General features: G+C 43.3%; 61 protein-coding genes (2 of these 61 running past the window's edge). 59 read left to right on the plus strand and 2 right to left on the minus strand.

Going from position 1 to position 57,671, the window contains the following annotated elements; all coding sequences use genetic code 11:
* From plsX to HED67_RS03440, 50 genes are all read left to right on the plus strand, one after another.
* Nucleotide 1 carries a 1-nt sliver of a phosphate acyltransferase PlsX gene (plsX, locus tag HED67_RS03200; RefSeq protein WP_221717496.1) on the plus strand. The gene continues 1,049 nt to the left of window position 1, outside the view, so only 1 of the gene's 1,050 nt is visible here; its start codon lies beyond the left edge, outside the window; only part of the stop codon is in view: it crosses the left edge, with 1 base visible at nt 1.
* Between the two features lie 36 nt (nt 2-37).
* The gene (gene rnc / locus HED67_RS03205; protein WP_178441780.1) at nt 38-739 is read left to right on the plus strand and encodes a ribonuclease III; all 702 of its coding nucleotides are present in this window, start codon (nt 38-40) and stop codon (nt 737-739) included.
* A gap of 10 nt (nt 740-749) precedes the next feature.
* Complete coding sequence (smc, locus tag HED67_RS03210) at nt 750-4,316, plus strand: chromosome segregation protein SMC (RefSeq protein ID WP_221717497.1); 3,567 nt, start codon at nt 750-752, stop codon at nt 4,314-4,316.
* 11 nt (nt 4,317-4,327) lie between these two features.
* Entirely contained in the window at nt 4,328-5,266 is a 939-nt protein-coding gene (gene ftsY / locus HED67_RS03215; RefSeq protein ID WP_221717498.1) for a signal recognition particle-docking protein FtsY, read from the plus strand.
* A 248-nt stretch (nt 5,267-5,514) separates the two neighbouring features.
* Nucleotides 5,515-7,044, plus strand: coding sequence for an amino acid adenylation domain-containing protein (locus tag HED67_RS03220; protein WP_178441777.1), 1,530 nt, complete (start codon nt 5,515-5,517; stop codon nt 7,042-7,044).
* Nucleotides 7,041-8,228, plus strand: coding sequence for a diaminopimelate decarboxylase family protein (locus HED67_RS03225; protein ID WP_221717499.1), 1,188 nt, complete (start codon nt 7,041-7,043; stop codon nt 8,226-8,228). Before HED67_RS03220 ends, HED67_RS03225 begins: the two co-directional genes overlap by 4 nt.
* Nucleotides 8,229-8,338: 110 nt before the next feature.
* The gene (locus HED67_RS03230; protein ID WP_178441775.1) at nt 8,339-8,572 is read left to right on the plus strand and encodes an acyl carrier protein; all 234 of its coding nucleotides are present in this window, start codon (nt 8,339-8,341) and stop codon (nt 8,570-8,572) included.
* A gap of 2 nt (nt 8,573-8,574) precedes the next feature.
* Entirely contained in the window at nt 8,575-10,167 is a 1,593-nt protein-coding gene (locus tag HED67_RS03235) for an MBOAT family O-acyltransferase (RefSeq protein WP_221717500.1), read from the plus strand.
* Between the two features lie 10 nt (nt 10,168-10,177).
* A complete protein-coding gene (locus HED67_RS03240) occupies nt 10,178-11,134 on the plus strand; it encodes a hypothetical protein (protein WP_221717501.1) in 957 nt (318 codons plus the stop codon).
* Between the two features lie 24 nt (nt 11,135-11,158).
* The gene (locus HED67_RS03245; protein WP_178441772.1) at nt 11,159-11,863 is read left to right on the plus strand and encodes a response regulator transcription factor; all 705 of its coding nucleotides are present in this window, start codon (nt 11,159-11,161) and stop codon (nt 11,861-11,863) included.
* A gap of 107 nt (nt 11,864-11,970) precedes the next feature.
* Nucleotides 11,971-12,330, plus strand: a complete 360-nt coding sequence (ylxM, locus tag HED67_RS03250) for a YlxM family DNA-binding protein (RefSeq protein ID WP_178441771.1) — start codon at nt 11,971-11,973, stop codon at nt 12,328-12,330.
* Nucleotides 12,331-12,346: 16 nt separating this feature from the next.
* The gene (ffh, locus tag HED67_RS03255; RefSeq protein ID WP_221717502.1) at nt 12,347-13,690 is read left to right on the plus strand and encodes a signal recognition particle protein; all 1,344 of its coding nucleotides are present in this window, start codon (nt 12,347-12,349) and stop codon (nt 13,688-13,690) included.
* A 26-nt stretch (nt 13,691-13,716) separates the two neighbouring features.
* A complete protein-coding gene (gene rpsP, locus HED67_RS03260) occupies nt 13,717-13,962 on the plus strand; it encodes a 30S ribosomal protein S16 (RefSeq protein ID WP_178441769.1) in 246 nt (81 codons plus the stop codon).
* A 25-nt stretch (nt 13,963-13,987) separates the two neighbouring features.
* Complete coding sequence (locus tag HED67_RS03265) at nt 13,988-14,218, plus strand: KH domain-containing protein (RefSeq protein WP_015514057.1); 231 nt, start codon at nt 13,988-13,990, stop codon at nt 14,216-14,218.
* 143 nt (nt 14,219-14,361) lie between these two features.
* The gene (rimM, locus tag HED67_RS03270) at nt 14,362-14,871 is read left to right on the plus strand and encodes a ribosome maturation factor RimM (protein WP_178441768.1); all 510 of its coding nucleotides are present in this window, start codon (nt 14,362-14,364) and stop codon (nt 14,869-14,871) included.
* A 12-nt stretch (nt 14,872-14,883) separates the two neighbouring features.
* Nucleotides 14,884-15,636, plus strand: a complete 753-nt coding sequence (gene trmD / locus HED67_RS03275; RefSeq protein ID WP_178441767.1) for a tRNA (guanosine(37)-N1)-methyltransferase TrmD — start codon at nt 14,884-14,886, stop codon at nt 15,634-15,636.
* Between the two features lie 221 nt (nt 15,637-15,857).
* Entirely contained in the window at nt 15,858-16,205 is a 348-nt protein-coding gene (gene rplS / locus HED67_RS03280; RefSeq protein WP_178441766.1) for a 50S ribosomal protein L19, read from the plus strand.
* Between the two features lie 75 nt (nt 16,206-16,280).
* Entirely contained in the window at nt 16,281-16,862 is a 582-nt protein-coding gene (gene lepB, locus HED67_RS03285) for a signal peptidase I (protein WP_221717503.1), read from the plus strand.
* A 72-nt stretch (nt 16,863-16,934) separates the two neighbouring features.
* Nucleotides 16,935-17,792: a ribosome biogenesis GTPase YlqF gene (gene ylqF, locus HED67_RS03290; protein ID WP_178441764.1), complete on the plus strand. Its 858-nt coding sequence runs from the start codon at nt 16,935-16,937 to the stop codon at nt 17,790-17,792.
* Between the two features lie 6 nt (nt 17,793-17,798).
* The gene (locus tag HED67_RS03295) at nt 17,799-18,560 is read left to right on the plus strand and encodes a ribonuclease HII (protein ID WP_178441763.1); all 762 of its coding nucleotides are present in this window, start codon (nt 17,799-17,801) and stop codon (nt 18,558-18,560) included.
* Nucleotides 18,561-18,656: 96 nt separating this feature from the next.
* The gene (locus tag HED67_RS03300; RefSeq protein ID WP_178441762.1) at nt 18,657-19,022 is read left to right on the plus strand and encodes a YraN family protein; all 366 of its coding nucleotides are present in this window, start codon (nt 18,657-18,659) and stop codon (nt 19,020-19,022) included.
* A complete protein-coding gene (pgeF, locus tag HED67_RS03305; RefSeq protein ID WP_178441761.1) occupies nt 19,016-19,867 on the plus strand; it encodes a peptidoglycan editing factor PgeF in 852 nt (283 codons plus the stop codon). The genes HED67_RS03300 and pgeF overlap by 7 nt, the downstream gene beginning before the upstream one ends.
* A gap of 19 nt (nt 19,868-19,886) precedes the next feature.
* Nucleotides 19,887-21,221 (plus strand): DUF512 domain-containing protein, encoded by a 1,335-nt coding sequence (locus HED67_RS03310; protein ID WP_215631359.1) that lies wholly within the window; start codon nt 19,887-19,889, stop codon nt 21,219-21,221.
* On the plus strand, nt 21,214-22,539 hold the full coding sequence (gene der / locus HED67_RS03315; RefSeq protein ID WP_178441759.1) for a ribosome biogenesis GTPase Der: 1,326 nt from the start codon (nt 21,214-21,216) through the stop codon (nt 22,537-22,539). The genes HED67_RS03310 and der overlap by 8 nt, the downstream gene beginning before the upstream one ends.
* A 2-nt stretch (nt 22,540-22,541) precedes the next feature.
* Nucleotides 22,542-23,162, plus strand: a complete 621-nt coding sequence (plsY, locus tag HED67_RS03320; protein WP_215631361.1) for a glycerol-3-phosphate 1-O-acyltransferase PlsY — start codon at nt 22,542-22,544, stop codon at nt 23,160-23,162.
* A gap of 530 nt (nt 23,163-23,692) precedes the next feature.
* The gene (locus tag HED67_RS03325; protein ID WP_221717504.1) at nt 23,693-24,199 is read left to right on the plus strand and encodes a hypothetical protein; all 507 of its coding nucleotides are present in this window, start codon (nt 23,693-23,695) and stop codon (nt 24,197-24,199) included.
* A gap of 147 nt (nt 24,200-24,346) precedes the next feature.
* Nucleotides 24,347-25,822 (plus strand): stage IV sporulation protein A, encoded by a 1,476-nt coding sequence (spoIVA, locus tag HED67_RS03330; protein ID WP_221717505.1) that lies wholly within the window; start codon nt 24,347-24,349, stop codon nt 25,820-25,822.
* 266 nt (nt 25,823-26,088) lie between these two features.
* On the plus strand, nt 26,089-26,550 hold the full coding sequence (locus HED67_RS03335; protein ID WP_221717506.1) for a VanZ family protein: 462 nt from the start codon (nt 26,089-26,091) through the stop codon (nt 26,548-26,550).
* A 199-nt stretch (nt 26,551-26,749) separates the two neighbouring features.
* Nucleotides 26,750-27,226, plus strand: coding sequence for a ribonuclease HI (rnhA, locus tag HED67_RS03340; RefSeq protein ID WP_117539491.1), 477 nt, complete (start codon nt 26,750-26,752; stop codon nt 27,224-27,226).
* Nucleotides 27,227-27,370: 144 nt separating this feature from the next.
* Nucleotides 27,371-28,774, plus strand: a complete 1,404-nt coding sequence (locus HED67_RS03345; RefSeq protein ID WP_221717507.1) for an RsmB/NOP family class I SAM-dependent RNA methyltransferase — start codon at nt 27,371-27,373, stop codon at nt 28,772-28,774.
* A gap of 95 nt (nt 28,775-28,869) precedes the next feature.
* Nucleotides 28,870-29,622: a pseudouridine synthase gene (locus HED67_RS03350; protein WP_221717508.1), complete on the plus strand. Its 753-nt coding sequence runs from the start codon at nt 28,870-28,872 to the stop codon at nt 29,620-29,622.
* Entirely contained in the window at nt 29,609-30,301 is a 693-nt protein-coding gene (locus HED67_RS03355; protein WP_221717509.1) for an HAD family hydrolase, read from the plus strand. Before HED67_RS03350 ends, HED67_RS03355 begins: the two co-directional genes overlap by 14 nt.
* Nucleotides 30,298-32,298: a YgiQ family radical SAM protein gene (locus tag HED67_RS03360; RefSeq protein ID WP_221717510.1), complete on the plus strand. Its 2,001-nt coding sequence runs from the start codon at nt 30,298-30,300 to the stop codon at nt 32,296-32,298. The genes HED67_RS03355 and HED67_RS03360 overlap by 4 nt, the downstream gene beginning before the upstream one ends.
* Nucleotides 32,270-33,265 (plus strand): RluA family pseudouridine synthase, encoded by a 996-nt coding sequence (locus tag HED67_RS03365; RefSeq protein WP_221717511.1) that lies wholly within the window; start codon nt 32,270-32,272, stop codon nt 33,263-33,265. Before HED67_RS03360 ends, HED67_RS03365 begins: the two co-directional genes overlap by 29 nt.
* Nucleotides 33,265-33,798: a Holliday junction resolvase RecU gene (locus HED67_RS03370; protein ID WP_015514076.1), complete on the plus strand. Its 534-nt coding sequence runs from the start codon at nt 33,265-33,267 to the stop codon at nt 33,796-33,798. The genes HED67_RS03365 and HED67_RS03370 overlap by 1 nt, the downstream gene beginning before the upstream one ends.
* A gap of 138 nt (nt 33,799-33,936) precedes the next feature.
* On the plus strand, nt 33,937-35,187 hold the full coding sequence (hisZ, locus tag HED67_RS03375) for an ATP phosphoribosyltransferase regulatory subunit (RefSeq protein WP_221717512.1): 1,251 nt from the start codon (nt 33,937-33,939) through the stop codon (nt 35,185-35,187).
* 28 nt (nt 35,188-35,215) lie between these two features.
* Entirely contained in the window at nt 35,216-35,851 is a 636-nt protein-coding gene (gene hisG / locus HED67_RS03380) for an ATP phosphoribosyltransferase (protein WP_181967051.1), read from the plus strand.
* Between the two features lie 65 nt (nt 35,852-35,916).
* Nucleotides 35,917-37,212, plus strand: a complete 1,296-nt coding sequence (gene hisD / locus HED67_RS03385) for a histidinol dehydrogenase (protein WP_221717513.1) — start codon at nt 35,917-35,919, stop codon at nt 37,210-37,212.
* Entirely contained in the window at nt 37,213-37,800 is a 588-nt protein-coding gene (hisB, locus tag HED67_RS03390; RefSeq protein WP_221717514.1) for an imidazoleglycerol-phosphate dehydratase HisB, read from the plus strand. It abuts the gene before it with no gap.
* A 77-nt stretch (nt 37,801-37,877) separates the two neighbouring features.
* Entirely contained in the window at nt 37,878-38,612 is a 735-nt protein-coding gene (locus HED67_RS03395) for a 1-(5-phosphoribosyl)-5-[(5-phosphoribosylamino)methylideneamino]imidazole-4-carboxamide isomerase (RefSeq protein ID WP_221717515.1), read from the plus strand.
* A 17-nt stretch (nt 38,613-38,629) separates the two neighbouring features.
* Entirely contained in the window at nt 38,630-39,859 is a 1,230-nt protein-coding gene (hisIE, locus tag HED67_RS03400; RefSeq protein ID WP_221717516.1) for a bifunctional phosphoribosyl-AMP cyclohydrolase/phosphoribosyl-ATP diphosphatase HisIE, read from the plus strand.
* Between the two features lie 53 nt (nt 39,860-39,912).
* On the plus strand, nt 39,913-40,041 hold the full coding sequence (locus HED67_RS17190; RefSeq protein ID WP_260702700.1) for a hypothetical protein: 129 nt from the start codon (nt 39,913-39,915) through the stop codon (nt 40,039-40,041).
* Between the two features lie 214 nt (nt 40,042-40,255).
* Nucleotides 40,256-42,898, plus strand: a complete 2,643-nt coding sequence (gene alaS / locus HED67_RS03405; RefSeq protein WP_221717517.1) for an alanine--tRNA ligase — start codon at nt 40,256-40,258, stop codon at nt 42,896-42,898.
* A gap of 6 nt (nt 42,899-42,904) precedes the next feature.
* The gene (locus HED67_RS03410) at nt 42,905-44,260 is read left to right on the plus strand and encodes a CapA family protein (RefSeq protein ID WP_221717518.1); all 1,356 of its coding nucleotides are present in this window, start codon (nt 42,905-42,907) and stop codon (nt 44,258-44,260) included.
* Nucleotides 44,261-44,669: 409 nt separating this feature from the next.
* The gene (gene xdh / locus HED67_RS03415; protein WP_221717519.1) at nt 44,670-47,252 is read left to right on the plus strand and encodes a selenium-dependent xanthine dehydrogenase; all 2,583 of its coding nucleotides are present in this window, start codon (nt 44,670-44,672) and stop codon (nt 47,250-47,252) included.
* 2 nt (nt 47,253-47,254) lie between these two features.
* Nucleotides 47,255-47,734 carry a 4Fe-4S binding protein gene (locus HED67_RS03420; protein WP_215632242.1) on the plus strand — a complete coding sequence of 160 codons (480 nt, stop codon included), beginning with the start codon at nt 47,255-47,257 and terminating at the stop codon, nt 47,732-47,734.
* 221 nt (nt 47,735-47,955) lie between these two features.
* On the plus strand, nt 47,956-48,132 hold the full coding sequence (gene rpsU / locus HED67_RS03425; RefSeq protein WP_008400815.1) for a 30S ribosomal protein S21: 177 nt from the start codon (nt 47,956-47,958) through the stop codon (nt 48,130-48,132).
* A gap of 125 nt (nt 48,133-48,257) precedes the next feature.
* Nucleotides 48,258-49,217 carry a DUF3878 family protein gene (locus tag HED67_RS03430; RefSeq protein WP_221717520.1) on the plus strand — a complete coding sequence of 320 codons (960 nt, stop codon included), beginning with the start codon at nt 48,258-48,260 and terminating at the stop codon, nt 49,215-49,217.
* Nucleotides 49,218-49,352: 135 nt separating this feature from the next.
* The gene (locus HED67_RS03435) at nt 49,353-49,646 is read left to right on the plus strand and encodes a hypothetical protein (protein WP_221717521.1); all 294 of its coding nucleotides are present in this window, start codon (nt 49,353-49,355) and stop codon (nt 49,644-49,646) included.
* A complete protein-coding gene (locus tag HED67_RS03440) occupies nt 49,628-49,774 on the plus strand; it encodes a hypothetical protein (RefSeq protein ID WP_221717522.1) in 147 nt (48 codons plus the stop codon). Before HED67_RS03435 ends, HED67_RS03440 begins: the two co-directional genes overlap by 19 nt.
* A 74-nt stretch (nt 49,775-49,848) precedes the next feature.
* Here HED67_RS03440 and HED67_RS03445 read toward each other — a convergent pair whose 3' ends face one another.
* Nucleotides 49,849-50,604 carry a LytR/AlgR family response regulator transcription factor gene (locus HED67_RS03445; protein ID WP_221717523.1) on the minus strand — a complete coding sequence of 252 codons (756 nt, stop codon included), beginning with the start codon at nt 50,602-50,604 and terminating at the stop codon, nt 49,849-49,851.
* A 291-nt stretch (nt 50,605-50,895) separates the two neighbouring features.
* Here HED67_RS03445 and HED67_RS03450 point away from each other — a divergent pair, with 291 nt between their 5' ends.
* On the plus strand, nt 50,896-51,444 hold the full coding sequence (locus HED67_RS03450) for an accessory gene regulator ArgB-like protein (protein WP_221717524.1): 549 nt from the start codon (nt 50,896-50,898) through the stop codon (nt 51,442-51,444).
* Here the strand turns inward: HED67_RS03450 and HED67_RS03455 are convergent.
* Nucleotides 51,435-52,745: a sensor histidine kinase gene (locus HED67_RS03455; protein ID WP_221717525.1), complete on the minus strand. Its 1,311-nt coding sequence runs from the start codon at nt 52,743-52,745 to the stop codon at nt 51,435-51,437. The two genes, HED67_RS03450 and HED67_RS03455, sit on opposite strands and share 10 nt — an antisense overlap.
* A 220-nt stretch (nt 52,746-52,965) precedes the next feature.
* On the opposite strand from HED67_RS03455, the gene HED67_RS17195 reads away from it, so the two are divergent.
* The 8 genes from HED67_RS17195 to HED67_RS03490 all read left to right on the plus strand — a co-directional run.
* Nucleotides 52,966-53,094: a hypothetical protein gene (locus HED67_RS17195; RefSeq protein ID WP_260702699.1), complete on the plus strand. Its 129-nt coding sequence runs from the start codon at nt 52,966-52,968 to the stop codon at nt 53,092-53,094.
* Nucleotides 53,095-53,127: 33 nt separating this feature from the next.
* The gene (locus HED67_RS03460) at nt 53,128-53,544 is read left to right on the plus strand and encodes a DUF2712 domain-containing protein (RefSeq protein WP_221717526.1); all 417 of its coding nucleotides are present in this window, start codon (nt 53,128-53,130) and stop codon (nt 53,542-53,544) included.
* Between the two features lie 86 nt (nt 53,545-53,630).
* The gene (locus HED67_RS03465; RefSeq protein ID WP_221717527.1) at nt 53,631-54,386 is read left to right on the plus strand and encodes a DUF5027 family lipoprotein; all 756 of its coding nucleotides are present in this window, start codon (nt 53,631-53,633) and stop codon (nt 54,384-54,386) included.
* Nucleotides 54,383-55,243 carry a hypothetical protein gene (locus HED67_RS03470; protein ID WP_221717528.1) on the plus strand — a complete coding sequence of 287 codons (861 nt, stop codon included), beginning with the start codon at nt 54,383-54,385 and terminating at the stop codon, nt 55,241-55,243. Before HED67_RS03465 ends, HED67_RS03470 begins: the two co-directional genes overlap by 4 nt.
* A complete protein-coding gene (locus HED67_RS03475) occupies nt 55,230-56,096 on the plus strand; it encodes a hypothetical protein (protein WP_117526750.1) in 867 nt (288 codons plus the stop codon). The genes HED67_RS03470 and HED67_RS03475 overlap by 14 nt, the downstream gene beginning before the upstream one ends.
* Nucleotides 56,097-56,126: 30 nt before the next feature.
* Nucleotides 56,127-56,801 (plus strand): ATP-binding cassette domain-containing protein, encoded by a 675-nt coding sequence (locus HED67_RS03480; RefSeq protein ID WP_221717529.1) that lies wholly within the window; start codon nt 56,127-56,129, stop codon nt 56,799-56,801.
* Complete coding sequence (locus HED67_RS03485; protein ID WP_221717530.1) at nt 56,782-57,387, plus strand: DUF5028 domain-containing protein; 606 nt, start codon at nt 56,782-56,784, stop codon at nt 57,385-57,387. The genes HED67_RS03480 and HED67_RS03485 overlap by 20 nt, the downstream gene beginning before the upstream one ends.
* A gap of 63 nt (nt 57,388-57,450) precedes the next feature.
* Nucleotides 57,451-57,671: the 5' portion of a YabP/YqfC family sporulation protein gene (locus tag HED67_RS03490; protein ID WP_221717531.1), read on the plus strand. It continues 112 nt past the right edge of the window; the window shows 221 of its 333 coding nt (coding positions 1-221); it begins with the start codon at nt 57,451-57,453; its stop codon lies off the right edge, out of view.

Raw genomic sequence — 57,671 nt, forward strand, 5'->3', positions numbered from 1 at the left:
GAAAACGCTATTTTACAGAACAGGAAGAGGGAGAAGAATGGCAAATCATACATTATTAAAAGAGCTGCAGCAAAAAATAGATTATCAGTTTAAAGATGAAAACCTGCTGTTTACAGCGGTAACCCATAGCTCTTATGCTAATGAACACAAACTGCATAAGATCCATCATAATGAGCGTCTGGAGTTTCTGGGTGATGCAGTACTTGAGATTGTATCCAGTGATTTTTTGTTTAAGAATTTCCCGGATATGGCAGAGGGGCAGATGAGCAAGAAGAGAGCCAGTCTTGTCTGCGAGCCGACACTGGCCTATTGTGCAAGACAGATTGGCCTTGGAAAATATCTGATGCTTGGCAAAGGTGAAGATATGGGAGGCGGCCGCAACAGAGACTCCATCTTGTCTGATGCACTGGAAGCCGTGATTGGTTCTATTTATCTTGACGGCGGCCTTAACAAGGCCAGCAAGTTTATTATGACCCATGTTTTAAATGATATTGAGCATAAGGCGATGTTCCAGGACAGCAAGACGATCTTGCAGGAGATACTGCAGAAGAACCACAGAGATCCAATCACTTATGAAGTGGTGGATATGAAAGGCCCGGAACATAACAGAATGTTCGTAATGCAGGTGAAGCTCGGGGATACCGTTATCGGACAGGGCAGCGGCAGAACGAAGCAGGCTGCCGGGCAGGAAGCGGCTTATCATGCGATCCTTGCATTGAAGAATCAGCAGGAACATTAGAGGACAGTATATGTTTTTAAAAAGTATAGAGGTGCAGGGCTTTAAATCCTTTGCCAATAAGATGGTGTTTGAGTTTCATAAAGGCATTACGGGGATTGTAGGGCCTAACGGCAGCGGAAAGAGTAACGTAGCGGATGCCGTGCGCTGGGTACTTGGTGAACAAAGTGCCAAGCAGCTGCGCGGTTCCAGGATGGAAGATGTTATTTTTTCCGGTACTGAGAGCAGAAAGCCGCTGGGGTTTGCCTATGTGGCCATTACGCTGGACAATTCGGATCATCAGCTGGCAGTGGAATATGATACAGTGACTGTATCAAGGCGTGTCTATCGTTCCGGCGAGAGTGAATACAAGATTAATGGTCATAACTGCAGACTGAAGGACGTACAGGAACTGTTTTTTGATACAGGTATCGGCAAGGAAGGCTATTCTATTATCGGACAGGGGCAGATCGACAAGATTCTCAGCGGTAAACCGGAAGAGAGAAGAGAGCTTTTTGATGAAGCAGCAGGAATTGTCAAATATAAGCGTCGAAAAGCATTGACAGAGAAGAATCTGGCAGAGGAACAGCAGAATCTCAGCAGAGTGCGGGATATTTTGTATGAACTAGAGAAACAGGTGGGTCCCCTTGCAAAACAGAGTGAGACAGCCAGAATTTATCTCAAACACAGAGACACATTGAAGCAGTATGATGCCAATATGTATCTGATGTCTTTTTATCAGCTGAAGAAGGACAGTGCAGATATTGACGGTAAAATAGATATTGTCAGTGCACAGTTGAAAGATTCTCAGGAAAATTTTGAAAAGATCAAGAGTGCTTATGCAGAGATGGAAGCACTGATGGAGCAGTACGATCAGAAGATTGCCGAGGATCAGGAGGTCTGCAATCAACAGGCATTGGAGAAGCAGCGGCTGGAAGGCACCAGGAATGTTTTTGTATCAAAACTGGAAGGTATTGCCGGTAAGGAAGAGCAGTTTGATATGCTGATCGAAGATGCACAGAAAAGCCTTGGGGAGAAGCAGCAGCTCTTAGAAGACAATAAAAAGGAACTGGAGACACTGGAAGAAGAGCTGAAGCATCTTGAGCAGCACAAGAACAGTTCTGAAGAAGAACTGCATGCGATGTCCGGCATGGTGACATCCCTGAGGGAACGGATTGATTCACAGAATAGTGATATTATCGAATTTCTGAATGAAACAGCGAATATAAAAGGACGTATGCAGCGTTATGAGACGATGCAGGAACAGACGCAGATCAGACAGTCCGAGTTGGATCAGAAGCTGATTGCTCTTCAGAGTGAAGAATCTTCAGAAGGCGAGCTGGTAGAAGCCTTCAAAAAGGAAGCACAGGGCGTTGCTATAGAGCTTGAGAGAATTCAGGCAGAACAGGCGGCCTGCAAAAAAAGAGCAGCAAAGATTTCGGATGATCTGATGAAATGCAGAGATGCTTTTAATGCAGCAGAGAAATCTTTCCACGAGGAATCTGCACGCTATCAGACACTGAAGAATATTACAGAGCGTTATGATGGTTACGGCGTCAGTATTCGTAAGATCATGGAACGAAAGAATGATTACAAAGGCATCATTGGTGTTGTGGCAGATATTATCCATGTCAGCAAAGAATATGAAATTGCCATTGAGACAGCTCTCGGCGGCAGTATTTCCAATATTGTAACGGATGATGAACAGACGGCCAAGAACATGATCCGGTTCCTGAAGACAAATCGTTTTGGACGTGCAACTTTCCTGCCGTTGACGAGTATCCGGGGACGCAGGGCGGACAATGCTGACAGAATCTGCAGTGAAGCAGGTGTGATCGGCCTGGCCAGCGACCTGATTAAGGTGGAACGTCAGTTTGACAATCTGGCAGATTATCTTCTGGGCAGAGTTTTTATCGTTGATCAAATTGACAATGCCCTTGCCCTGGCAAAAAAATATCGGTATTCCCTGAGAATTGTTACGCTTGAAGGAGAATCCTTAAATCCCGGCGGTTCATTGTCCGGTGGTGCTTATAAGAATACAGGCAATTTGCTTGGACGGCATCGAGAAATGGAGGAATTGCAAAAACATGTGGAAAGCCTTCGCAAAGAGGGAGCTTCATTGAAACAGCAGATCAATCAGTTGCAGTCAGATAAAGAAAGCAATAAGGCAGCCATAGAGAAGAATACCGCCGAAGAGTCAAAGCTGACGCTGCATCAGAATACGGTGCGTCTCCGCCTGAAACAGGTGGATGAAAGCCGTGGTGAACATGCAAAATCTATACAGGATATCAGTCGGGAGACAGCGCAGATTAAAGCGCAGCAGGAACAAATCAGACAGTTTAAGCAGCAGCTGGCTCAGCAGCTGACTGAACTTGAGACAAAAAAGAAGAATGCAGAGGCACTTACTGCATCTTTGACAGCAAAGCTGGAGGAAATTTCTGAGCAGGAGCGAAACTTCAATAATCAGACTGCAGATATGCGGATTCATTATGCCAATCAGGTACAGAAGAAAGCTTTTATCAGGAAGACTATTGAACAGAATCGCAGTGAGGGCCAACATCTTCAGCAAAAACTGACAGATTATCATGAACAGAAGGCAGCTTTCGGAAAGGAAAAGACTGAGATCCGTGAACAGATAGAAAAAACGGATACACAGATTGCTGCGGTGATGGAGAAAATGACAGAGAGTCAGTCCATCCTTCAGCAAAAAACGGATGAACGCAGCCAATATGCCGTGGAGCATAAATCATTTTTTGCGAAGCGTGAAGAATTATCAGAAACGATCAGCCGGTTGGACAGAGAACAGTTCAGGCTGGGAAGTCAGAAAGAAAAACTGGAAGAGAACCGCAGTCAGCTCAGCAGCTATATGTGGGAGGAATATGGTCTGACCTATCAGACAGCAAGAGAATTGTCAGATGATGAATTGCAGACATTGCCGCTTTCAAAATTGAAAAAGATGGCATCCGACATTAAGGGTGAGATTAAAGCACTGGGCAATGTCAATGTCAATGCTATTGAAGAATACAAGGCAGTGGCTGAACGGTATGAGACCATGAAGACTCAGCATGATGACATGGTGGAAGCTGAAGGTAAACTTGCGAGTATTATTGAAGATTTGAATATTTCCATGCAGAAGCAGTTTCAGGAGAAGTTTATGCAGATCCGCAAAGAATTTGATCGTATATTCAAATTACTTTTCGGAGGCGGCAAGGGAACCCTTGAACTGGCAGACCCGGAAAATCTTCTGGAGACAGGTGTTATTATTACGGCACAGCCGCCGGGTAAAAAATTACAGAATATGATGCAGTTATCCGGTGGAGAGAAAGCGTTGACGGCGATCGCACTGCTATTTGCTATTCAGAGTTTGAAACCATCACCCTTCTGCCTGCTGGATGAAATTGAGGCGGCACTTGATGATGCCAATGTCAAGCGCTTTGCAGAGTACCTGCACAATCTGACAAAGGACACACAGTTTATTGTAATTACTCACAGACGGGGAACGATGAATACAGCGGATGTCCTTTATGGTATTACCATGCAGGAAAAGGGTGTTTCCACTCTGGTTTCTGTAAATCTGATAGAAAATGAATTAGGAAAATAAGGAGGCAGTTTATGTCTGAAGAAAAGAAAGGCTTTTTTTCACGTCTTGTGGAAGGGCTGACAAAAACAAGAAATAATATTATGTCCGGTTTTGATGCTATTTTCTCCGGTTTCTCCAGCATCGATGAAGATTTTTATGAGGAGCTGGAAGAAGTGCTTGTGATGGCGGATCTTGGGATCCATACGACAGAGAATATCATTGAGGAGCTGAAAAAGAAAGTCAAAGAACAGCATATTAAGGAACCTCAGGCATGCAAGCAGCTGCTGGCAGATACAATCAAGGAACAGATGCGGGTTGATGAGGATGCGTATGCCTTTGAACATCAGACATCCGTTGTACTGGTGATCGGTGTCAATGGCGTCGGTAAGACAACAACCATTGGCAAACTGGCAGGACAGTACAAAAAAGCCGGCAGGAAAGTTGTTCTGGCAGCGGCCGATACATTCAGAGCTGCAGCCATTGAACAGCTGACAGAATGGTCACATAGAGCTGGTGTGGATATCATTGCCGGCCAGGAAGGTTCTGATCCTGCATCTGTGATTTATGATGCCATTGCAGCAGCCAAAGCAAGAAAAGCTGACATTCTTTTATGTGATACGGCAGGCCGACTGCACAACAAGAAGAATCTTATGGAAGAGCTTAAGAAAATCAACCGTATCATTGAGCGGGAATATCCGGAAGCTTATCGTGAGAACCTAATCGTACTGGATGGTACAACCGGCCAGAATGCCCTTGTACAGGCAAAACAGTTTAAAGAAACAGCAGACATTACAGGTATTGTGCTGACAAAACTGGACGGTACTGCAAAAGGCGGTATTGCCATTGCCATTCAGGCAGAACTTGGTGTACCAGTGAAATATATCGGAATCGGTGAAAAAATCGAAGACCTCCAGAAATTCGACACAGATTCTTTCGTCGATGCCCTTTTTACATCGGCAGAAGAAAAGTAGCGTGCGGTCTATAAACATCAGATAAATTAGATTTAAACGGTGACTGTTAACACAGGTGCTGGCAGCGAGAGCGGCCTGTGATGAACAGTCACCGTTTAAATCTAATGATTAATGATTATAGACCGCATGCCTCTTTATCTTCAGAAAAATGTCAGAGTTTTATCAAGAAATCTTTAGAATTCATTAAGGCTGGCTGAAGTGTTATTTTATAGGATATAAGAACAGGAAAGGAGTTGGTACCTGAAAGAATGAGCAGAATGAGAAATATATTAGAATATTTGGAAGAAAGTACAGAACGATTCCCGGAGAAAACAGCTGTGACGGATGGTATCTGTGCTTATAATTATAGAGAGCTGTCGATGCGATCCAGAAGAATCGGGAGTGCAGTTGCTGCCCGCTGTAAGCAGGAACAACCGGTTGCTGTTCTGGCTGAGAAAGGGGCAGATACGCTGGCTGTTTTTCTTGGGATTGTTCAGGCTGGCTGTTTTTATGTTCTGATGAACCCTGAACTTCCTCTGGCCAGATTGGAACAGGTGCAGCAGGTTCTTCAATCAGAATATATTGTGACGGACAGAGAGCATCGGGAACTGGCTGCTCAGATCCTGGATGAGGACAGGGTTCTTCTGGTGGAAGATCTGGCAGATACAGAAGTGAATGATATACTGCTGACAGGGAGAAGAGAAAAATCGATTGATACAGCTCCGCTGTATGCAAATTTCACATCCGGTTCCACGGGACAGCCGAAGGGTGTCGTAGTCAGCCATCGAAGTGTCTTGGATTTTATCGATATTTTTACGGAATTGTTTGGTATAACATCGGAGGATCGAATCGGCAATCAGGCACCGTTCGATTTCGATGTATCCGTCAAAGATATTTATTCTTCGCTGAAAATGGGAGCGACACTTGTGATTGTACCGAAGCAGTTATTTTCACAGCCGGCACCGCTGCTTGATTATCTTTGCGATAACGAAGTGACAGTAATGATCTGGGCAGTATCCGCATTATGTCTGATCAGTATTTTTCATGGGTTGGATTACCGGACACCTGAGAGCGTCAGAAAAGTATTGTTCAGTGGGGAAGTGATGCCGCCGAAGCATTTGAAAGCCTGGATGGAGCATTTGCCGGAAGCGGATTTTATTAATTTATATGGTCCGACGGAGATCACATGCAATTGTACATATCACAGGATTGACAGAAACAGAGATTATTCTGAAGGTGTACCTGTGGGTTGTGCTTTCCCGAATGAACATGTTTTCCTTCTGGATGACAATAATCAGGAGGTAACAAAGCCGGGGATCGCCGGTGAAATCTGTGTCCGGGGAACGGCGCTGGCTCTTGGTTATTATCGGATGCCGGAACAGACGGCAGAGCACTTTGTACAGAATCCGCTAAATCACTGTTATCCGGAACTGATTTACAGAACAGGAGATCTCGGACGCTATAACGAACAGGGAGAAATCCTTTTCGGAGGCAGAAAAGACTACCAGGTTAAATATATGGGACATCGAATTGAACTTGAGGAAATCGAACGTGCCATGGAGAATATTGAGGGCATCAGCAGAGCCTGCTGTATTTTTGATGAGAAAAAATCAAAACTGTATGGCTTTTATATGGGCGAAATGGAGAAAAAAGAACTGCATCATCTGATGAGCAGCAATTTACCGCCCTTTATGGTGCCGGGGGCTTTGAGAAAAGTAGAACAGATGCCTCTTACAAAGAACGGAAAGACAGACAGAAGAGCATTGATGGAGAAACACGCAAAGGGGGCGAGGTCATGATGACAGATGAACAGCTGATGATATTGGCGGAGGAATATCAGACGCCGATGCATATTTTTGATATGGATGTGTTGAAAAAGAGAGTTGCCTTTTTAAAAAATCATCTTCCGGCGCATGTTTCACTCTGCTATGCGGTGAAAGCCAATACATTTATTATTAAGGAATTATGCGGACAGGTGGAACGCTTTGAAGTATGTTCTCCCGGTGAGCTTGCAATCTGTCGAAGACTGCATGTTCCGATGGAACAGGTTGTTTTATCAGGTGTTTATAAGACACCTGCTGTTATGGAGATGCTTTTCAGAGAGGGCGTGTCGATTGGTGTTTTTACGGCAGAGTCCATGGAACAGTATCTGTTGCTGTCAGAACTTGCAGAAAAATACAGCATGAAGATCAAATTATTGCTCAGACTTACCAGCGGCAATCAGTTCGGTATGGATGAGAGTGTTTTGATTCAGGTGATTCATCTGAGCCGGGAGAATGCCTGGGTAGAAGTCGAAGGCATTCAGTTCTTTTCAGGAACTCAGAAAAACTCAATTAAGAAACTTAAGCGAGAACTGACATATGTTGACGCATTTATCCAACGCCTGGAAGCAGAAGAAGATTTTCAAGTAAAGGAACTGGAATTCGGCCCCGGGTTGCCGGTATCGTATTTCCAGGGTGAAGATTTTGATGAAATCGCCTTTTTGGCAGAATTTTCTGAGGTGCTTGGTGAGATGACCAGCCGGGTGAAGCTGACATTTGAACTTGGCAGAAGTATTGCGGCATCCTGCGGCACTTATATGACATCTATTGTAGATGCAAAAGTGAATAAAAAGCAGAATTATGCCATTGTAGACGGCGGTATCCATCAATTGGTTTATTATGGACAGTCTATGGCCATGAAACATCCGTATTGTCATGTATTGCCTGAAAAAGAGGAGGGTGAGACAGTGGAATGGAATTTATTCGGTTCCCTGTGTACGGTCAATGATATACTGGTCAAGCAGATGCCGGTCAGGAATCTTCGTGTGGGAGATGTAGTTGTGTTTGAAAAAACAGGTGCCTATTCCACAACAGAAGGCATTGCACTGTTTTTGAGCAGAGATCTTCCGAAGATTCTTCTTCGTGGGGAGGATGGAACAATTCAGATCCTTCGGGATGCTGTTGATACAGATCCGCTTAATACCCCTTCTTATAACGGATAGGAGACAGCTGCGAAGCAAAACAAAAATTCTATGACAAGACCTTATGGGATTGAATTGGAATAGAATGCAGTCGATGAATGCTGCATATATAATGAAAGGAGATTATTATAATGAAAGAACAGATTATTGAGATTTTAGAGGATATCCAGCCGGAGGCAGATTATGAAACATGCAGGACGTTGATTGATGACCATATTTTATCATCACTGGATGTCCTTTCATTAGTGGCTGAACTTGAAGATGAATTTGACGTGACAATTCCTACTGTTGAGGTTATTCCATCCAATTTCAATTCAGTGGATGCAATTGCAGCAATGGTTGAAAGACTTCAGGAAGAGGGCTAGGAATGACTTCCTATGTATCAATTTTATATTTGCTGATATTTCTTCCTGCAGTACTGCTGGTGTATAATGTGCTGCCGAAGAAGTACCGGCCGATCATTTTATTATTGGCCAGCTATGCTTTCTTTTGGAGTATCAGCCGCAAGCTTCTGGTATTTCTGCTTGTATCCACAGTGTCTATTCATCATATCGGATTGTGGTTAACAGCCGTCCAGAGTGAAAGAAATGACGTGCTGGCCAAGACAGAGCGATCGGGCAAAAAGGCAGTAAAGGCACTTTACATCAGACGTCAGAGATGGATTGTGTTTTTTGCTGCCTGTGTGCATGTGGGAACACTGCTTGTGCTGAAGTATTCCGGTTTCTTTGGAAGAAATATTAATACACTTCTGCAGACAGCAGGGGTTGGCCTGTCTGTGCCGATATTGAAGCTTATGATGCCTATAGGCATTTCTTTTTATACCATGCAGGCTATGTCTTATGTGTTTGATGTTTATCGTGAGACAACAAAGGCGGACAAAAATCTCGGACGTCTGGCCCTTTATATGGCGTTTTTTCCAACGATTATGGAAGGTCCGATCTGCCGTTATGCTGATGATGCTGAGCAGCTGTGGGAAGGAAGAAGAAGCACCCTTGAGAACCTGACATTCGGCACAGAAAGAATCTTATATGGTGTTTTTAAAAAGATCATTATTGCGGATAGGCTCAATATTATGATCAAGACATTGTATACGGGATATGCGGATTATGATGGCGGCATGATGGCTGTGGCAGCCATTGCCTATACTTGTCAGCTTTATATGGAGTTTTCGGGAACGATGGACGTTGTCATCGGCAGTGCTGAATTGTTTGGCGTTGTACTGCCGGAGAATTTCAGACATCCATTTTTCTCAAAGAGCATTTCGGAATTCTGGACCCGTTGGCATATTACCCTTGGTACATGGTTCAGAGATTATATCTTCTATCCATTGTCCATGTCAAAGCCTCTGAAGAAACTGACATCAAAGGCGAGAAAGAAGATCGGCAATCATTTCGGACCGCTGATCGCAGGAACGATGGCATTATTTGTTGTCTGGCTGTTTAATGGTCTGTGGCATGGTGCGGGATGGCATTATATTTTCTTTGGTATGTATCATCTTGTGCTGATTGTTGCAGCTAATTTTGTGGAACCTTTTACCAGGGAATTTCTTGAGAAAATACATATCAGACGTGAGGAGGGGCCTTACAGAATTTTCAGAATGATCAGGACTGCATTGCTTGTATGCATCGGTGAGCTGTTTTTCAGAGCAGAAGGTCTGAGGGCAGGATTTTGTATGTTCAACAAAATGGTGACCCAGTTTACACTGTGTTCTTTTACGGATGGCACCATCTTTTCTCTGGGTATGGATAAGCTGGATTTCATTGTTGTTGCATTGGCAGTGCTCTTTGTATTTGCTGTCAGTGTTGTCAGTGAAAAAGGCACCAACGTGAGAAGGCTACTGTCAACAAAAAGAAGAATTATCCGTTGGGCGGTATGCTATGGATTGATTTTATGCTGCATTATTTTCGGGGCTTACGGTATGAATTATACGCCGGTAGATCCGATCTATGCAGGATTTTAGGAGGTACACAATGAATAAGAAGACAAAAGATATCATTGGCTGTATCTCTTTTATGGTTGGTCTGATCATCCTTTTTGCGGTGCTTTCGGTGATCTTTGTACCGAAGGATAACAGCAGAGCAGCCGGTATGGAGGCTGTACAGGCCAATGGTATTCTTGGCGAAAAAGAAAATACAATTGATTATATTATTCTTGGCGACAGCGAGACACACAGCTCTTTTACGCCGATGCAGATATGGAAAGACTATGGTTATACAGGGTATGTCTGCGGAACAAATGCACAGCATCTTTATGAATCGGAAAAATTTCTGAGACAGGCACTGAAACATCAGTCACCAAAGTATGTTATAATGGAGACAAATGCAATCTACAGATATTCTTCCATTGAGAATGCAATTATGGCCAAGGCAGAAAACTATTTTCCTCTGTTCCGGTATCACGACAGATGGAAAAATCTAAAGTTCAGTGATCTCGGAGGCAGTGTTCAATATACCTATACGAACTACAGCAAAGGTTATCGCTTTGAAGACCGAATTGATGGTGTAGAAAACAAAGAATATATGAAGCCAACGGAAAGGACAAAGCATATTACAAAAATAAATCGTCATTATGTGAACAATATTATCAATCTCTGTAAGAAGAATCATATTGAGTTAATATTGGTCAGTACACCAAGTATCAGCAACTGGACTTACGCGAAACATAACGGTATTCAGAAATTGGCAGATCAAAACGGCTTGACCTACATTGACATGAATTTGCTGCAGGATCAGCTGGAGATTGACTGGGAGACAGATACCCGTGATAAAGGCGATCACTTGAATTACAGCGGTGCGGTTAAAGTGACCGACTGGCTGGGAACTTACTTTAAGCAGTGTGGTGAGTTTACAGATCACAGACAGGATGCTGCGTATCAGTCTTGGAATAAAGATTTAAAACGTTACGAGAAAAAAGTTTCCGGCAAATAGACAACAGACGGGAGAGGACAAAAGATGGAATATAATGTTCTGATAGCAGAAGATGATGAGAGTATCGTTGAATTACTGACGTTGTATTTAAACAGCAATGGGTTTAATGTCATTTCAGCAAATGACGGCGAGGCTGCTATGGAGCTGCTGCGGCATCGGAAAACAGATATTGTTTTGGTAGATATTATGATGTCAAAGATGAATGGATATGAACTGATCAAAGCGATTCGACAGGAAAATAATCTTCCGATTATCATTATTTCCGCCAAAAATGAGGACTCGGATAAAATTCTCGGTCTGAATCTGGGGGCCGATGCGTATATTACCAAACCTTTTAATCCTCTTGAAGTGATTGCCTATGTCAGGGCAATGCTCAGAAGATACTATGAATACGGAGGCAGTCCCGGCAAGCAGGAAAATGCATTGATCCTGAAGGTAGGAGAACTTACATTGGATACAGAAGCTTTTGCGCTGCACAAAAACGGCAGGCTTCTTTCTATGACTTCAGCTGAATTAAAAATTCTGGCCAAACTGATGCGGTCGCCGAAGCGGGTATTTACAAAAGAGCAGCTCTGTGAATGCATTAACGGCAGATATTATGAGAATGATGACCGAACCATGATGGTGCATATATCCAATATTCGGGCAAAGATTGAAGATGATCCGGCTAACCCGAAGTATATCAAAACCGTCCGTGGTTTGGGGTATAAAATGGACAGTGATGATTGATAATAGAAGAATTGCATTAATTTTCAAAAAAACTGTTGACAAATAGAGGGTATCTGCGATACAATACCACCTGTAAAGTAAAAGTACTTTACAGGTGGTGCTGTTTTATGGAGAGATTTATTGAAGAAGCGTTGCTTTATGATTTTTATGGAGAGCTGTTGACAGAGCATCAGAAACTGATCTATGAAGATTTTGTTCTGAATGATTTGTCCCTGAGTGAGATCGCGGAGGATCGTGAGATCAGCAGGCAGGGCGTGTATGACATTGTCAGACGCTGCAGGAAACAGCTGCAGGGATATGAAGCGAAGCTTCATCTTGTTGCGAAATTTATCCATACGAAGGAACGCGTCGAAGAGATCAATCATTATGCGAATGAGATCCTTGAGCATCAGGAAGATCATCAGAGGATGATAGAGTGTATTAACAGGATTGAGGTGCTGTCCAATACAATCGTAGAAGAATTGTAGAACCGGAGGCGAAGCTATGGCATTTGAAAGTTTATCGGACAAATTGCAGAATGTATTTAAAAATTTAAGAAGCAAAGGCCGTTTAACAGAAGCAGATGTGAAAGCGTCACTGAAGGAGGTTAAAATGGCACTTCTTGAAGCGGATGTTAACTTTAAGGTTGTGAAGCAATTTATTAACTCCGTGACAGAGCGGGCAGTTGGTCAGGATGTAATGAACAGTCTGACACCCGGACAGATGGTCATTAAGATTGTCAATGAAGAGATGGTTGCTCTCATGGGCAGTGAGACCACAGAGATCAAGCTGAACAACAGCAATGAACTGACAGTCATTATGATGGCTGGTCTTCAGGGTGCAGGTAAGACGACCACTTCTGCGAAGATTGCAGGCAAGCTGAAAGCAAAGGGACGTAAGCCTCTGCTGGTGGCCTGTGATGTATACAGACCGGCGGCCATCAAACAGCTGCAGGTGAATGGTGAGAAGCAGGGAGTACCTGTATTCTCTATGGGAGATTATCAGAATCCCGTTGATATTGCCAAGGCAGCCATTGAACATGCGAAGAGCAATGACCTGAATGTAGTGATCCTCGATACAGCTGGCCGACTTCATGTGGATGAGACTATGATGGAAGAGCTGGCGAATATTCAGAAGGCTATCAAGGTAGACCAGACAATATTTGTTGTGGATGCCATGACAGGTCAGGATGCAGTCAATGTTGCGAAGTCCTTCAATGAACAGATTGAACTGGATGGTGTGATCCTGACAAAGATGGACGGCGATACCCGAGGCGGTGCGGCATTATCCATCAGAGCGGTGACAGGTAAACCGATTCTTTATGTTGGTATGGGTGAGAAACTTTCGGATCTTGAACAGTTTTATCCGGATCGTATGGCATCAAGAATTCTTGGTATGGGTGATATCCTGACATTGATCGACAAAGCTCAGAGCCAGATTGATGAAGACAAGGCGCGAGAACTGAATCAGAAGATCAAGAAGGCAACCTTTGGTTATGATGATCTGTTGGAGTCGCTGAATCAGGTAAAGAATATGGGCGGCATTGCAGATATGCTTTCCATGCTTCCGGGTGTAGGGAGTCAGCTGAAGAATGTGGAGGTTGACGACAGTCAGTTCAGCCGGATCGAAGCAATTATTCTTTCCATGACACCGGAGGAACGCGCGAATCCGGATTTGATCAATCCGAGCCGTAAGAAGCGAATTGCTCAGGGTGCAGGTGTGGATATCAGTGAAGTGAACAAGTTAGCCAAGATGCTTGAACAGATGAAGAAGATGATGAAGCAGTTTGGCGGAAGTTTACCTAAGGCAGGCAAAAGAGGAAAATTCAAATTTCCTTTTAGTATATAATTAATTTTTTCAGGAGGTGAAAGATAATGGCAGTTAAAATCAGATTAAGAAGAATGGGTCAGAAGAAGGCTCCTTTTTATAGAATCATCGTAGCAGATTCCAGATCCCCAAGAGATGGTAGATTCATCGAAGAGATCGGTTACTACAATCCAAACGTTGAACCATGTGATGTAAAGGTTAACGAAGAGCTCGCTCAGAAATGGTTATCTACAGGCGCTCAGCCAACAGAAATCGTTAGCAGACTTTTCAAGAACGCTGGCATCATTAAATAATTGATTTACAGTGGGGGAATCTGTAATGAAAGAATTAGTAGAAGTTATTGCTACTTCACTTGTAGATCACCCGGAAGAAGTTGTCGTTACAGAAACTGTAACTGACAAGTCTATCGTTCTGGAGCTCAAAGTGGCTCCTGATGATATGGGAAAAGTTATTGGCAAACAGGGGCGTATTGCGAAAGCAATCCGTACTGTTGTCAAATCTGCAGCATCTAAGGACGATAAGAAAGTCATTGTAGAAATATTGCAGTAGAAACTGGGAGCTGTCGCGGTTGTTCTAGAGAGGCTTTAGCCTTTTGGAATATGCGGCGGCTTTTTGTGTCTTGGATGCTTATTTGAAATCATATGGAACATTTTCATGGGGATTTCCCGGTTTTTATATAAGGAAGGAAAACGATGGAAAAATATTTGCGCGTAGGTGTTATTTCATCTTCTCACGGTGTGAGAGGAGAAGCTAAGATATTTCCTACAACAGATGATGTACAGCGTTTTAAGAAGCTGAAGACCTGTATCCTCGATACGGGCAGAGAATACAAAGAGCTTCATATAGAAAGTGTCAAATTCTTTAAACAGATGGTTATTCTGAAGTTCAAAGAAATTACATCTATTGATGAATTGATGCCTTATAAAGGCAAAGATCTTCTTGTCACAAGAGATCAGGCAGTGAAATTGGAGGAGAATGAATATTTTATCTGTGATTTGATCGGTCTGAGGGTTGTGACAGATGAGGGCGAGGACTTTGGTGTTCTGACAGATGTGATCCAGACCGGAGCCAATGACGTGTACGAAGTCAAGCGCCCGGATGGCAAAGAAGTGCTTCTGCCGGTTATTGATGAGTGTATTTTGGATGTAGATCTTGAGAAGCAGCAGGTAACAGCGCATATTATGCCGGGGTTAGTTGACTGATAGGAGAGAGCTATGGATTTTCATGTAATGACATTATTTCCGGATATGATTATGCAGGGACTTTCTGACAGTGTGATCGGCCGTGCCGTCAGAAAAGAAACTATTGGTCTGCATGCGGTGAATATCCGTGATTATTCCCATGATAAGCATAAACATGTGGACGATTATCCATATGGCGGCGGGGCCGGTATGGTGATGCAGCCTGAGCCTATTTTCGAATGTTATCAGGATATTGTCGCCAGGATGGACAAGAAGCCCCGTGTGATCTATATGACGCCCCAGGGCAGAGTTTTTAATCAGGAAATTGCTGAAGAACTGTCGAAGGAAGAATCCCTGATTTTTCTTTGCGGCCATTATGAGGGCATTGATGAGCGTGTGCTGGATGAGATCGTGACAGATCATCTTTCTATAGGAGATTATGTGCTGACCGGCGGAGAACTGCCTGCTATGGTGATGATCGATACCATTGCCCGTCTGGTACCGGGGGTGCTTAACAACAGTGAATCTGCTGAGTATGACTCTTTCCAGGACGGTCTTCTGGAATATCCCCAGTATACAAGGCCGGAGATCTGGCATGATAAGCAGGTACCGGAAGTCCTTTTGTCCGGACATCACGGCAATATTGAAAAGTGGCGCAGACAGCAGTCTCTGAAGCGGACCTTTGAGAGAAGACCGGAACTGTTGGAACAGGAAGAAGTGCAGGCGAATCTGACGAAGAAAGACAGAGAGTATCTGGATGCGCTGGAGAATCTCGAGGAAGAATGATAAAACTTTTTGATGGAATCAAAGAAAATCGTCAAAATGCCTTGCATTTGGATGAATCATATGATAAAATGTAATGCGCTGGTGCGTAAGCGTATCACTGCAGTTACTGTTTAGCTGATGTACGAGTGATATTTGGCACCGGCGGTAATTGTAAGAAATGGATGGTCCTCTGCTGCAGGAGAATGCATTAAGAACATCTGGATATTATAAGGAGGTTCATTATGAACGATATTATTAAAAGCATTGAAGAAGCTCAGTTAAAATCTGATATTACACCATTTTCTGTTGGCGATACAATCAAAGTATATGCTAAGGTAAAAGAAGGCAACAGAGAAAGAACACAGGTTTTCGAAGGAACTGTTATTAAGAGACAGAACGGCAGCAACCGTGAAACATTTACAGTTAGAAAGAGCTCTAACGGTATCGGTGTTGAGAAGACATGGCCACTTCATTCCCCAATCGTTGAGAAGATTGAAGTTACAAGACGTGGTAAAGTAAGACGTGCTAAACTGTACTACTTAAGAGACAGAGTTGGTAAGAAAGCTAAAGTTAAAGAATTGGTTAAATAATCAGTAAACACAGAAGTAAGATAATTGGGACAAATACATACGTACTTGTCCCATTTTCTTTAGTGGGGGCAATAGATGAGAAAAGTTCCATTATCAAAGAAGCAAAAACGCGCAGAGAAGATCAAGAAGATGCTGATTCATGCAGGTATCTGGCTGGCTGGTCTGAGCATTGTCATTGCGCTTGGTATATTTGCAGTTCGCGGTTTTGGGATCAGGACGGTGATCATTGACCAGTCTATGAATCCGACATTGCAGAACGAAGATGTTGTATTACTGAATAAGCTTTGTTACAAAATCGGTTCGCCGAAACGGATGAATGTTGTTGCTGTCAGGATCGGCACATCAGAAAACAGTCCGACTTACGTTCGGAGGATTATTGGCTTGCCCGGGGAAACTGTGCAGATTAAGAATGGTAAGGTTTATGTGGATGACACAGAGTTGGAACTGACATTTAATGATGCAGTCATTGAGAATGCCGGCGTTGCCGAGAAGGGTGTAACACTTGGAGACGATGAATATTTTGTTTTATGTGATGATTATAACAATAACCGGGATGACAGCCGCTTAGACAGTATCGGAATCATAGATTCTGAACAGATTCTCGGCAAAGTGTGGATGATCGTTTCGCCATTCTCACGACTTGGTTTGGTACATTAAGGGCAGAGACAACGAATCACTTCAATAAGGCCCCTGCGTATGCTGCGCAAGGGAAAGAACAGGAGTTTTATTATGAATATACAATGGTATCCGGGGCATATGACGAAAGCACGCCGTATGATGCAGGAAGACATTAAGCTCATTGATATTGTGATCGAACTGGTAGATGCAAGACTGCCGCTGGCCAGCAAGAATCCGGATATTGATGATCTGGCGAAGGGGAAGGCAAGACTGATCCTTCTGAATAAATCAGATATGGCTGATCCGAAGTACACAAAGCTTTGGGAGGGCTATTTCAAGGCAAAAGGATTTTTCGTCCTTCAGATCAATGCGCGTACAGGTGCCGGTATGAAAGCTGTTACCGGTGTTGTCAATGAAGCGTGCAAAGAGAAGATTGAACGTGACCGCAGACGAGGCATTAAGAATCGTCCGATCAGAGCCATGATCGTGGGTATTCCGAATGTAGGAAAGTCCACGTTTATCAACAGTTATGCGGGCAAAGCCTGTACAAAGACCGGCAACAAACCGGGTGTGACAAAGGGCAAACAGTGGATCAAGCTGAACAAGAATGTTGAGCTTTTGGATACGCCGGGAATTTTGTGGCCGAAGTTCGAGGATCAGGCAGTAGGACAGAAGCTTGCTATTTCCGGATCAATCAAGGATGACATCCTGAATATTACAGAGCTTGCCATGAAGCTGGCAGATTATATGAAGAAGAACTATCCGGGAACCATGGCTTCACGGTATGGTATTGAAGAGAGTGACGACAGCGTGAAGGTACTGGCGGATATTGCCATTGCCAAATGCTGTCTGATGAAAGGCGGAGAGCCGAATATCGACAAGGCAGCTTCCATGTTGATTGATGATTTCAGAAGTCTCAGACTTGGAAAGGTGACACTGGAACAGCCGCCTCAGTCAGAAGAGGAATGATAGAAATTGAGTCAGGAAAAGATTGAGATAATCAGAAATAAATTCAAGAATGCGTCAATAGAAGAACTGCCGGAATTAATGGGTATTTATCATGAAGACGGTCGAGTGGGTGTCGGCAAGATCCTGGAAAGGGCACAGAAGAAGCTGGACACCTACAATAAGGAGTTGGATCGTGTGCAGTCGATGCTTTCCTATGAAAGACAGTATGGCGAATATGGCGTTATCTGCGGCATTGATGAAGCCGGGCGGGGGCCTTTAGCCGGTCCGGTTGTAGCAGCGGCTGTTATTTTGGATGTAAACTGTCCGATTCTCTATGTCAATGATTCTAAGAAGCTTTCAGAAAAAAAGAGGGAAGAACTGTATGATGAGATCATGGAGAAGGCGGTCAGTGTGGGTGTAGGCATTGCGTCACCTGAGACGATTGATGAGATCAATATTCTTCAGGCTGATTATGTGGCCATGCGGGAAGCAGTGAGTCAGCTGACACCGAAGCCGGAAGTATTCCTAAATGATGCGGTGACCATTCCGGGTATAGAGGGCAGACAGGTGCCGATCATCAAGGGGGATGCCAAGAGCCTTTCCATTGCGGCGGCAAGCATCATTGCAAAGGTAACAAGGGACCGAATGATGCGGGAGTATGATAAACTGTTCCCGAAATATGATTTTGCGAAGAACAAAGGATATGGAACTGCTGAGCATGTGGCTGCTTTGAAAAAATTCGGCCCGACGCCGATCCACAGACGGAGTTTTATATCTAACTTTGTTTAGTGCATAATCGGTGTGTGCGTGAAACTTTCGAACCGGACAATGCGCCGAAAATTGTTTGGAAGCCGATAGATTCCTGACTGCAGCGGAGGGGTATGAATGAATCATGTTGAGAAAGGCCATTACTATGAACAGGAGGCGGCAGATTATCTAATATCATGCGGGTATCAGATACTGGAGGCAAATTACAGATGTCGTCATGCAGAGATTGACCTGATCGCCATGGATGGCGATTACCTTGTATTTGTAGAAGTCAAGTACAGAAGATCTGACAGGGTACAGGCACCTTCTGAAGCGGTGAACAGGAAGAAACAGCAGCATATCAGTTTAGCGGCCAGACAATATATGGTCAGCCGCGGAATGAGCGAAGAACAGTTATGCCGGTTTGATGTGGTTGCTTTTTTGAAGGAACGGCCGGTTTTATATAAGAATGCATTTGAGTATCAGGGAGCGAAAGGATGGTAGCAGTGACAGGAAGCGGAACAACAGAATTAAAAGAGAAAAATCATGTGCCGTATATACAGTTTAAGAATTTGTCTGCCACAGGCATTGTGAAGCATGGCTTTTCAACGAGAAAAGGCGGTGTGAGTACCGGTATTTTTTCGTCGATGAATCTGAATTTCAAGCGCGGAGATGATCCGGATGCCGTGATGGAGAATTATCGCAGAATGGCTGCTGCTCTGAATATGCGTGTGGAGGATATGGTTTTGTCTGATCAGACGCATACAACCAATGTCCGTGTCATCACAGAGGAGGACAGGGGCAAAGGCATTTTGAAACCGCAGGATTACAGTGATGTGGACGGCATGATCACCAATGTTCCGGGAATTGTTCTTGTGACATCATATGCGGATTGTGTGCCCCTTTATTTCGTTGATCCGGTTAGAAAAGCCATCGGTCTGTCTCATTCAGGCTGGAAGGGAACGGTTGGCCATATCGGACAGAAGACCGTTTGGAAGATGCATGAGGTCTATGGCTCCGAGCCGAAGGATATCGTTGCAGCCATTGGCCCTTCTATCTGCCAGAGCTGTTATGAGGTCAGCGATGATGTGGCGGAGGCTTTCAGAGCCAATTTTACAGCCGATGAGGCAGCAGATATTTTGCTTGATAAAGGCAATGGCAAGTATCAGCTGGATTTGTGGAAAGCCAATTGGTATGTACTGACAGATGCAGGCATTCTTCCTGAACATTTGTCTGTGACAGATCTCTGCACAGCTTGTCATCCGGACCTTTTGTGGTCCCATCGAAAGACAAATGGGCAAAGAGGCGGGTTGTCTGCGTTTCTGTCCCTGATCGATACGTCTGTTTAGAAAACGGAGTAGAAGAATTATGAAGAAACATTTACATGTGATCCAGTCAATTGTTCCCGGTAGTATTGCAGAGGAAATGGAGCTGCAGCCCGGTGATACAGTCCTTGCTATCAATGGCCAGGATATCGAGGATGTGTTTGACTATCATTATCTGGTCAATGATGAATATATTGAAATGCTGATCCGCACGGCTGATGGAACGGAAGAAGTGCTGGAGATTGAGAAGGATTACGATGAAGATATCGGTATCGTATTCGAGTCCAGTCTGATGGACGATTATCGCTCCTGCAGCAATAACTGTATTTTCTGCTTTATCGATCAGCTTCCGAAGGGCATGCGTGAGACGATGTATTTCAAGGATGATGATTCCAGACTTTCCTTCCTTCAGGGCAATTATATTACTATGACGAACATGAAGGACGAGGCGTTGGAGCGTATCATTCGATACAAGCTGGAACCCATCAATGTTTCAGTGCATACAACCAATCCGGAACTGCGGTGTATGATGCTGCACAACCGTTTTGCGGGCAAGATCATGGAGCAGCTTCAGAAGCTTTATGAGGGCGGTATTATCATGAATGGTCAGATCGTTCTCTGCAAGAACGTCAACGATGGTGAAGAACTGGAGAGAAGTATTCGTGACCTGTCAGGCTTTATCCCGAACATTGAGAGCGTTTCTGTGGTACCGGTAGGCCTTTCTGATCACAGAGAGGGTCTTTATCCGTTGGAACCTTTTAACAGGGAGGACGCCAGAGAAGTTATTGCCTGCATTGAGAAATGGCAGAAGAAGCTGTATGAGGAGTATGGTACACACTTTATCCATGCTTCGGATGAATGGTATCTTCTGGCGGGATATGAGATGCCGGAGGAAGAACGCTATGACGGTTATCTTCAGCTGGAAAATGGCGTTGGTATGATCCGGCTTCTGACGGAGGAGTTTCATGAGGGCCTGAAAGAAGCTGTTACAGACGGCAAAAAGCGCCATGTGACGATTGCAACAGGACATTCTGCTGTGGGAACCATTCGAAAACTGGCAGAAGAGCTTTGTGAGAAGTTCCCTAATGTGGCCGTAGATGTCTATGAAATTGTGAATCATTTTTTTGGAGAACAGATAACGGTTTCAGGGCTGATGACAGGAACAGATCTGAAGGAACAGCTTCAGGGCAAAGATCTCGGTGAGGCGTTGCTGCTTCCGGTGAATATTCTTCGAAGTGGTGAGGATGTGCAGATCCTTTTGGATGATATAACGATTCCTGAACTTGAAAATACTTTACAAATTCCGATTTCGATTGTACAATCAAACGGACAGGACCTGGTAGATAAAATTCTGGGAAGAGGTGAGATAGATGAGTAAACCAATCGTGGCCATTATAGGAAGGCCGAATGTAGGTAAATCAACTTTATTTAATGCCCTGGCGGGACAGCAGATTTCTATTGTCAAGGATACGCCGGGAGTAACAAGGGACCGAATTTATGCAGATGTAAACTGGTTGAATACACAGTTTACAATGATTGATACAGGTGGTATTGAACCATCTACCAATGATCTGATCTTGAAGAGCATGCGTGAGCAGGCCGAGATCGCCATTGAGACAGCGGATGTGATCATCTTTCTGACGGATGTGCGTCAGGGTGTTGTGGATGCGGATTTCCAGGTTGCCAATATGATTCGTCGTTCAGGCAAGCCGGTTGTTCTCGTTGTCAACAAGGTGGATAATTTCAAGACCATGATGACAGATGTCTATGAATTCTATAATTTAGGACTGGGAGATCCGATGCCGATCAGCGGCAATTCCAAGCTTGGACTGGGTGATATGCTGGACGAAGTCATCAAGCATTTTAAACCGGGTACAGCAGAAGAAGAGGAAGATGAGCGTCCGCATGTTGCTATTGTGGGTAAGCCGAACGTAGGCAAGTCATCCCTGATCAACAAACTGACAGGTGAGAATCGTGTCATTGTCAGCAATATTGCCGGTACAACACGTGATGCCATCGATACGGTGATCAAGCACAACGGCAAGGAATATGTTTTCATCGATACAGCAGGTCTGCGCCGTAAGAGCAAGATCAAGGAGGATATTGAACGTTACAGTATTATTCGTACGGTTTCAGCGGTAGAGCGTGCCAACGTGGTTGTTCTGATGATTGATGCCAAGGAAGGTGTGACAGAACAGGATGCCAAGATTGCAGGTATTGCCCATGAGCGCGGCAAGGGTATGATCATTGCAGTGAACAAGTGGGATGCCATCGAGAAAGATGACAAGACCATGAACAAGTTCACTAAGGATGTCAGAGAGAAGCTGGCATTTATGCCATATGCAGAGATGCTGTTTATCTCGGCAGAGACAGGTCAGAGACTGCCGAAGCTTTTTGATACCATCGATGCGGTTATTGAGAATCATGCAATGCGTATCGGTACAGGTGTCCTCAATGAGATCCTCAGTGAGGCTGTTGCCATGAAACAGCCGCCATCAGATAAGGGCAGACGTCTACGTCTTTACTATATTACACAGGTATCTGTCAAGCCGCCGACATTTGTCATCTTTATCAATGATAAGGAACTGACACATTTCTCTTATACCCGTTATATCGAGAATCAGATTCGTGAAACCTTCGGATTCCGTGGTACGCCGCTTCACTTTATCTATCGTGAAAGAAAGGATAAGGGTTAAAAATGGCAATTAAAGTCATTATCTGTCTGGCACTGGGTTATATTTTCGGTTGTTTTCAGACAGGCTATTTTTATGGCAAAGTATTCAAGGGAATTGATGTCCGCAATTACGGCAGCGGCAATGCAGGAACAACCAATACCCTTCGGACTCTGGGCAAACCCGCCGGCTATATTGTCTTTCTCGGGGATGCCCTGAAGGCAGTATTTGCCGTTTGGATTGTGAGATATCTGCTGTTTCCGGGACTTGGCGATGTGACGAAGATTTTGGAGACCGTCACAGCTCTTGGCGTTGTCCTTGGGCACAATTATCCCTTTTATATGAATTTTAAGGGCGGCAAAGGCATTGCGGCAACCGGCGGCTTTATGTTCGCACTGGATGTGCGTATTGCCCTGATCGCTGCAATTGTATTTGCGGTTGTATTCTTTACAACCCGATATGTCTCCGTGGGTTCTTTGGCCATTACGGCACTGTTTCCGATTTTGATGCTGATCTTTTATCCGGGACAGTGGGTGGTGTTTGGACTCAGTCTGGTATTCACGGCGCTGGCCTGGTGGCGGCATCGGGCGAATATTAAGCGGCTGATGAATGGGACAGAGAATAAATTCGAGAAAAAGAAACGGTAAAAGAGTACGAATTGCGAAACTTCACGTTTATCGAAAGAATCCGTGTTCAACGATTCAAAGCAGGCACGTTTGCACTGCCTAATGCTGGCAGCAGTACATAAGGTCCTAAAGAACAGGACCTAAGTACTGGCCGCATTAGAAGCACCTGCTTATGAATGCGTTGAACACGGATTCTTTTTGTAGGATGTGAGTTTCGCAATTTTTTGTTATAAATGGAAGAGAAGGGAGGAAAGGCTATGTTTATGAAATAACTGAAGAGGAAAGAAACTTATATATGTATTATGAAAAATATGTTAAACGTTCTTGTAAGCAATACTCCGAAGAAGTCAATTTCGGAACATCCTTTTTCTGGTGATGAGAGAAAGAGAGGAGAAGAATTATTAAAGCAGTGTCCAGTGCACTCTTGATATGGACAGAAAATTATTATGTTTATTTTAAATTTTCTGATAATGATTGCTGACTGAGAGATGCCATGCTATACTTAATATATATTAATGCAGTCATGATTGGTGTCTGAAAGGAGGCAGTTTATGAGAGATTTTCTGGTTTCGGGAACGATGCCGTATATTTTGGTGATGTCAGTGTATTTTCTGGTAAGGTTTGTGATGTATCTACTGCCTTCGAAGTCAAAGGGGACATTTCTTTTCAAGTCTCAGTGGCATTTTAAGAAGTCATGGCTGATTGTGCCGACTGTTGTTTTGGTTGTCGTTTATACAGGTTTTGGCCTTTGGTTTAGCGCGGATAAGATAGCGGACAGTGGATTAGAACGAATCTTGCAGTGTTGTCTGTTGTGCCTGCCGATTCTTTGGGTGGTACTGATGTTTTTGCCGGAGAAAATCTATACAAACGGTGTTTCGGATATCACACATTTCGATATGTGGCGTGAAATTGCAAGGGTTGAGCCGATCGGGGAGAATGCTTATAAGATTGTTCAGCGAAGTGGTGTAAAATATAAACTGTATCTGCATGAAGGCGATAGACTGCCTGTCAATTTGACAACACCAGATGATATAGGGACGGAAGCTTTCGAACATTAGAATTTATAGAAGAATATGTTCCTTAAATTGTCTTCTGCTCAGGAGAGAAAGTATTCTTCGATAGAGATAATTCATACGTCTAAGAGTTATACCTCTTTCATATAGTATATGGAATGATTGTAATATACTTATGGAAGGGGTATTTTTATGGATGAATTGCGTGTATATAGAGATATTCAGATGCGAACGGGCGGCGAGATCTATATTGGCGTTGTAGGGCCTGTACGTACAGGAAAATCCACTTTTATCAAACGTTTTATGGATCTGATGGTGCTTCCGGGAATTGATAATGTTCATGAGAGGGAACAGGCCAGGGATGAACTGCCCCAGAGTGCGGCAGGGCGGACGATTATGACGACGGAACCGAAGTTTATTCCGAAAGAAGCGGTTTCGGTTCATATTTCCGATGATATCCAGGTGAAGATACGACTGATCGACTGTGTTGGCTTTATGGTGGATGGGGCGTCGGGACATATGGAGGATGATAAGGACCGGATGGTTAAGACGCCGTGGTATGAGGATCCGATTCCTTTTACAAAGGCAGCGCATATCGGCACTCAGAAAGTAATCCGGGATCATTCTACTATCGGGCTTGTGATTACAACGGACGGCAGTTTCGGTGAGATTGCCGGGGAAAGTTTTGCGGCGGCAGAGGAGATGGCTGTAGGTGAGCTGAAACAAATCGGCAAGCCGTTTATTGTGGTAATGAATACAATCCGGCCTTATGCCATGGAAACCCAGGAATTGTGCCGTAGGAAGGAAGAAAAATACGATATCAAATGTCTTCCTTTTAACTGCGATCAGCTGAAGCAGGAAGATATCCAGAAGATTATGGCAACGATGCTTTTGGAGTTTCCGGTATCCCAGATTGATTTTTATACACCGAAATGGTTTGATCTTTTGCCGGAGGAGGGGGAAGTCAAGGCGGCAGTGGCAGATACAGCCAGAGAGTATCTGATGAATGTGCGCCATCTGAAGGATGTGCGTCCGATGCAGGAGAAGCTGACCTGCCCATACATAAAGAAATGCTTTATTGAAACGGTGAGTATGAGCGACGGGAAAGTCATCTTTCATCTGGAGATCGATCAGAAATATTATTATGAGCTGCTGTCAGAGTGGATGGGAATGTCAGTGAAGGGAGACTATGCCTTTTACAGGATTCTCCGTCAATTGTCGGAAAATCAGACAGCATATTCAGCGGTATCTCAGGCGGTGGAATTTGCCAGAGCCAAAGGATACGGCGTGGTGGCACCAGAGAAAGAGGAGGTGCTTCTGGAGCCTCCGGTGCTTATAAAACACGGCAGCCGTTATGGTTTTAAGATCAAGGCAAAGGCACCTTCGATCCACATGATCAAAGCCGGAATTGAGACGGAGATCGCGCCGATTGTGGGTGATCAGGCCCAGGCGGAAGAATTGATCACCTCCATGAACAATAGTCAGGAACAGGATCCGAAAGCCATCTGGGATACATTGATCTTTGGCAAAACTGTGGGACAGCTGGTGGAGGAAGGCATCCAGACGAAGGTCTCCCGGATGTCGGAGAATAGTCAGGTTAAGATGCAGGAGGCCATTCAGAAGATTGTCAACGACGGCAATGGCAGTGTGATTTTTATTATTATATAACAGATTGCCGAGCTGTTTGGTCTGTGGATGGCTGTAAGGCTGTGCAGATAATTAAGATCGAAGTCAAAAATGTCGAAAATCGCAGAAAGGCAGGTGGTTTTCGGCATTTTTTTGCGTATTGCTGAATGAGAGATAGATGGTATAATAGAGAGAAGCGACAAATTCATAGAAAAAGTTGCTGAAATATATTCAAAGAGAGAATTTGTGCAGCAGGTTGTTGCACAAAATGGAAATAAATATAGATACTAAAAAAGGAAACTAAAACAATGCATACGAATCAAAATCACAAAACAACCTACAGAATCATCACCGCCCTCCTTCTCATCCTCTGGGTTGCCTTCATTTTCAGCAATTCCATGGATAATGCGGATGCATCCACGTTAAAGAGTGGAACGGTATTGGCATTGCTTAGACGTATTCTTGGCAGTGAGGGAGCGGCCCTTACAGAGTTTATCGTCCGCAAGACAGCCCATTTCACGGAGTTTGCCGTTGAAGGCGTGCTGTTATTTTTAGTAGTAAAGGGCTATACGATGCGGCCGCTGAGGTTTCTTGGGTGGCCCCTGCTGGCCGGTTTGATGACAGCTCTTACAGATGAGACAATCCAGCTTTTTTCACTGGGACGATCTTCTCAGGTGACAGATGTATGGATTGATTTTGCCGGAGTGGTGACGGGAACTTTACTGGCCTTTCTGGTGCAGGCTATTGTCCGCCGATGCAAAAAATCGTGAGATTTGCACGGCGGGCTTTTTTTGCCGCCGTTTTTATGTTAAAATGAGCGGTAGTAAATCTGTCGGGATAAGACTGACAGGAAAATGGATGCAAGCGAAGGGATTGCTAAAAGAAACGCTTAATAACAGGTGTTATCGATGTACTAGATACAGGCAATCAAAAGGACTTAAAACTTAATAATAAAGGAGAACATAAAATATGAACGTGACGATTTATACAGATGGTGCAGCCAGAGGCAACCCGGGACCCGGTGGATACGGGGCTGTTCTTGAATATATTGATCCAAAGAATCAGCTGCATGTGAAGGAGTTGTCGGCTGGCTATCGCAGAACGACCAATAATCGGATGGAGCTGCTTGGTGTCATTACGGCACTGGAGGCATTGAACCGCCCGTGCAATGTAACCCTCTATTCGGATTCCAAGTATGTGGTGGATGCTTTTAACCAGCACTGGGTAGATGGCTGGGTGCGAAAGGGATGGAAGCGGGGCAAGAATGAGCCTGTGAAGAATGTGGACCTCTGGAAGCGGCTTCTTCAGGCGAAGGCACCCCATGCAGTAAAATTTGTCTGGGTGAAAGGCCATGCAGGACATCCGCAGAATGAACGCTGTGATGAACTGGCGACTTATGCAGCAGACAACGGTCCGCTTTTGGAGGATACAGGTGCCGAGTTGTAGGCGGCCGGATTAGGATATTTTCGGAAAATTTTTTTGATAAAAGAAAATGATAAAAGCAAAGTGGCTAATAGGAGTCAAAAGAATTAGAGATTACAATAGCAGATGAGTAAAATGATAAGATAGAAAGTGAACTGGAGGAATACAATGATACAATTTCCGGAGAAGTTTCAGGAAAGAATGCAGCAGATGCTCGGTGAGGAAGAGTATGCGGAGTTTTTGAAGAGCTATGATCTGCCTTTTCATAACGGATTAAGAATTAATACATGGAAAACAAAACCCCAGGAACTGCTTCAGCGGATGGGTGTGGATTTGAAGCAGGTACCTTGGAATGAGACAGGATTTTATCTTGAGAATAAGAAGCAATTTTCAAAACATCCTTATTATCAGGGAGGTCTTTATTATATTCAGGAGGCCAGCGCCATGCTGCCGGCAAAGCTAGTGAATGCACAGCCTGGGGAGAAGATTCTGGATATGTGTGCGGCACCGGGAGGCAAGAGTACGGCCATCGGTGCAGCCTTAAAGGGTGAGGGCCTACTGATATCCAACGATATCAGCAAATCCAGAGCCAAGGCACTTCTGCGCAATCTGGAGGGCTTTGGCATTATCAACAGTATTGTTGTCAGTGAGTATCCGGAGAAATTATCCAGATATTTCCCGGAATTCTTTGATAAAGTGTTGATTGATGCACCGTGTTCCGGCGAAGGCATGTTCCACAAGGAGCCTTCTATGACTGAGAGCTGGCTGAGAATGGGACCGGAGGAATATCATAAGCTTCAGATGGAGATTCTGACCTATGGTGCCAAAATGGTCCGTCCGGGCGGCAAATTAATATATTCTACATGTACTTTTTCACCGGAAGAGGATGAGGGAAGCATTGCGTGGTTTTTGCAGGAACATCCGGATTTCCATCTTGTGGAAGTAGACGATGATAAGGATTTATGCGGCTGTCATTGTATTGATCATGGTCATCCGGAATGGGCAGACGGCAATCCTGAACTGACAAAGACAAGGCGTCTCTGGCCGCATCATCTGGAGGGTGAGGGCCATTTTGCAGCTGTGCTTTGCCGTGATGCGGACAGTGAGCCGATGGGCGGCAAAGTGACTTTGGCATCCGTTCCAAAACTGCCGGCAGAGATGGAGAGTTTTTTCCAGTTTTTGGAGACAGAGGGCATTCATTATCCTTTTGACAAGAAACGTCTGCTTGTGCAGAACGGCTATGTGCAGTATATTCCGGAGGGAATGCCGGAGCTGAAGGGGCTGCATATTATGCGAAGCGGATGGTTTTTAGGAGAACTCAAGAAGAAGCGTTTTGAACCAAGCGGTGCCTTTGCCAGGGGATTGACACCGGATGTCTGCGACAAAGTGATCGCTTATCCGGGAGACAGCGAGGAAGTGGTGCGCTATTTGAAATGCGAGACACTGCAGGTGAATCCGAATCTGAAGAACGGCTGGTATCTGATCTGCGTGGATGAATTTGCCCTGGGCTGGGGTAAAGTTTCCAATGGTACGTTGAAGAACAAATACCCATCTGGCTGGCGTCTTGTTTAAGATGTACTTATGCGGAAAGTTTTGAATTAGATAAGCAGCCCGGAAGTTTTTATGAAGCTGGGTTCCGCATCGGAAGAGCAGCTTGGGAGGTATATATGAAGACAAGTTTCAGATTGGACAAGTACCTGGCGGATATGTCTGTGGGGACCCGCAGTGAAGTGAAGAATCTGATCAAAAAAGGACTGGTGATGGTGAATGGCGAAGTCATCAGAAAGCCTGAATATAAAGTAGACATTGAAAAGGATGATCTTGTATGCCGGGGAGAGCCTGTTGTTTATCAGACGCTGGTTTATTATATACTTAACAAGCCGGCGGGGGTTATTTCAGCCACCAATGATCCAAAGCAGAAGACAGTGCTGGATCTGATCACGGATAAGTCCAGAAAGGATTTGTTCCCGGTGGGGCGTCTGGATAAGGATACCGAAGGCCTCTTATTGATCACCAATGACGGAGATCTGGCCCATCAGCTTTTGTCACCTAAAAAGCATGTGGATAAGGTTTACCGTGCGAGGATTGAAGGGCAGGTAACAGCGGAAGATGCAGCGTTATTTGCCAAAGGGCTGGAGATTGATGATGAAGACGGTGCCTGGAGGGCGATGCCTGCCAAATTGAATATTTTATCTTCCGGGCCTGAATCGGAGGTTGAGATTACCATTCGTGAAGGCAAATTTCATCAGATTAAGAGGATGTTCGAGGCCGTAGACAAGAAAGTGGTCTATTTGAAGCGACTGTCCATGGGAAGTCTGAGACTGGATGAGTCATTGGCTCTGGGTGAATATCGTGAGCTGACAGAAGATGAAGTGCAGGCATTAAAAGAATCGAAAGGACATACGAATGATGAAGAATGATATAGAGAGACTCCTGGAGGGAAAAGAAGCCGTTATTTTTGATGTGGACGGTACATTGATTGATTCCATGGGAGTCTGGGAAGAAGTGGACAGAATTTATCTGACAAGACACGGCAAACCGATGTCAGAGGATTTGCAGCGCAAACTGGCGGGGCTTAGTATTTTGCAGGCTGCTGATTATTTCAGAAATGTGATTGGCATTGATGATCCGCCTGAAAAAATGCTGGCGGAATGGAATGAACTGGCTTTTGAGCAGTATAGACATGAAATTCAGATGAAGCCGGGAGCCGCAAAGTGCTTGTCACTCATTGAAGAGAAAGAACTGCCCATGGCAGTTGCAACCAGCAATACAAGGAAGCTTGCCATGACAGCCCTGCATGCCCAGGAGATTGAGCATTATTTTAGAGTGATCATGACAGGTGAAGATGTGGTAAAAGGCAAGCCGGATCCTTTTGTTTATCAGGAGGCAGCCAGACGTCTTGGTGTGAATCCAAAGAATTGTCTTGTATTTGAGGATATTCCGGAGGGCATCCAGGCGGGACTTTCTGCAGGCATGACGGTATGCGCTGTACAGGATGATTTTTCTGATTATCAGATAGAGGAAAAGAAGAAGCTGGCCCATTATTACATCAATTCCTTTGAGGATATTTTTAATAATAAAGTAGAGGTTCTGGCATGATGAGAGAATTTCTTCCGATCAGCCGGGATGACATGAAAAAGCGCGGCTGGGATGAACTGGATTTCGTCTACGTCATTGGTGATGCCTATGTGGACCATCCTTCTTTCGGGCCGGCTATTATCAGCCGTGTGCTGGAGGCCCATGGCTATAAAGTGGGTATTATTTCACAGCCGGACTGGAAAAATGACCAGTCAGTGATGGCACTTGGTGTGCCGAGACTGGGATTTCTTGTCAGTGCCGGCAATATGGATTCCATGGTGAATCATTATACGGTTTCAAAGAAAAGGCGTCATCAGGACGCCTTTACGCCGGGGGGCGTTTACGGCAAAAGACCGGACTATGCGGCGGTTGTCTATGGTAATATGATCCGCCGGGCCTGCCCGGATAAACCGATCATTGTGGGCGGTATTGAGGCCAGCCTTCGAAGACTGGGGCACTATGACTACTGGTCCAACAAAATCCGAAGATCCCTGCTTATTGAGTCATCGGCAGATTTATTGTTGTATGGTATGGGTGAACGTTCAATCGTTGAAGTGGCGGATGCACTGGATGGAGGCATTGAAGCCTCGGATATCACATGGATTGCCGGTTCTGTTTTCAAGAGTAAAACAGCAGAAGATTTTGGTGAAGAAGCTATTATGTTGCCGACATTTGATGAGATTGCATCAGATAAACGCAAATATGCCGAAAGCTTTTATATCCAGTATCAGAATACAGACCCATTTTCCGGCAAGCGAATGATTGAAAAGTACGGAGCACGTATGTACGTGATCCAGAATCCGCCGGCCAAACCTTTAAGCGAGCAGGAAATGGACGATGTCTATGACCTGCCTTATGTGAGAGATTATCATCCGTCTTATAAAGCCCTCGGCGGCGTGCCGGCTATTGAGGAAATTAAATTCAGTCTGGTGAGCAATCGGGGTTGCTTCGGCGGATGCAGTTTCTGTGCCCTGACCTTCCATCAAGGAAGGATCATACAGACCAGAAGTCATGAATCCATTGTAAAAGAAGCAGCAGCTTTGACGAAACGCAAAGATTTTAAGGGCTATATCCACGATGTGGGCGGACCAACGGCCAATTTCAGGCATCCTGCCTGTAAACATCAGTTAAAACGCGGCGCCTGTCCGAATAAGCAGTGCCTGTTCCCGAAACCGTGTTCCCAGTTGCAGGCAGATCACAAGGATTATGTGACACTTCTGCGCAAGCTCCGGGCATTGCCGGGAATTAAGAAGGTTTTTATCCGCTCCGGTATTCGTTTTGATTATCTGCTGGCAGATAAGGACAAAACATTCCTGAAAGAATTGTGTCAGTATCATATCAGCGGTCAGCTGAAAGTGGCGCCGGAACATGTCAGTGACGCGGTGCTTGACAAGATGGGCAAACCGCATCATGAAGTATATGTGGATTTTACAAAACAGTATAAGAAGATGAATGAGCGTCTTGGTATGGATCAGTATCTGGTGCCGTATCTTATGTCTTCTCATCCGGGATCTGAATTGAAGGATGCCGTCACTCTGGCTGAATATATCCGGGATCTTGGGTATATGCCGGAACAGGTGCAGGACTTCTATCCGACACCGTCCACTTTATCGACCTGTATGTACTATACAGGGCTTGATCCACGGACCATGACACCGGTTTACGTGCCGAAGGATCCTCATGAGAAAGATATGCAGCGAGCCCTGATCCAGTATCGGGATCCGAAGAATTATCAGTTAGTAAAAGAGGCGCTGATCAAGGCGGGAAGAGAAGATTTAATCGGTTTTGACAGTCGTTGTCTGATACCGCCTAGACCGATGCAGCACGGATACGGCAAAGCACCGGCACAGAACCGCAATGTAAGAACAAACAATGCAAAGAACAATAGCTCACGAAATGGCAAGTTCAGCAGCAGGAACAATAGCAGGAAGCGCACAACTGAAAATATATCAAGAAACACATCTACTAATAGAAAGAAGGGGTCACAGAGTGAAAAAGCTCATCGTCGGCACGAATGAAAGCGGCCAGCGACTGGATAAATATCTGGGGAAAACCCTCAGTGAAGCACCGAAAAGTTTTATTTACAAGATGCTTCGAAAGAAAAACATTACATTAAATGACAAAAAGGCAGACGGCAGCGAAAAGTTGAATGTTGGGGATACAGTCACATTCTGGCTGTCTGATGAAACTTTTGATAAATTTAAAGGTGTCGTAGAGAATATGTCGGCAAAACGATTGCCGAAACCAGAGATTATTTATGAAGATAATCAGATTATTATTATGAATAAGGCACCGGGGGTGCTGTCCCAGAAAGCGGCACCGGAGGATGTGTCCATCAATGAAATGATGATCGGGTGGCTCTTGGAGAGTGGACAGCTCACGAAAGAGATGCTTCAGACCTTTCACCCGTCGGTCTGTAATCGACTGGACCGCAACACAAGCGGACTGATCACCGGCGGCAAGACACTGGCAGCTTTGCAGTTCCTGTCAGAGGGCTTTCGTGATCGTACCATTCACAAATACTATTTCTGTATTGTCGCAGGGAAAGTTACTGAGAAGGTCAGACTTCATGGATATCTGCACAAAGATGAGGCTTCCAATCAGGTAACCATCACAAAAGAAGCCAGACATCAGGCGGATTATATTGAAACGGAATATGAACCCCTGGCAGAGGGAAAAAACTGTACACTGCTGAAGGTTTTTCTGATTACAGGCCGGACTCATCAGATCCGCGCCCATCTGGCAAGCGTTGGACATCCGATCATTGGTGATTATAAATATGGCAGCCCGGAGATGAATATGGCTTTTAAAAAGGAATACGGTATCAAACGTCAGCTGCTGCATGCGGCTATCCTTAAAATGCCGGAATGTCAGCCACCTTTTGCTAATTTGTCCGGGAAAATATTTACCGCACCGCTTCCTAAGGACTTTGTCCGGGTGATGATGGGAGAGGGAATCTGCTTTAAGAAGGAGTGGATGTCCTGATGGCAACCTGGAATTCCAGAGGACTTCGAGGTTCTCTCCTTGAAGAGCTGATCAACCGAACCAATGAAAAATACAGGGAACAGCATCTGGCATTGATCCAGAAGATTCCGACGCCGATCACGCCGGTGAGAATGGATCAGGAAACAAGAAGGATTACCCTGGCCTATTTTGAACATCGTAGTACGGTAGATTATATCGGTGCAGTACAAGGTATTCCGGTCTGCTTTGATGCCAAGGAATGCCGGACATCCAATTTTCCGATACAGAATATCCATGAGCATCAGGTGGTATTTATGCGGGATTTTGAGGCTCAGGGCGGTGTGGCTTTTCTGATTTTATACTTTACGTCAGCAGACAGATATTTTTATCTGCCTTATGAACAACTGGCTGTCTTCTGGAACCGGTCAAAAACCGGTCATGCCAAGCATTTTAAAATAGAAGAACTGGATACGCAATATGAACTGACTTGTAATGGATGTTATATTCATTATCTGGAGGCCATTCAGAAAGATCTTGATACACGTGAGTTCTAAATTTTGGGGGAGAGAAAATGACCCTGAATTGGGACAGACCAAATGACATCACTTGACAATTTTGGAAAGGTATATTATAATTAGTTTCACGTATTATCAAATTAGCAGACTAAAGTGTTTGCGGTAAAGGAGCCTATTATGGATAGTTTATTACATACTCCGGAAGGTGTCAGAGACATTTATAATGAAGAATGCAGCAGGAAGAATGCATTGTCAGCCAAACTTGACAGAATTCTGAAGCTGTATGGCTATAAGGATATACAGACACCGACATTTGAGTTTTTCGATATTTTCAACAGAGAAAGAGGATCTGTGCCGTCACGCAATATGTACAAGTTCATAGACAGAGACGGTTCTACACTGGTTCTGAGACCGGATATCACACCGTCTATTGCGAGAGCTGTGGCCAAGTATTTTAAGGAAGAGACGATCCCTCTTCGTTTTTCCTACTGCGGCAATACATTCATCAACAATTCAAGCCTGCAGGGCAAGATGAAGGAGACGACCCAGTTGGGTGCCGAGCTGATCGGAGATCGTGACATTGAAGGGGATGCAGAAGTGGTAGCCCTGGCTATTCATCTGCTGCTTGAATCAGGTCTGACGGATTTCCAGTTGGATATCGGCCATGTAGGGCTTTTTAAGGCGTTGGTGGCAGAAGCCGGGATGGATGAAGAGACAGTCAGTCAGCTGAGGGTACTGATCGAGAGCAAGAACTATTTTGGTGTGGAAGCCTTAGTTGACAAATTGACGTTGTCTGATGAGACTGCAAAGCTTCTTTTGAAACTGCCGGAACTTTTCGGTTCAGGAGATATTATCGCTGAAGCTCGAAGCATGACGTGCAATGCTGAGGCACTCAAAGCGTTGGATGAGATTGAAAAACTGTGTCAGCTGATTGCGGAATATAGTTTTGAAAAATATATTACTATTGATTTAGGCATGTTGACAGAGTATGATTATTATACAGGGATGATTTTCAGGGGTTATACATATGGAACCGGTGATGCGGTTGTCAAGGGTGGACGTTATGACCATCTGATCGGTCAGTTTGGCAAGGATGCAGCCAGTGTGGGTTTTGCCGTCGTGCTGGATGAGCTGATGCTGGCACTTTCCAGACAGAAGATTGATATTCCGACAAATGAAGAAGCAACGATGGTGCTTTATGAACCGGAATATCGCAGTGCAGCCATCCACATAGCCAATGCACTGAGAAATATTAATCAGACAGTCAGTATGATGAAGAAGGAGACAGATAAGTCTCTGGATGATTATAAGGCCTACAGCAGACGCTATCATATTGATCATATTTTATATGTTGACCAGGATAAGGAACTGACAAAAATAGACATATCTGATGATTCGGTCCGGAAGATGCCGGTTTCTGAATTTTAGAGACAGAGGAAATGGAGGAAGATATAAGATGAAGTATTTGACATTTGCTCTGGCTAAAGGCCGTCTGGCAAAGAAATCGCTGGCATTATTTGAGCAGATCGGGATTTCAATGGATGAGATGAAGGATCCTGATACAAGAAAACTGATTTTTGTAAATGAAGATTTGAAGATCAAGATGTTCCTTGCCAAGGCATCGGATGTACCGACTTATGTGGAATATGGTGCAGCAGATATTGGTGTGGTGGGCAAAGATACATTGTTGGAAGAAGGACGCCGTTTGTACGAGGTGCTGGATCTGGGATTCGGTAAGTGCAGAATGTGTGTCTGTGGTCCTAAGTCAGCGGCCGAGTATCTTCAACATCAGGAGCTGATCCGTGTGGCGTCCAAGTACCCGAATATTGCAAAGGATTACTTTTACAACAAGAAGCATCAGACCGTAGAGATCATCAAACTCCACGGCTCTGTGGAACTGGCACCGATTGTTGGGCTGTCTGAAGTGATTGTGGATATTGTGGAGACAGGAACAACCCTGAAGGAGAACGGACTGGAAGTGCTTGAGGAAATCTGCCCGCTTTCAGCAAGAGTTGTTGTGAATCAGGTCAGTATGAAGATGGAGAATGAGCGGATTATGAAGCTCATCAGAGATATTAAAACGGTCATCTAAGAACGGATTGAGAGCCGAATAGAGGAAGGTTGTATGGAGCAAACATCAGTGGGAGGCATAGAACAATGAAGATTACAAAAGTGACAGAAGATGCAGTGGCAACATTGCTGGATGATTTATTAAAGCGAAGCCCGAATAACTATACAGGTTATGCAGATAAGGTACAGGCAATTATTGATGATGTGAGAGAACGCGGAGACGAAGCACTTTTTGAGATGACGAAGCGGTTTGATGGTGCCGATTTAAACGCCGACAATATCCGTGTGACACAGGCAGAGATTGACGAGGCATATACCCTTGTGGATGCATCATTGATTGAAGTTATCCGCAAAGCCATGACCAATATCCGTGTTTACCATGAGAAGCAGCGTCAGTACGGATGGTTTGATACGACACCGGATGGAACGATTCTCGGACAGAAGGTGACACCACTTCAGAGTACAGGTGTTTATGTTCCGGGAGGCAAGGCTGCTTATCCGTCTTCTGTTCTGATGAATGTGATTCCTGCCAAGGTAGCAGGTGTTGAGAAGATTGTCATGGTGACACCTCCGGGCAAAGACGGCAAAGTGAATCCGGGTACTTTGGTGGCAGCCAATGAAGCCGGCGCTGATGAGATTTACAAAGTAGGCGGTGCACAGGCGATTGCGGCGCTGGCTTTTGGTACAGCTTCTGTTCCTAAGGTAGACAAGATCGTGGGACCGGGCAATATTTACGTGGCGCTGGCCAAGAAAGCTGTTTACGGCTATGTCAGCATTGATTCTATTGCGGGACCAAGCGAGATCCTTGTGATCGCTGATGAGACGGCTAATCCAAGATATGTGGCTGCAGATCTTTTGTCACAGGCTGAGCATGATGAACTGGCCTCAGCTATCCTTGTGACAACCAGTGAGAAGCTGGCAGGGAAAGTGCAGAAAGAGATTGAAGACTTTACACAGGTGCTTTCCAGAAAAGCCATTATTGAGAAGTCTCTGGAGAATTACGGCCATATCCTGATTGCCTCATCCATTGATGAAGCAGTGGAGATTGCTAATGCTATTGCATCAGAGCATCTGGAAATTGTCACAACCAATCCTTTCGAAGTCATGACAAAGATCCGCAACGCAGGTGCGATTTTTATCGGTGAGAACAGTTCCGAACCTTTGGGTGATTATTTTGCAGGACCGAACCACATCCTGCCGACAAACGGCACAGCCAAATTCTTCTCACCTCTGAGTGTGGATGATTTTGTGAAGAAATCCAGCATCATTTACTATTCAAGAGAAGCACTTGCAGCAAAGAAAGACGATATCATTCAGTTTGCCAAGGCTGAATCACTGACAGCACATGCCAATTCCATAGCTGTACGTTTTGAGGATAAATAGATGGATAGAACAGCATCAATTTCAAGAACAACATCTGAAACAGATATAGCAGTGACATTAAATCTGGACGGCTCCGGCCGTTCAGATATTGATACAGGCATCGGTTTTTTTGACCATATGCTTCGAAGCTTTGCAAAACACGGTTTTTTTGACCTGACCGTTCAGGTGAAGGGTGATCTGGAAGTGGATTGCCATCACACCATTGAGGACACAGGGATTGTGCTTGGCGAGGCCATCAAGAAAGCAATGGGGGACAAGAAAGGCATCAGAAGATATGGATCATTTGCCCTGCCGATGGACGAGGCACTTGTTTTAACCGCTCTGGATTTGTCCGGACGCCCTTATCTGTGTTTTGATGCCGACTTTACTGTTGATAGGGTCGGAGAATTTGACACGGAGATGGTCAGAGAATTTTTTTATGCGATTTCTTACAGCTGCGGTATGAATCTTCATATCCGTCAGCTGGCAGGACAGAACAATCACCACATCATTGAGGCTATCTTCAAATCCTTTGCAAAAGCATTGGACGAAGCCACAGGCTATGATCCGAGAATAAAAGATGTTTTGTCCACAAAAGGTACATTATAGCAGGTGAGGATTGTCTCATTTGCTTCGTGCTGCACATAACAATGTGCAGCACGTTTATAAAAGAGAGGAGTGTGACAGTGCGTATATATCCGGCAATTCATATTTCAGACGGCAGATGTATCAATGAGCTGCCTGACGGGATAACAAGGGGGCACGTATGGACGCCCCAACCGTTGGAAATGGCCAGAAAGTGGCAGGATCAGGGGGCAGAATGCCTCCATGTTGTTGATCTGGACGGTGCGGACTCCGGTACTTCCGTGAATGGGACAGTGATCCGCGAGATCCTGGAGAATGTCCATATTCCTGTGCAGGTCGGCGGCGGTATCCGTTCTATCAAAGATATAGATCAGTATATGAATATAGGAGTACATCGTGTTGTCATCGGAACTCAGGCAATTGAGAATCCGGTTTTGATAAGGGAAGCCGTCCATTTATTCGGCAGCGATAAAATTCTGGTATCCATTGATGCGAAGGATGGGCTGATTGCCACTGAAGGACGAAAGAAATTCAGCCATTATAATGCAATGGCGGTGGCTTCCAATATGAAGGCCATGGGAATAGAATCCGTTATTTATACGGATATTCTCAGAAGAGGACTTTATAATGGTGCCGGTATCATGCAGGCACGGGAGATTGCACAGAAACTGCATATGCAGGTGATCTACAGCGGCGGAATTGTGACCCTTAAAGACATCGAGGCATTTACGGATATGCCGATGGAAGGGGTTATTATCGGAAGAGCGCTGTATGAATCCCGATTAAAGCTGTCTGAAGCAATCGAAGTGTGCAGGGGGCATGAATGTTCAATTTGAGTCGAGGAGAATAGATTATGGAAGTTAAGAGTATATATCCGATTATCAATTTCAGTGATGAGGATGAGATTGCTGTTCAGTATGAACGTCTCGGTGCAGACGGTGTGATTATCATCAGTCCGGATTTTTCTGATGAGGCAATGCTGATCAAGAAAATCAGGAATATCTGTGAAAAGTCGGACTGCCGGTTATATATCTGGCAGCCATACCGAAGACTTGAGGATATTAAGAAAGTGCTTTATGCAGGGGCAGCAGGTGCCTGGATCGAGGCAACAGAGCAGACACTGATCAGAGAAGCAGCAGATCGTTTTGGCGCTGACAGAGTGGGAATGGTGATCAGTGAACCGAAGCTGGCAGCGGATGAATTCAAGCTGGCGAAGGAATTGAATCTGACCAATATTTTTGTGACAGGTACCATTGAGAAGCTGCCGGAGACAGTAGGCGATCAGAAAGTGATCGCAACCTGCAGGTATGAGAACAAGGAAGGCCAGAAGCAACTGCTGGCAGATACCAATGTCAGTGCCATTGCATTGATTTATGAGAATGAGACAGCAGCACTGCCAAATATTCATGCCATGAAGGCAGAGCTTGAGACAGACAGTGTGAAATTTAATCTTTTCAGAAGCAGTCTGCCGTTTTCAGCATTCAAGTTAAATGACGACGGCCTGATCCCCGTGATCGTACAGGATTTCAGAACAGCTGAGATCCTTATGCTGGCCTATATGAATGAGAAAGCCTATGAGCAGACACTGCGTGAAGGCATGATGACTTACTGGAGCCGCAGTCGTCAGGAGCTATGGCGCAAAGGTGATACAAGCGGTCATTATCAGTATGTGAAATCATTGGACATTGACTGTGATCGAGACACGATTCTTGCCAAGGTTGAGCAGATCGGTGCTGCCTGCCATACAGGTCATCGCAGCTGCTTCTATACTAATCTTGCCAGCAAGGCTTATGATGGACGTAATCCGATGACGGTTTTTGATGATGTTATGGCAACGATTCTTGAGCGTAAGGAAAATCCAAAAGAGGGTTCTTATACGAATTACCTTTTTGATCAGGGTATTGACAAGATTCTCAAGAAAGTCGGAGAAGAGGCGGCGGAGATTATTATTGCAGCCAAGAATCCGGATTCCGATGAAGTGAAATATGAAATCTGTGATTTTCTGTATCATATGATGGTTTTAATGGCTGAAAGAGAAGTTTCCTGGAAAGATATCACAAAAGAACTGGCGGAACGTCATTAAGTGTGCTATAATCTTTTTATGTATTGAATTTAGAACACAGGAGGCGGATAATTATGCTTACAGCATTTGCAACATATCTTGGCAAATTCATATTCTTTATTGCAGTCGCAGCAGCCGGCTTTACAGCAGGTAAGAAGTTTAAAGCATCAAAAAAGGTGAAAAATAGCGCGGCAGCAGAATAATCAAATTGACAAAGGCGGTATTTGATTTTATAATAAGAAACTGGTAGGCTTTGCTTACCAGTTTTCTTGTGTTGTAGCTATTTAAGCATGACTTAAATCAGAATCTGCAGCACAGAAAGCAGAATTCATACTGCAGTGGATTTTCATCCATTACAATGAAAAGAAAGAGCGGTCTCTTCAGGAGGATGCCGCTATAAACAGGAGGAATAAAGATATGGAAAGACCATATAGTCTTAACGAATTGAGGAAGATGTTTCTGGAGTTCTTTGAGAGCAAGGGCCATTTGGCTATGAAGAGCTTCTCTCTGATCCCTCATAATGATAACAGTTTGCTGCTGATCAATTCAGGTATGGCACCTTTGAAGCCATATTTCACAGGCGCAGAGATTCCTCCGCGTCGCCGTGTAACTACATGCCAGAAGTGTATCCGTACAGGTGATCTGGAGAATGTTGGTAAGACAGCAAGACATGGTACATTCTTTGAAATGCTGGGTAACTTCTCATTTGGTGATTACTTCAAGCATGAAGCCATTGCATGGTCATGGGAATTCCTGACACAGGTTGTCGGACTTGATCAGGATCGTCTGTATCCGTCTATCTATCAGGATGATGATGAAGCCTTTGATATCTGGAACAAAGAAATCGGTATTGCTCCGGAACGTATCTTCCGTTTCGGCAAGGAAGATAATTTCTGGGAACATGGTGCAGGTCCTTGCGGCCCATGTTCAGAAATCTACTATGACCGTGGTGAGAAGTATGGCTGCGGCAAACCGGGCTGTACAGTCGGCTGTGACTGTGACCGTTATATGGAAGTATGGAACAATGTATTTTCACAGTTTAACAATGACGGACATAATCATTACACAGATCTTATCCAGAAGAATATTGATACAGGTATGGGTCTTGAACGTCTGGCTGTTGTTGTTCAGGATGTGGATTCTATCTTTGACGTGGATACAATTCAGGCACTGCGCAACAAAGTCTGCGATCTGGCAGGTGTGAAGTATCTTGAGAAGCATGAAACAGATGTTTCTATCCGTATTATCACAGACCATATCCGTTCAGCAACATTTATGATCTCTGATGGTATTATGCCATCCAATGAAGGCCGCGGTTATGTGCTTCGTCGTTTGATCAGACGTGCGGCAAGACATGGAAGACTCCTTGGTATCGAAGGCAAATTCCTTGCAAAACTCAGCGAAACAGTCATTGAGACATCCAAAGACGGTTATCCGGAACTGGAGGAGAAGAAGGAATTTATCTTCAAGGTACTGACACAGGAGGAAGATAAATTCAACAAGACCATCGATCAGGGTCTCAGCATTCTGAATGAGATGGAAGAAAAGCTGTCAGCTGAAGGCAAGAAGGTGCTTGATGGTGCAGATGCATTCAAACTTTATGATACTTATGGTTTCCCAATGGATCTGACAAAGGAGATCCTTGAGGAAAAGGGTTATGATATTGATGAAGAAGGCTTTGCAGCATGCATGCAGGAACAGCGTCAGAAAGCAAGAGATGCCCGTAAGGTATCCAATTACATGGGTAAGGATGCAACGGTTTATGATGAAATCGATCCTGCAGTGACAAGTGTTTTTGTTGGTTATGATAAGACAGAGTGTGAATCAACGATCACTGTTCTGACAACGGAGACAGAACTGACAGATGCCCTGACAGACGGTCAGACAGGTACGATCTTTACAGAAGAGACACCTTTCTATGCGACAAGCGGCGGTCAGATGGCAGATACAGGTGTGATCACAGGTCCGGAAGGTACATTTGAGGTTAAGGATGTTGTTAAGCTTTTGGGCGGCAAGATTGGCCATATCGGTGTTGTGACAAGCGGTATGTTCAAGAAAGGTGATGTTGTGAAGCTTGCCGTCAACAAAGAGCAGCGAAGCGACACAGCCAAGAACCATAGTGCAACTCATTTGCTGCAGAAGGCACTGAGAATTGTCCTCGGTTCCCATGTAGAGCAGGCAGGTTCCTTTAACAATCAGGATAAACTGCGTTTTGACTTTACACATTTCTCAGCACTGACACAGGAAGAACTGGACAGAGTTGAAGCTATCGTGAACGAAGAAATTGCCAAGGGTCTTCCTGTTCTGACAAAGGTTATGAACATTGAAGATGCCAAGAAGACAGGTGCTATGGCACTTTTTGGTGAGAAATACAGTGATGATGTCCGTGTTGTATCCATGGGTGACTTCTCCAAAGAGCTTTGCGGCGGTACACACACAGATAATACAGCTTCCATTGCTGCCTTCAAGATCATTTCCGAGACAGGTGTCGCAGCAGGTGTACGTCGTATTGAAGCCCTGACAGGCAACGGCGTATTTAAGTATTATAAGGAAGTTGAAAAGGAACTTCATGAAGCTGCCAAGGCTGCAAAATGTGATCCTGCTCAGCTTGTAAAACGTATTGAGGGCCTGCATGAAGAAATCAAGACATTAACAGCGGAGAATAATCAGCTGAAGAATAAGATGGCGAAGGATGCCATGGGCGATGTCATGAATCAGGTGAAGGATGTGAAGGGTGTTTCCTTCCTGCCGGTACATGTCAAAGATATTGATATGCAGGAACTGATGAACCTCGGCGATCAGCTGAAGGCTAAACTTGGTGACGGTGTTATTCTTCTGGCATCTGAAAACGGCGGCAAAGTAAGCCTTCTTGCTATGGCAACAGACGGTGCCATGAAGAAAGGCGCACATGCCGGCAATCTGATTAAAGCAGTGGCTAAGCTTGTTGGCGGCGGCGGCGGTGGCCGTCCGAATATGGCTCAGGCAGGCGGTAAGAATCCTGCAGGTATCGATCAGGCACTTGAGGCTGGTGCAGAAGAACTGGAAAAACAGCTTCACTAATTGCCTATGAAAGAAATTAAAAAATTACTTGTTGTTTTTGTGGCGGCGGTGTTTTTTATCGGACTTTTCGTTCTCTGTGACAAATACTCAGAGAACGTGAAGGCTGATTATGCATCACAGATCAACCCATCGATTGTGAATCAGGGCAGCAGCGGTACAGGAAACAATGATAAGGCATCAGGAGATGCCGGAAGTTTGTCGGTGGAACATATGGTTCAGAATATGGCGAATAAAGATTATTCTGCTTCCATTGACCTTGCAGCAGCAGGTGATATCCTTTGTCAGCAGTCGGTACTTGAGAAAGCTTATGACAGTGAGAACGAGAGTTTTGATTTCAGCAATGATTTTCAGTATGTAAAGGATCTGTTCCAGAAATCAGATTATGCTGTTGCCACATTGAAGACGACTCTGGCTGGACAGTACAATGGCCATTCAGATGAGTACTATGGCTACAGCACAGAAGACGGCCGTTATAACTCACCGGAAGTATTGGCGGATAATCTGAAGTCAGTGGGTATTTCCCTTGTGAATATTGCAACTAATCATGCACTGGACAGTGATGCAGAAGGATTGGTTTCTACCATTGGTTATCTTGATCAGGCGGGTCTGGCGCATGTGGGTGCCGCAGCGACTGCTGACGGCAGTACAGATTATACCCAGAACATTGACGGTGTGAATATCGGTTTTATTGGTTACACCAATTCAACCAATGATCTGGAATTGGCTTCGGATGCAGCCTGTGTGCTGAATACGCTGAATAATTATGATGAGCAGTCTGTGGAAATATTGTGCACACGGATTTCTGCAATGAAAGCGGAGACCGATCTGGTTGTTGTTATGCTGAATTTCGGCAGTGTGGAATCTGACAGTATTGAAGATGATCAGAAAGCACTGGCTGAGAAATTGTGTCAGGCCGGCGCAGATCTGATTTTGGGGACAGGTTCCAGAGTGATGAAGCCCGTCCAAAAAATATCGGTAACAGATGAAGCCGGTGGTTCAACAAGAAATTGTCTCGTCCTTTACGGAATGGGTGCACTGTTGTCAGGCGAAACCTATGCATCCAGTGAGAAAGATACAGATATCAGTGCTGTAGTTGATTTCAGTATTGTACGCAATAATTTTGGTGAGACATCTATCCAGAGTTTTACAGTGACACCGGTATACCTGAACTGGTATAATGACAAGATCCAACCGATACCTGTCTGTGAGGCAAAGGATACAGACAAATATGCGGAAATGCTGGATGATGATGACGTGGACAGAATCAATAGTGCCTATGATGGGATGATTACGCACCTGTTAGACGGCAGCGGACTGACAAGCACATATGAGAATTATGCTTACAATGTCAGCCTCCAATAAAACACAACTGAGATAAGACCCGCAGAAAGGTCTTGGATATAACAAAAAGATGCAATAACAGAAGACAAAGATGTCTTTTGCTGTTGCATCTTTTTGTTATATGAAACAGCACCCGCTGATTTTCAAAAAGAGGAGACATCCAATAATAAATATGACAAACAATTAACATCATTGTATTTATTTACATTCAATTTATACCATTATAAATTTAAATTTTAAATTTAAGAATGGTAATATTGGGTATTTAAATGGAATATAATAACAAAAAAATTTTTATAATCTAAAAAATTTTGTTAAAACAAGTTGCAATTTGTTCAAAATATGATAAAATGTAAGTATAGTTTTTGACATATTATGAAAATTGACGAAATAACCATCAATAGAGCAACAGGAAAGTTGAGGATTAAGGATGTATAGTTTCTTCGTAAATGGATGTCAGGTTTCGACATCAAAAAAACAATCTCTTTTGCGCTTCCTGCGGGATGAAATGCACCTGACGTCTGTCAAGGACGGATGCAGTCAGGGGGCCTGCGGTGCATGTACAGTGCTTATTGACGGAGAGACCTGTAAGGCCTGTGTGGTGCAGACAGATCGACTGGAGGGACGATCGATCATCACTGTAGATGGTCTCAGTAAATGGGAAGCAGAGGTTTACACGTATGCTTACGGTGAGGCCGGAGCTGTTCAGTGCGGTTTCTGTATTCCGGGTATGGTCATGTGTACCAAGGGACTTCTGGACCGTAATCCGGATCCGACGGAAGAGGAGATTAAATATGCGCTTCGCAATAACTATTGCCGCTGTACCGGCTATGTGAAGATTATTGCGGCTGTAAAGCTGGCGGCAAAGATCATGCGTGCCGGTAAGATTCCGGCGGCAGGTGCGGATGACTGGCTGCTTGGTTCAAGGGTACACAGACTGGATGTGGAGGAGAAGGTACTGGGCTATGGCAAATATCCGGATGATTACTATCTGGATGGCATGTGTTATGGTACGGCGCTCAGAAGTAAGTACCCGAGAGCAAGAGTTTTGTCGATTGATACAACAGCGGCGAAGGCTCTGCCGGGGGTTATTGATGTTTTTACGGCAGCAGATATCCCAGGAGAGAATAAGATCGGCCATTTGAAGCATGATCAGTATACAATGATCCCGGTAGGCGGATTGACGCATTATCTGGGAGATGCCATTGCACTTGTGGCAGCAGAAGATATGGAGACGGCAGAGAAGGCAAAGAAGCTCATTAAGGTTGAATATGAAGTACTGCCGGCTGTACATAATATTCAGGAAGCGGCTGCGGAAGGTGCACCTCTTGTATTTGACGAGGAGACAACCAATGTTCAGGCCTATAAACATGTCAGCAGAGGCAATGCAGAAGAAGCCATCAGTAAGGCGGCGCATGTGATTTCTCATCATTTTGAGACACCATGGACGGAACATGCTTTTCTGGAACCGGAATGCGCAGTGGCTTATATCGATGATGACGGGGATGTCATGATCATTTCTACAGACCAGTCTGCTTATTGCACATTCCATGAAAGCAGTCTGATGCTTGGCACAGACAAGGTGAAGTGCCAGAATGCCCTTGTGGGCGGCGGTTTTGGAGGCAAGGAAGATATGACAGTTCAGCATCTTGCTGCATTGATTACTTATCTGACGAGACGTCCGGTCAAAGTCCGGCTGACAAGAGCAGAATCTCTGCTGATCCATCCGAAACGTCATCACTTTGAGATGGATTTTACCATGGGCTGTGATGAAGAAGGCCATATTATGGGAGTCAAGGCGAAAGTGGTTTCTGATACAGGTGCTTTTGCATCCCTTGGCGGGCCGGTACTGGAACGTGCCTGTACCCACGCAGCAGGTCCATACGCCTATGAGAATTTTGAGATCGAAGGAAGGGCTTATTATACCAATAATCCGCCGGCGGGCGCCTTCAGAGGCTTTGGTGTGACTCAGACGTGCTTTGCCACAGAGACACTGCTGAATATGATGGCAGATGAGATTGGTATTACACCTTGGGAGATCCGTTACCGCAATGCCATTCGTCCGGGAGGTGTTCTTCCGAATGGGCAGATCGTAGATGAATCCACAGGTCTTGTAGAGACACTGGAGGCTGTGAAGGAAGAATATGAAGCCGCACTGGCTGCAGGCAAACCGGTGGGTATCGCCTGTGCGATGAAGAATGCCGGTGTCGGTGTTGGTATTCCTGACTGGGGCCGTGTGAAGCTGATTGTTGAGGAGGATGCAAAGCTCCATATTTATTCCGGGGCCTCCTGTATTGGTCAGGGACTTGGAACAGTGCTTGTGCAGATGACTGTGACGAATACAGATCTTACGAGAGATGATATTGTTTATGAGCGAAGCAATACATGGATCGCACCGGATTCAGGAACGACATCCGGTTCAAGACAGACTATGATCACCGGTGAAGCCTGCAGGAGAGCCTGTGAGAAGCTGATGGAAGCAAAGGGCAGCGATAAGTCATTAAAGGATTTGATCGGTCAGGAATTCTATGGGGATTATCTTGCAAAGACGGATCCGCTGGGGGCAGATGTGCCGAATCCTGTTTCACATGTGGCCTATGGTTATGCTACGCAGGTTTGCATTCTTAATGAGAAGACAGGTAAGATCGACCGGATGATTGCAGCCCATGACGTGGGCAAGGCTGTCAATCCATTGTCCTGCGAAGGACAGATCGAGGGCGGCGTGGTGATGTCCATCGGTTATGCGGTGCGTGAGAAGTATCCGATTGATGAGAACTGCAAGCCTGTTGAGAAATACGGTTCCATTGGACTTTTCAGAGCACATGAGATACCGAAGATCGATGCCATTGTCATTGATAAACCGGGGTTAAATGTTGCCTGCGGTGCCATCGGTATCGGTGAGATCACGTCCATACCGACTGCGCCGGCCATCACAGATGCCTATTACCGTTATGATGGCAGCAGACGTTATGTTCTGCCGATTGACAATACCCCTTATGAGAGGAAGGAATAAATATGGCTGTTAAGAAAAAATTTCCTTATCGTTCGGCATTGGTGGCTTGTAATGGAGGATGTCATGTACAGGAAGGTCAGAGCTGCGAAAATGGCTGTATCGGCTGCGGCATCTGCGTGTCAGTCTGTCCGTTCCAGGCCATTGCCATCAATGAGAATGGTGTGGCAGAAGTAGATGAAGCAAAATGTGTTGCCTGCGGCAAATGCGTGCGTGAATGTCCGAAACAGGTGATCCATATCCATGAATGTGCCAATTATATTGTAGTTCGCTGTTCTAACAAGCAGAATGGCAAAGAAGCCAGACAGGTCTGTTCGGCCAGCTGTATCGGCTGCGGTATCTGTGAGAAGACATGTACGGCAGGTGCCGTCAAAGTGACGGATCACTGTGCGGTCATTGATGAATCTGTCTGTCTCAGCTGCGGTATGTGTGTGGTGAAATGTCCGCGTCATGTGCTGACAGATTTAAGAGGAATTATCTGTTAGAATCGCATAGTGGGCGGTCAAAGCACAGATAAAGCACATATGATGAGGTTCGTTGGTCAGTGCTAGCGCTGTCCATGAAAAAGGTTCATGAAAAAAGACGGATAGAGTGATAAAAAATAGTTGACGAATTAAAAATTTATGGTATAATGCTTTTAGTGCTATGAATATACCCACAGTTGTATCAGCACAATACACAACTGGAGGGAGGTAAGGTGTGAGCTATGTCGAATGTAATCGTTAAAGAAAACGAAACTTTAGATAGTGCTTTACGCAGATTTAAAAGAAACTGCGCTAAAGCCGGTATCCAGCAGGAAATTCGCAAAAGAGAGCATTACGAAAAACCAAGCGTAAGACGTAAGAAGAAATCAGAGGCAGCTAGAAAACGTAAGTATAAATAAGCTGTAGTTCTCGTATTGCAGTATGAAAGAATCAAAGGGTTGTTTCCGTTTAGGAAGCAACCCTTTTTTCGATACATGATTCTAATAGATTATGGTTAAAGAACCTTTAAAATAGAAGGAGCGTTATGGAAAGAGCATTTGTCATGTTGGCAGAACTTTTGCAGCAGGAGCAGTTTGAACTGCTTCTGCCGGAAGATGATGGGACGGAGAGCAGTGAAGATGGAGATATCCGTCTGGTCTATCTGATGAATGATGCAGTGGAAAGTTTTCTTGTTTTTAAAGAAGCAAAAATGACTGGTAAGTATCTGAGAGACTATGAGGGTATGCTGGACGCGACACTCAGCAAAGAGGAAGAAATTTATATTCTGACTGTATGGCAGGATGATCAGGCATTGACCATCTTTTTTAAGCAGTTGGAACTGGAAGCCCATCTCTATGAATATGGTACGGTAGCCCATTTCTGGGTGCCTGGATATGAATATCTGCGTCTTTTGGAGTATCAGATTGCCATTTTGAGGGACAAATATGATTATCTTGGAGAAAATTACTGCACGGATATAGAGAAGCAGCTGGTCCATCTGGCGGACTTTCCGCCGCTGAATTATACCTGTTATCCTGCGGTGCCGGAGAAATATCTTGTACCGAGAGGAGATGGATGGAGACCGACAAAGGCGGCCATTGATGTAATGATTGAGCTGGCAAAGGAAGTAAAAGATAAAAGCCTGGTTGGCGCTTTGCGGTTTTATAGATTATTTCATCATCGATGGGTGACAAAAAGAATTGCAAAAATGCTGCATCAGGCAAAACACCAACAATTGGTTGCGTTAATTTCGAATAAAGTAATAAAAGGAACATGCGGATATCCAAGGCGCCATTTTGATAATCCTACAGATAATGAGCTGAAAGATCAGATGACAAAAGCAGAAAAGCTGCAGAAGAAATTGCGATTGAATGGTTTGAAGACTGAAATTTACAGAGAAGAGCCTTTTACGACAGCAAAAGACAGTCTGGAATTTCATGTTTATCTGATGATTGATGAAAAATGTGGGAAAAACAGGTATGTACGGATTGAGGAAGTAAAATAAATGTTACTTGGTCAGTCTTTTTGTCGCATATTGCGATTTTTAGAAGATGCAGATTTCCGGATGATGGCATACAGCCGCATCTTGAGGTTATTGTAGTCGCTTTGAAATATTAATTATGGTCGTAATAGAGAACTTATGGAGAAGTGTCAGTCACTTCCTGATTATGTTGTTTTTGTGGATACTGTCAGAAGATATATCAACCAAGGTTATATAACCAGACGCGCTGTCGATATGGCGGTTGAAGAGTGTATTGCCAAAGATATTCTCAGAGAATTTTTGGTTCGCAACAAAACAGGAGTGATGAGAAAGCTGTTTGGTAAGGAAGATTGGGAACGTTATAAGCAACGGGAAATGAAAGTGTTGGCTGAAGAAACAGTGCGGCGGGTAGCCGAGGAGACAGATTTGATTTTTTGGATAAGCTTGAAGTAGTGCCGGAAGACCTCAGAATAATAATAGAGAAGCAGAAGAATTCTGAGATACTCAGGAAGTGGAGCAAGTTGGCAGAGAGAGCAGAGTCAATTGAGGAATTTCAGAGGGAGCAGAAGAACATTATATAGAAGTGGTATGTGAGAATAATAAGTCCCTTTAACCGGGTGATAATAAACTATATCTGGTTAAAGGGATTTTCGCATTATAAGAGCAGGTGATTTTTGAGTTTTTTTCTGAGTTCGCCTTTTTTTCGGATAGACAATGGATAGCGGCTGTCATCACACATAATAATAACACTATCTTTGTAGTCAATTTCTTTAATATTCATTAGATTGACAATGGTTGATCGATGGCAGCGGAAGAAGTGTTCGTTTAATTCTTTTTCCAGTGTGTTGAGCTGTTCGGGAAATTCAAGCAGCCTGTTTTTGCCGTGGAAAATAATTTTGTGGGTTGTATTAGATGTTTCAAAGGCAATGATTTCAGAATGGGGCACTGAAATTTGTTTACCATCTGGCATAGTTGCTGTGAAGATAGAGATATTATGTTGTGAGGAATGTGTATGTTTTTCATAGGCATTCAGAATGCATTCATGAATTTTGTTTTTCATCGTATCGATATTATCTTTAACAATAAAGTCTAAAGCTTCCACTTTGTACTGATAGGTATAATAGCTCAGTTCAATATGCGATGTGACAAAGACAATGAAACATCTGGGCTCAATTTTTCGAATATTCTGTGCAAGCAGAAATCCATTTGTTTCAGGTGTGTTCAGGTCGATATCGAGAAAATATAATCCGCAATTGGAAGAATGTTGGGCTGCGGACAGAATGATAGCAGGATCATCGGTGGCGGTTGTAATTTGCATATCTAGTTGTTCAAATGCAATAAAATTATCAATTTGAGATTTTAAGTAATTACGTTGCTTTTCATTATCTTCACATATATAAATATCAATCATAGAATCCAATTCCTTTCATTCAGTTGCTGGATAGGTCTGTGTTGGCAGATATCATAGTACAGTAATTTCTATTCAGAGATTACTGTAAATTTTAGAAACAGTAGTTGCTAAAGGTATTATAGCGTAAATTGATGACAGCGAGAACAAAAAAGAGCAATTGATAAAAAATCTTTCGTAAACGTAAAAAGAAAAACGTTCAGGAAATTAAAAGTTGCTTTTAGGATTAATTCTGACGGTATCAGTGATTATGCAATATAATACAGCTATACGAAAGATTAGGGAGGACACACAATGTTAGAGAAAATTTCAATGAAAATGACTGATTTATGTGGAAAAAATATGAATTTAACGGAGACAGAACGCTTGACAATGTTTTTTGGTTTTGAGAATATGAATCATCAGATATTTTTATATAGTGTGATTGGTATGTCAGCATTTTGCTTGGGAATATTCGGATGGACACTACTATTTACAGTGGTATTTTCGATTCTCAGGTTATATGCAGGAGGCTGTCATTTAAAAACAAGTGCGGGATGTACTTTTGTAACCACTTTGTTGATGATTGGCGGGACTGAAATAGCGTTGAAAATGGATGGCTCCTTATTGGTCATGAATATCCTGTTTATCGTTAGTTTTATGCTGGTTCTTATACTGGCACCAAGGAGGACAGAAAATTATCCGCTAAGTGAAAGAGAATATATGAAGTTAAAGAAAGAATCTGCAGGGATAGTTATTGGATGCTGGGTATTAGCAATCATTTCTCCAGATGTTTTTGGAAAAATGATTGCAATGGCGGTGTTAACAGAGGCTGTAACATTAATACCGAAACCTCATGCATAGATATGAAGAATTTGCATAAATGTATGCTCCTGTGTACGTGTATCCAGAAACAGGTTATCGTGGTGACTGATAATTTGGGCAACATTGTATAAGCCAATGCCGCGACTGCTGCCTTTTGTAGAGGTACCTGCCTGAGAAAGTGATGCTAATTGCAGATGATAATCAATAAAACTGTTTGTGATGAAAAAGACAGTTTCTTTTTCATCTTTGATAATGACAAAGCTAAGTTTTGGGGCATCTGTTTCCAGTGCAGCTTCGATAGCATTGTCAAGGAAGATACCGAGCATACGGACAAGATCAATGATATCGGTATTAATCTGCTCAATAGGCTGATCGATTTCAATTGAAACATCAATACCCATTTCCTGAGCATAGATAATCTTAGCAGTAATCATGCTTTTTAATTCGACAATATGCAGGTTGGCCAGACGTGTGATATGGTAATTCTGTGGTTCCAATTGCTTTGTCAAGGGAAGAATATTTTGGATAAAATAGGACGAGAGACCATCCATATCACGGGTATCAATATATTCATAGAGTGTTAGGAGAATATTGGAATAGTCATGTTTAAAAGAACGCAGACTATTATAAAGAGATTCAACCTGAGCGGTATATTGCTGAAGTGTTTGAAACGATTCTTGTTTCATTTGCATTTCAGCTTCTTTTTTGTATATCTGTATAGCTCGTATTACTGCCCACAGAGAAATAAAGAAATAGGCGCAAAAAATAAAAGTGTTGAAATAAATCACTTTCGGTGAATAACCAACCTGTTGTCCTTCTGCTATATTGATGACAAACAGTAAAAGGGTGAGTATTAATTGCAGGCAGATTAAGAAAACCGTTCCCGTTGGGAGCTTAATTATATTCAATCGTTGGTAAATCTGATTAAATACATGAAGTAAAAATTTACATATAAAGTAATCTGATATGATTGTGAATCCAATCAGCGCTAAAAAATAATAATGATTTTCTTGAAGCGAAGCAACATCAATATGCCAGAATATCCAGATTAATGTAGTAAGAATATTATCCCATAATACATTGAACAGATAGTCAAGGATTAAAAGTACGATATTTTGAATGCGTTGAGGATTAATTAAAGCAAGATATGTACCCGTTGTAAATAACAGAAGCAGAACGCCTATATTGCCGGTGAAAAAGGAAATAAGGCAGAGATTACAGAAAATGATTAGATAAAGGCATATTTTTTGCAATCTTGAGAGCTTAAAAGGAAGCCAGATAAGTAAGGGAATAAGATAAATAATTGCAGTCAAAAAAAGTGTTATTAATGAATACAGCATTTTAAATTCTCCTAAAAAATAGTTAAAAAATGATAAAGCCATTATAGCGCAAAAAAATCAACAGTCAATCCTTAAAATTTGGTTATGAATGAACGCTACAAAAATGAACATTATCGTTTGGGATAGGAACGCCTAATACACAAAAATGTCTGTTTAAATCTTCTTTAATGTATTAAGAAAAACATATGTTACTCTAATTATGAAAGGAGGCGTAAAACATATGGAAAAACTAATATATTTAGCAGAAAAAGCAGGAAAAGCTGCTATTAAAATGGGAAAACAGTCTGTTCAGAAAAGTCCTATCTGTGGCTTGTTTGAACCTAGGATTCCTAAGCAACTGAAAAAGTAACGAAAAACAAGAGTAAAAGTAGGAGAGATGAAAATGAAGAAACGATTTCTTTCAGCGTTATGTGTATGCTTATGTTTGATGGGAACTACAGTAACGGCATTTGCCAATAATCATCAGGATTCAACATTACCGACTAAATTTATATCCTATACAACTTGGGCGGATACCGCAAATCGTAGTAAGACAGATGATAGTTCAGTTTATATTAAGAATACTTCTGGTATGGATTTGTGGGTAGTTGTTAGATCGTCTAGTGGTGTAAATTGCACCTATAATGAACATGCAATTGTAGGAAAAGGTTCATGGTTGATGCATAATACAGTTTACGAAAAAGGATATAAATCTTGTAATTTACATATATCAACAGCTAAAACTAGCGTTAGCGGTAAACTGAGTGGCGCTTGGAGCCCGGATAGTGCGGGACCTTATGATTATGCTAATCCATTTTAATCAAGTGGTGTAACCCAAATAAAATTATCAGGATATTGGATTACTTTAAGAATCTAATATCCTGATATATAGATAAAGAGTTTAATATGAAATGGATTATCGGAGGAGTTGAAAAATTGATGAGATCTTCAAAAAATCAAAAAACAAAGATTGCAGCTGTAATTTTATGTATGAGTATTTTGCTGTCAGCGTGTTCAACAGAAAATATGATTCGGCTCTTATCTGCAGATAAGAATATAAAGGATACCAGTGATGATACTAGCGGTCAACAGATGACTTATACAGAAGATGACAGCACACATCATCAAATAGGAGACTCTTTTGAAGTGGCAGCACCCACACAGGATGACCAGAATAATATTGGTTATATATGTACAGTAGAAAGTGTCCAATATTATTCTAGTGTGGCTGATGAAGAAATTGATCAGACAAAATTAGAAGATAGTGTGGAGTACTATACCGATGAAGAGCCTCAGACGGTTGAAAAGAATGAGTATAAGCAATATGGTATAGTTCTGTGTAAAATGAAGCTTAAAAATATTAATATGCCGGAAGACTATAATATTACAGAATGTGCTTTTACAAGTGTGGATGAGAATAAAAATGTACATCTGATTTCAATGCCGGTGTATTTCGATGCACAAGAGAAAAATGAAGAAGATGGGAAAGAATATCACTGCGAAATACCGGTTGGCGAAGAGAGGGAAATTGTGATTGGGTGGCTGGTAAATCTTAATCAATATCCAGCGGATAGTTTGTATGTTCAAGTGCCATATGGTGCAGATGATGAGTGGGTAAATTATGTACAATTGAATTTGCAGACAGAAGGGAAACAGGAATGAAAAATGTTTTGAAATTAGAAATGGAAAAGGCATTGAAGAACAGAATGTTTTTACTGTCATTAATTATTGGAATAATTCCAGCTGTTATGAGTGCGATGTATAATATTTTAAATACAATGCAAAGCATATCAAGTTTGAAAGAAATATATGATACACCGAGTTACTATATAGAAGGGTTTTCACTGATGAATAGCTGGATGGGAGGCGAAGCTTATTCGCTTGGATCAGCCATATTTTTTTATATATGCCCTTTGATTGTGGCGCTGCCCTATGGCTGGTCCTATTGTGAAGAAAAAAGAAGAGGTTATCGTCAATTGGTGATTACCAAATGCGGAAGAAGAGCTTATGTTGCTGCGAAATATATGGCCGTATTTTGTACGGGAGGGCTTGCAATAATTATTCCGCTATTATTGAATTTGTTGTTGATCGCACTTTTTATACCGATGATACGTCCATTCCCTTCGTTTATAGATATGTATGGTGTGACAAGTTATGATTTGATGTCGGAATTGTACTTTAATCATCCGCTTTGGTATATTTTTAGTTATATTTTGCTTGATTTCATTTTTGGCGGTTTGATTGCATGTTTGGCATTTGTATTTTCTGCATTTGTGAAATATAAAGTATTATCTGTTATATTACCGATGTTTGTATGCCTGGGTATAAATTATATCGAGAATTTTATATATACAGATCCTTCTGGACATTTGTATCATGAATTATCACCATTGTATTTTCTGCGTGCGGTCAGTACAGTATATCCTGCAAGTTGGAATATTATTTTGACAGAAGGGTGTATATTGCTGTTTGTGTTATGTGTGATGGGCGTAAAGGAGGCTCATTGTGAGATTTATTAATTGTCTGCGAAAAAGTATATGTCTGGATTTGAAAAATGGATTTTTTAGAAGGTGGATAGTACTTGCAGCACCTGTTATTTTTGGGACTGTTTCTTTTGAAAATTTTTGGAGACATATACAATTGTTAGTTCGGGATAACCAGATGAAGATATCGGAAATAACTTTTGGAGATTGCTGGATGTATGTATATGGTGGAATGAAAGTCTATATGCAGCACAATGATAAATTCAGTTTTCCAGTTATTTGGATGTTGCTGTTTATGCTTGGAATGTTTTTGGTATTAAATTATCCATTTAAGGATTTGCAAAGTGTTGGCCAGCAAGTACTAGTGCGAATGGGCGGGCGATTGGAATGGTGGCTTTCTAAGTGTATCTGGAATTTGGTTAGTACTTTTTATTATCATGGAATGATTCTGTTGATATTGATGGGTTTGTGCAGGATAAATGGAATTTCAATTGCATTGAAAGTAAATTTGACGTTATTGTGTCAGCTGTTTGATATTGCAGGTTTAGAATGTTTTCTGGATAATACGAGTTTTACAGTCATTTGGTTGCTGCTTCCGGTGTGTATGGCAGCGGCACTGTCATTATTGCAAATGATGATGGCGTTATATTTGGGGCCGTTGATTTCTTTTCTGATTTCAACAATTATTCTTATTATATCGGCGTATCTGTTTCTTCCATCTATACCAGGAAATTATATGATGGCATTAAGAGCTGGATGGCTGCTGCGAGATGGAATGAAAAGTACAGGCGGGTATATCATGGTGTTTGGCATAGTTGTAATAGCAAGTGTGCTTGGTTATATTAAATTCAAAAAACACTATGACATTGTGGGCGGTGAAAATAATTAAACGTTTATAGGATAACGGGAGATGAGAAAAATGCGAATAGAATTGAATGATGTTACAAAATCAATAGGCGGACAAATGATTTTGAATCATATTACTTTGTCAATGACATCAGGAAAGGTGTATGGGTTTCAGGGAATTAATGGCTCTGGAAAGACGATGCTGATGCGTGCAATTATTGGGTTGATTCATTTGAATGAAGGTGATGTGAAGATTGATGGAAAGAAATTGGGAAAAGATATAGAATTTCCGGAAAGTGTTGGCTTTTTGCTTGAGAATCCCACTTTTTTGGACAGATATTCCGGGAAGGATAATTTAAAATTATTGGCAGATATTCGTGGAAAGGCGGAAGAAAGCCGAATTAATGAAGTGCTGCGTATTGTAGGATTGGATGTACAGGAAAAAAAGAAATATAAAAAATATTCTCTTGGTATGAAGCAGCGATTAGGTATTGCGGCGGCTATATTAGAAATGCCGGATTTGATTATTTTGGATGAGCCTGCGAATGCATTGGATATGTCAGGTGTCGAAATGTTGAAAAAAATTATTCAGATGAAAAGAGAAAGAGGGGCATTGGTTATTCTTTCGTGTCATGATGCAGTCTTGTTACAGGAAATGTCAGATGTGATTTTTGAAATTGAACAGGGAAAAATTCTGTCTGTAAAGGAGAAAAAGATGGAGGCAGGAAATGATAAAAAAGAATACTAAAATGAAATGGGCGGTTCTAATTTTTCTTGTTTTGATCGCAAGTTTGCTGACATGGAGAATTTATTATGTGAATCAGAATGTTCCAAAAGTACAGACAGAGTATTATGATGAAAATGATAGTGTGTCTATGGACAGGGAAACAGGGGATGAGACGGATACGAAACTAAAAAATTATATTGTAAAGGTAGAATCTACACAGTTGATGGATAAAGATGAATTTGATAAAAAATATAAATATACATCAGCAGAAGAGACGAACGAGAAAAATGATGCGTATTATCTTGTTACGGTAAATATCGAAAACAAAAATAAAGAAGATGATAATTCATTTGGCGTTAGTTTGTATTCGGTTTTATTGCTGAAAGAAAATGGGTATATCATATTGGATGAGGATGCATTTAAAGCGGTAAATCCTGAAATGCCTGGAACTTCATTTGCATTAAGAGGCAGCAGTAACATGACAATGACCCTTGTATATGGTTTGAATGAAGAAAATGGGACGAAGGTAAAAGATGGAAAAGTGGAATACCTGAAAGGATTGATGGTAACAGAAACACCTGTCAGAAAAATAATCAGATTAGAATAACAATGGTATGTTTAACAGATGTCTGCATAAACTGATGTGAGGAGAATGTGGAGGCGGCAAATTTTGAAACAGCACAAGAAGTTTGTTCAAAATCAGGTTCAGACACATTTTTCTCAAAAAGAGAAGAAGAAATATCCTTTCTTAAAGATAGCTCTGGCAACTTTTCTCCAGGTGCCGGATGAAACATTGGCGGCGCTGCCTGTTTTCTATGGTGTGGGACGACATCGGCTTCGGGTGGAGAATTATTCATCTGTACAGAGTTATCAAGAGGAAAAGATTGTACT

The organism is Pseudocoprococcus catus (assembly GCF_019734885.1).
GTDB classification, from domain to species: domain Bacteria; phylum Bacillota; class Clostridia; order Lachnospirales; family Lachnospiraceae; genus Coprococcus_A; species Coprococcus_A catus.

Coding starts and splice junctions, on each gene's coding strand:
- rnc (WP_178441780.1), top strand. CDS start 38: ATGGCAAATCATACATTATTAAAAGAGCTGCAGCAAAAAATAGATTAT.
- smc (WP_221717497.1), top strand. CDS start 750: ATGTTTTTAAAAAGTATAGAGGTGCAGGGCTTTAAATCCTTTGCCAAT.
- ftsY (WP_221717498.1), top strand. CDS start 4,328: ATGTCTGAAGAAAAGAAAGGCTTTTTTTCACGTCTTGTGGAAGGGCTG.
- HED67_RS03220 (WP_178441777.1), top strand. CDS start 5,515: ATGAGCAGAATGAGAAATATATTAGAATATTTGGAAGAAAGTACAGAA.
- HED67_RS03225 (WP_221717499.1), top strand. CDS start 7,041: ATGATGACAGATGAACAGCTGATGATATTGGCGGAGGAATATCAGACG.
- HED67_RS03230 (WP_178441775.1), top strand. CDS start 8,339: ATGAAAGAACAGATTATTGAGATTTTAGAGGATATCCAGCCGGAGGCA.
- HED67_RS03235 (WP_221717500.1), top strand. CDS start 8,575: ATGACTTCCTATGTATCAATTTTATATTTGCTGATATTTCTTCCTGCA.
- HED67_RS03240 (WP_221717501.1), top strand. CDS start 10,178: ATGAATAAGAAGACAAAAGATATCATTGGCTGTATCTCTTTTATGGTT.
- HED67_RS03245 (WP_178441772.1), top strand. CDS start 11,159: ATGGAATATAATGTTCTGATAGCAGAAGATGATGAGAGTATCGTTGAA.
- ylxM (WP_178441771.1), top strand. CDS start 11,971: ATGGAGAGATTTATTGAAGAAGCGTTGCTTTATGATTTTTATGGAGAG.
- ffh (WP_221717502.1), top strand. CDS start 12,347: ATGGCATTTGAAAGTTTATCGGACAAATTGCAGAATGTATTTAAAAAT.
- rpsP (WP_178441769.1), top strand. CDS start 13,717: ATGGCAGTTAAAATCAGATTAAGAAGAATGGGTCAGAAGAAGGCTCCT.
- HED67_RS03265 (WP_015514057.1), top strand. CDS start 13,988: ATGAAAGAATTAGTAGAAGTTATTGCTACTTCACTTGTAGATCACCCG.
- rimM (WP_178441768.1), top strand. CDS start 14,362: ATGGAAAAATATTTGCGCGTAGGTGTTATTTCATCTTCTCACGGTGTG.
- trmD (WP_178441767.1), top strand. CDS start 14,884: ATGGATTTTCATGTAATGACATTATTTCCGGATATGATTATGCAGGGA.
- rplS (WP_178441766.1), top strand. CDS start 15,858: ATGAACGATATTATTAAAAGCATTGAAGAAGCTCAGTTAAAATCTGAT.
- lepB (WP_221717503.1), top strand. CDS start 16,281: ATGAGAAAAGTTCCATTATCAAAGAAGCAAAAACGCGCAGAGAAGATC.
- ylqF (WP_178441764.1), top strand. CDS start 16,935: ATGAATATACAATGGTATCCGGGGCATATGACGAAAGCACGCCGTATG.
- HED67_RS03300 (WP_178441762.1), top strand. CDS start 18,657: ATGAATCATGTTGAGAAAGGCCATTACTATGAACAGGAGGCGGCAGAT.
- pgeF (WP_178441761.1), top strand. CDS start 19,016: ATGGTAGCAGTGACAGGAAGCGGAACAACAGAATTAAAAGAGAAAAAT.
- HED67_RS03310 (WP_215631359.1), top strand. CDS start 19,887: ATGAAGAAACATTTACATGTGATCCAGTCAATTGTTCCCGGTAGTATT.
- der (WP_178441759.1), top strand. CDS start 21,214: ATGAGTAAACCAATCGTGGCCATTATAGGAAGGCCGAATGTAGGTAAA.
- plsY (WP_215631361.1), top strand. CDS start 22,542: ATGGCAATTAAAGTCATTATCTGTCTGGCACTGGGTTATATTTTCGGT.
- HED67_RS03325 (WP_221717504.1), top strand. CDS start 23,693: ATGAGAGATTTTCTGGTTTCGGGAACGATGCCGTATATTTTGGTGATG.
- spoIVA (WP_221717505.1), top strand. CDS start 24,347: ATGGATGAATTGCGTGTATATAGAGATATTCAGATGCGAACGGGCGGC.
- HED67_RS03335 (WP_221717506.1), top strand. CDS start 26,089: ATGCATACGAATCAAAATCACAAAACAACCTACAGAATCATCACCGCC.
- rnhA (WP_117539491.1), top strand. CDS start 26,750: ATGAACGTGACGATTTATACAGATGGTGCAGCCAGAGGCAACCCGGGA.
- HED67_RS03345 (WP_221717507.1), top strand. CDS start 27,371: ATGATACAATTTCCGGAGAAGTTTCAGGAAAGAATGCAGCAGATGCTC.
- HED67_RS03350 (WP_221717508.1), top strand. CDS start 28,870: ATGAAGACAAGTTTCAGATTGGACAAGTACCTGGCGGATATGTCTGTG.
- HED67_RS03355 (WP_221717509.1), top strand. CDS start 29,609: ATGATGAAGAATGATATAGAGAGACTCCTGGAGGGAAAAGAAGCCGTT.
- HED67_RS03360 (WP_221717510.1), top strand. CDS start 30,298: ATGATGAGAGAATTTCTTCCGATCAGCCGGGATGACATGAAAAAGCGC.
- HED67_RS03370 (WP_015514076.1), top strand. CDS start 33,265: ATGGCAACCTGGAATTCCAGAGGACTTCGAGGTTCTCTCCTTGAAGAG.
- hisZ (WP_221717512.1), top strand. CDS start 33,937: ATGGATAGTTTATTACATACTCCGGAAGGTGTCAGAGACATTTATAAT.
- hisG (WP_181967051.1), top strand. CDS start 35,216: ATGAAGTATTTGACATTTGCTCTGGCTAAAGGCCGTCTGGCAAAGAAA.
- hisD (WP_221717513.1), top strand. CDS start 35,917: ATGAAGATTACAAAAGTGACAGAAGATGCAGTGGCAACATTGCTGGAT.
- hisB (WP_221717514.1), top strand. CDS start 37,213: ATGGATAGAACAGCATCAATTTCAAGAACAACATCTGAAACAGATATA.
- hisIE (WP_221717516.1), top strand. CDS start 38,630: ATGGAAGTTAAGAGTATATATCCGATTATCAATTTCAGTGATGAGGAT.
- HED67_RS17190 (WP_260702700.1), top strand. CDS start 39,913: ATGCTTACAGCATTTGCAACATATCTTGGCAAATTCATATTCTTTATT.
- alaS (WP_221717517.1), top strand. CDS start 40,256: ATGGAAAGACCATATAGTCTTAACGAATTGAGGAAGATGTTTCTGGAG.
- HED67_RS03410 (WP_221717518.1), top strand. CDS start 42,905: ATGAAAGAAATTAAAAAATTACTTGTTGTTTTTGTGGCGGCGGTGTTT.
- xdh (WP_221717519.1), top strand. CDS start 44,670: ATGTATAGTTTCTTCGTAAATGGATGTCAGGTTTCGACATCAAAAAAA.
- HED67_RS03420 (WP_215632242.1), top strand. CDS start 47,255: ATGGCTGTTAAGAAAAAATTTCCTTATCGTTCGGCATTGGTGGCTTGT.
- rpsU (WP_008400815.1), top strand. CDS start 47,956: ATGTCGAATGTAATCGTTAAAGAAAACGAAACTTTAGATAGTGCTTTA.
- HED67_RS03430 (WP_221717520.1), top strand. CDS start 48,258: ATGGAAAGAGCATTTGTCATGTTGGCAGAACTTTTGCAGCAGGAGCAG.
- HED67_RS03435 (WP_221717521.1), top strand. CDS start 49,353: ATGGAGAAGTGTCAGTCACTTCCTGATTATGTTGTTTTTGTGGATACT.
- HED67_RS03445 (WP_221717523.1), bottom strand. CDS start 50,604: ATGATTGATATTTATATATGTGAAGATAATGAAAAGCAACGTAATTAC.
- HED67_RS03450 (WP_221717524.1), top strand. CDS start 50,896: ATGTTAGAGAAAATTTCAATGAAAATGACTGATTTATGTGGAAAAAAT.
- HED67_RS03455 (WP_221717525.1), bottom strand. CDS start 52,745: ATGCTGTATTCATTAATAACACTTTTTTTGACTGCAATTATTTATCTT.
- HED67_RS17195 (WP_260702699.1), top strand. CDS start 52,966: ATGGAAAAACTAATATATTTAGCAGAAAAAGCAGGAAAAGCTGCTATT.
- HED67_RS03460 (WP_221717526.1), top strand. CDS start 53,128: ATGAAGAAACGATTTCTTTCAGCGTTATGTGTATGCTTATGTTTGATG.
- HED67_RS03465 (WP_221717527.1), top strand. CDS start 53,631: ATGAAATGGATTATCGGAGGAGTTGAAAAATTGATGAGATCTTCAAAA.
- HED67_RS03470 (WP_221717528.1), top strand. CDS start 54,383: ATGAAAAATGTTTTGAAATTAGAAATGGAAAAGGCATTGAAGAACAGA.
- HED67_RS03480 (WP_221717529.1), top strand. CDS start 56,127: ATGCGAATAGAATTGAATGATGTTACAAAATCAATAGGCGGACAAATG.
- HED67_RS03485 (WP_221717530.1), top strand. CDS start 56,782: ATGATAAAAAAGAATACTAAAATGAAATGGGCGGTTCTAATTTTTCTT.